At 73.0% G+C, this 56,800-nt stretch carries 50 protein-coding genes and 1 pseudogene (2 of these 51 only partly in view); 17 read left to right on the top strand and 34 right to left on the bottom strand.

Annotated features, from left to right (window positions below):
• Positions 1–7,116: the 5' portion of a type I polyketide synthase gene (locus C6376_RS24250; protein WP_159083238.1), read on the bottom strand. It extends 5,313 nt beyond the left edge of the window; the window shows 7,116 of its 12,429 coding nt (coding positions 1–7,116); it begins with the start codon at positions 7,114–7,116; its stop codon lies beyond the left edge, outside the window.
• 360 nt (positions 7,117–7,476) lie between these two features.
• Between C6376_RS24250 and C6376_RS24245 the strand changes: the two genes are divergently transcribed.
• The 4 genes from C6376_RS24245 to C6376_RS24230 all read left to right on the top strand — a co-directional run bounded on the left by C6376_RS24245 (position 7,477) and on the right by C6376_RS24230 (position 11,430).
• Positions 7,477–8,856: an NDP-hexose 2,3-dehydratase family protein gene (locus C6376_RS24245; protein ID WP_107445365.1), complete on the top strand. Its 1,380-nt coding sequence runs from the start codon at positions 7,477–7,479 to the stop codon at positions 8,854–8,856.
• Positions 8,853–9,851 carry a Gfo/Idh/MocA family protein gene (locus C6376_RS24240; RefSeq protein ID WP_254076025.1) on the top strand — a complete coding sequence of 333 codons (999 nt, stop codon included), beginning with the start codon at positions 8,853–8,855 and terminating at the stop codon, positions 9,849–9,851. Before C6376_RS24245 ends, C6376_RS24240 begins: the two co-directional genes overlap by 4 nt.
• Positions 9,852–10,007: 156 nt before the next feature.
• Positions 10,008–10,628 (top strand): TetR/AcrR family transcriptional regulator, encoded by a 621-nt coding sequence (locus C6376_RS24235; protein WP_107445364.1) that lies wholly within the window; start codon positions 10,008–10,010, stop codon positions 10,626–10,628.
• 154 nt (positions 10,629–10,782) lie between these two features.
• Complete coding sequence (locus tag C6376_RS24230) at positions 10,783–11,430, top strand: VC0807 family protein (protein ID WP_216825602.1); 648 nt, start codon at positions 10,783–10,785, stop codon at positions 11,428–11,430.
• A gap of 415 nt (positions 11,431–11,845) precedes the next feature.
• On the opposite strand, the gene C6376_RS24225 is transcribed toward C6376_RS24230, so the two are convergent.
• Complete coding sequence (locus tag C6376_RS24225) at positions 11,846–12,640, bottom strand: hemolysin III family protein (protein WP_173985718.1); 795 nt, start codon at positions 12,638–12,640, stop codon at positions 11,846–11,848.
• A 216-nt stretch (positions 12,641–12,856) separates the two neighbouring features.
• Here C6376_RS24225 and C6376_RS46180 point away from each other — a divergent pair, with 216 nt between their 5' ends.
• Positions 12,857–12,991, top strand: a complete 135-nt coding sequence (locus C6376_RS46180; RefSeq protein WP_301554703.1) for a hypothetical protein — start codon at positions 12,857–12,859, stop codon at positions 12,989–12,991.
• A gap of 81 nt (positions 12,992–13,072) precedes the next feature.
• Here the strand turns inward: C6376_RS46180 and C6376_RS24220 are convergent, their stop codons facing one another.
• From C6376_RS24220 to C6376_RS24210, 3 genes are read right to left on the bottom strand one after another with little or no spacing between them, the layout of a single operon-like run.
• Complete coding sequence (locus C6376_RS24220; RefSeq protein ID WP_107445363.1) at positions 13,073–13,738, bottom strand: 3-oxoacid CoA-transferase subunit B; 666 nt, start codon at positions 13,736–13,738, stop codon at positions 13,073–13,075.
• Complete coding sequence (locus C6376_RS24215) at positions 13,735–14,430, bottom strand: 3-oxoacid CoA-transferase subunit A (protein WP_107445362.1); 696 nt, start codon at positions 14,428–14,430, stop codon at positions 13,735–13,737. Before C6376_RS24215 ends, C6376_RS24220 begins: the two co-directional genes overlap by 4 nt.
• On the bottom strand, positions 14,427–15,632 hold the full coding sequence (locus C6376_RS24210; protein WP_107445361.1) for a thiolase family protein: 1,206 nt from the start codon (positions 15,630–15,632) through the stop codon (positions 14,427–14,429). The genes C6376_RS24215 and C6376_RS24210 overlap by 4 nt, the downstream gene beginning before the upstream one ends.
• Before the next feature lie 71 nt (positions 15,633–15,703).
• Between C6376_RS24210 and C6376_RS24205 the strand changes: the two genes are divergently transcribed.
• The 3 genes from C6376_RS24205 (at position 15,704) to C6376_RS24195 (ending at position 19,190) form a co-directional block, all read left to right on the top strand.
• Complete coding sequence (locus tag C6376_RS24205) at positions 15,704–16,588, top strand: LysR family transcriptional regulator (RefSeq protein ID WP_107445360.1); 885 nt, start codon at positions 15,704–15,706, stop codon at positions 16,586–16,588.
• A gap of 590 nt (positions 16,589–17,178) precedes the next feature.
• Positions 17,179–18,639, top strand: a complete 1,461-nt coding sequence (locus C6376_RS24200; RefSeq protein ID WP_173985717.1) for an arabinofuranosidase catalytic domain-containing protein — start codon at positions 17,179–17,181, stop codon at positions 18,637–18,639.
• A 164-nt stretch (positions 18,640–18,803) separates the two neighbouring features.
• Positions 18,804–19,190, top strand: coding sequence for a hypothetical protein (locus C6376_RS24195; protein ID WP_107445358.1), 387 nt, complete (start codon positions 18,804–18,806; stop codon positions 19,188–19,190).
• Between the two features lie 54 nt (positions 19,191–19,244).
• Here the strand turns inward: C6376_RS24195 and hypE are convergent, their stop codons facing one another.
• The 18 genes from hypE to C6376_RS24105 form a co-directional block, all read right to left on the bottom strand.
• Complete coding sequence (gene hypE, locus C6376_RS24190; protein WP_107445357.1) at positions 19,245–20,321, bottom strand: hydrogenase expression/formation protein HypE; 1,077 nt, start codon at positions 20,319–20,321, stop codon at positions 19,245–19,247.
• Entirely contained in the window at positions 20,314–21,441 is a 1,128-nt protein-coding gene (gene hypD, locus C6376_RS24185) for a hydrogenase formation protein HypD (protein WP_107445356.1), read from the bottom strand. The genes hypE and hypD overlap by 8 nt, the downstream gene beginning before the upstream one ends.
• The gene (locus C6376_RS24180) at positions 21,438–21,740 is read right to left on the bottom strand and encodes a HypC/HybG/HupF family hydrogenase formation chaperone (RefSeq protein ID WP_079041406.1); all 303 of its coding nucleotides are present in this window, start codon (positions 21,738–21,740) and stop codon (positions 21,438–21,440) included. Before C6376_RS24180 ends, hypD begins: the two co-directional genes overlap by 4 nt.
• The gene (gene hypF, locus C6376_RS24175) at positions 21,694–24,165 is read right to left on the bottom strand and encodes a carbamoyltransferase HypF (protein ID WP_107445355.1); all 2,472 of its coding nucleotides are present in this window, start codon (positions 24,163–24,165) and stop codon (positions 21,694–21,696) included. The genes C6376_RS24180 and hypF overlap by 47 nt, the downstream gene beginning before the upstream one ends.
• A complete protein-coding gene (hypB, locus tag C6376_RS24170; RefSeq protein ID WP_107445354.1) occupies positions 24,162–24,959 on the bottom strand; it encodes a hydrogenase nickel incorporation protein HypB in 798 nt (265 codons plus the stop codon). The genes hypF and hypB overlap by 4 nt, the downstream gene beginning before the upstream one ends.
• A 3-nt stretch (positions 24,960–24,962) precedes the next feature.
• The gene (locus tag C6376_RS24165) at positions 24,963–25,358 is read right to left on the bottom strand and encodes a hydrogenase maturation nickel metallochaperone HypA (protein ID WP_107445353.1); all 396 of its coding nucleotides are present in this window, start codon (positions 25,356–25,358) and stop codon (positions 24,963–24,965) included.
• Positions 25,359–25,616: 258 nt separating this feature from the next.
• On the bottom strand, positions 25,617–26,159 hold the full coding sequence (locus C6376_RS24160; RefSeq protein WP_107445352.1) for a hydrogenase maturation protease: 543 nt from the start codon (positions 26,157–26,159) through the stop codon (positions 25,617–25,619).
• Positions 26,156–27,616: a hypothetical protein gene (locus C6376_RS24155; RefSeq protein WP_107445351.1), complete on the bottom strand. Its 1,461-nt coding sequence runs from the start codon at positions 27,614–27,616 to the stop codon at positions 26,156–26,158. Before C6376_RS24155 ends, C6376_RS24160 begins: the two co-directional genes overlap by 4 nt.
• On the bottom strand, positions 27,613–28,308 hold the full coding sequence (locus C6376_RS24150) for a DUF6084 family protein (RefSeq protein ID WP_107445350.1): 696 nt from the start codon (positions 28,306–28,308) through the stop codon (positions 27,613–27,615). The genes C6376_RS24155 and C6376_RS24150 overlap by 4 nt, the downstream gene beginning before the upstream one ends.
• A complete protein-coding gene (locus tag C6376_RS24145) occupies positions 28,305–28,967 on the bottom strand; it encodes a DUF5947 family protein (protein WP_107445349.1) in 663 nt (220 codons plus the stop codon). Before C6376_RS24145 ends, C6376_RS24150 begins: the two co-directional genes overlap by 4 nt.
• Positions 28,964–29,497 (bottom strand): hypothetical protein, encoded by a 534-nt coding sequence (locus C6376_RS24140; protein WP_107445348.1) that lies wholly within the window; start codon positions 29,495–29,497, stop codon positions 28,964–28,966. The genes C6376_RS24145 and C6376_RS24140 overlap by 4 nt, the downstream gene beginning before the upstream one ends.
• Positions 29,494–31,278 (bottom strand): nickel-dependent hydrogenase large subunit, encoded by a 1,785-nt coding sequence (locus C6376_RS24135; protein ID WP_107445347.1) that lies wholly within the window; start codon positions 31,276–31,278, stop codon positions 29,494–29,496. Before C6376_RS24135 ends, C6376_RS24140 begins: the two co-directional genes overlap by 4 nt.
• Before the next feature lie 85 nt (positions 31,279–31,363).
• On the bottom strand, positions 31,364–32,452 hold the full coding sequence (locus tag C6376_RS24130) for a hydrogenase expression protein HypE (RefSeq protein WP_107445346.1): 1,089 nt from the start codon (positions 32,450–32,452) through the stop codon (positions 31,364–31,366).
• Between the two features lie 63 nt (positions 32,453–32,515).
• Positions 32,516–34,297, bottom strand: coding sequence for an enoyl-CoA hydratase-related protein (locus C6376_RS24125; protein WP_107445345.1), 1,782 nt, complete (start codon positions 34,295–34,297; stop codon positions 32,516–32,518).
• A gap of 183 nt (positions 34,298–34,480) precedes the next feature.
• Complete coding sequence (locus C6376_RS24120) at positions 34,481–34,738, bottom strand: hypothetical protein (RefSeq protein WP_107445344.1); 258 nt, start codon at positions 34,736–34,738, stop codon at positions 34,481–34,483.
• Positions 34,725–35,039 carry a DUF6400 family protein gene (locus C6376_RS24115; protein WP_107445343.1) on the bottom strand — a complete coding sequence of 105 codons (315 nt, stop codon included), beginning with the start codon at positions 35,037–35,039 and terminating at the stop codon, positions 34,725–34,727. The genes C6376_RS24120 and C6376_RS24115 overlap by 14 nt, the downstream gene beginning before the upstream one ends.
• Before the next feature lie 131 nt (positions 35,040–35,170).
• Positions 35,171–36,640 (bottom strand): cell wall metabolism sensor histidine kinase WalK, encoded by a 1,470-nt coding sequence (locus C6376_RS24110; protein ID WP_254076400.1) that lies wholly within the window; start codon positions 36,638–36,640, stop codon positions 35,171–35,173.
• Between the two features lie 68 nt (positions 36,641–36,708).
• On the bottom strand, positions 36,709–37,458 hold the full coding sequence (locus C6376_RS24105) for a response regulator transcription factor (RefSeq protein WP_107445341.1): 750 nt from the start codon (positions 37,456–37,458) through the stop codon (positions 36,709–36,711).
• Positions 37,459–37,714: 256 nt separating this feature from the next.
• Between C6376_RS24105 and C6376_RS24100 the strand changes: the two genes are divergently transcribed.
• Together C6376_RS24100 and C6376_RS24095 are read left to right on the top strand one after the other, a co-directional pair.
• Entirely contained in the window at positions 37,715–39,067 is a 1,353-nt protein-coding gene (locus tag C6376_RS24100) for a ferric reductase-like transmembrane domain-containing protein (RefSeq protein ID WP_107449148.1), read from the top strand.
• A gap of 7 nt (positions 39,068–39,074) precedes the next feature.
• Positions 39,075–39,551 (top strand): FMN-binding protein, encoded by a 477-nt coding sequence (locus C6376_RS24095; protein WP_107445340.1) that lies wholly within the window; start codon positions 39,075–39,077, stop codon positions 39,549–39,551.
• A gap of 67 nt (positions 39,552–39,618) precedes the next feature.
• Here the strand turns inward: C6376_RS24095 and C6376_RS24090 are convergent, their stop codons facing one another.
• From C6376_RS24090 to C6376_RS24070, 5 genes are all read right to left on the bottom strand, one after another.
• Complete coding sequence (locus C6376_RS24090; RefSeq protein WP_254076399.1) at positions 39,619–40,758, bottom strand: aromatic ring-hydroxylating dioxygenase subunit alpha; 1,140 nt, start codon at positions 40,756–40,758, stop codon at positions 39,619–39,621.
• A gap of 108 nt (positions 40,759–40,866) precedes the next feature.
• Positions 40,867–43,158 (bottom strand): protein translocase subunit SecD, encoded by a 2,292-nt coding sequence (secD, locus tag C6376_RS24085; RefSeq protein WP_107445338.1) that lies wholly within the window; start codon positions 43,156–43,158, stop codon positions 40,867–40,869.
• A 75-nt stretch (positions 43,159–43,233) separates the two neighbouring features.
• Positions 43,234–43,665, bottom strand: coding sequence for a hypothetical protein (locus tag C6376_RS24080; RefSeq protein ID WP_107445337.1), 432 nt, complete (start codon positions 43,663–43,665; stop codon positions 43,234–43,236).
• Positions 43,666–43,802: 137 nt separating this feature from the next.
• Positions 43,803–44,468 carry a response regulator transcription factor gene (locus C6376_RS24075; RefSeq protein ID WP_107445336.1) on the bottom strand — a complete coding sequence of 222 codons (666 nt, stop codon included), beginning with the start codon at positions 44,466–44,468 and terminating at the stop codon, positions 43,803–43,805.
• Positions 44,465–45,418 (bottom strand): sensor histidine kinase, encoded by a 954-nt coding sequence (locus C6376_RS24070; protein WP_107445335.1) that lies wholly within the window; start codon positions 45,416–45,418, stop codon positions 44,465–44,467. The genes C6376_RS24075 and C6376_RS24070 overlap by 4 nt, the downstream gene beginning before the upstream one ends.
• Positions 45,419–45,708: 290 nt before the next feature.
• On the opposite strand from C6376_RS24070, the gene C6376_RS24065 reads away from it, so the two are divergent.
• The 5 genes and pseudogenes from C6376_RS24065 (at position 45,709) to C6376_RS24045 (ending at position 48,004) form a co-directional block, all read left to right on the top strand.
• Positions 45,709–46,035, top strand: coding sequence for a TraR/DksA C4-type zinc finger protein (locus C6376_RS24065; RefSeq protein WP_107445334.1), 327 nt, complete (start codon positions 45,709–45,711; stop codon positions 46,033–46,035).
• 54 nt (positions 46,036–46,089) lie between these two features.
• Entirely contained in the window at positions 46,090–46,464 is a 375-nt protein-coding gene (locus C6376_RS24060; protein ID WP_107445333.1) for a TraR/DksA C4-type zinc finger protein, read from the top strand.
• Positions 46,465–46,469: 5 nt separating this feature from the next.
• Positions 46,470–46,895: pseudogene (locus C6376_RS24055) on the top strand (hypothetical protein); the annotation flags it as partial.
• Between the two features lie 161 nt (positions 46,896–47,056).
• A complete protein-coding gene (locus tag C6376_RS24050) occupies positions 47,057–47,536 on the top strand; it encodes a MarR family winged helix-turn-helix transcriptional regulator (protein WP_107445332.1) in 480 nt (159 codons plus the stop codon).
• A 96-nt stretch (positions 47,537–47,632) separates the two neighbouring features.
• A complete protein-coding gene (locus C6376_RS24045) occupies positions 47,633–48,004 on the top strand; it encodes a tetratricopeptide repeat protein (protein ID WP_107449147.1) in 372 nt (123 codons plus the stop codon).
• 122 nt (positions 48,005–48,126) lie between these two features.
• On the opposite strand, the gene C6376_RS24040 is transcribed toward C6376_RS24045, so the two are convergent.
• Positions 48,127–49,527 (bottom strand): PepSY domain-containing protein, encoded by a 1,401-nt coding sequence (locus tag C6376_RS24040; RefSeq protein WP_107449146.1) that lies wholly within the window; start codon positions 49,525–49,527, stop codon positions 48,127–48,129.
• Between the two features lie 185 nt (positions 49,528–49,712).
• On the opposite strand from C6376_RS24040, the gene C6376_RS24035 reads away from it, so the two are divergent.
• Positions 49,713–50,357: a peptide deformylase gene (locus tag C6376_RS24035; RefSeq protein ID WP_107445331.1), complete on the top strand. Its 645-nt coding sequence runs from the start codon at positions 49,713–49,715 to the stop codon at positions 50,355–50,357.
• A 1-nt stretch (position 50,358) separates the two neighbouring features.
• On the opposite strand, the gene C6376_RS24030 is transcribed toward C6376_RS24035, so the two are convergent.
• Positions 50,359–51,777, bottom strand: coding sequence for an NAD(P)/FAD-dependent oxidoreductase (locus C6376_RS24030; RefSeq protein WP_107445330.1), 1,419 nt, complete (start codon positions 51,775–51,777; stop codon positions 50,359–50,361).
• A 143-nt stretch (positions 51,778–51,920) separates the two neighbouring features.
• Here C6376_RS24030 and trxA point away from each other — a divergent pair, with 143 nt between their 5' ends.
• A complete protein-coding gene (gene trxA, locus C6376_RS24025) occupies positions 51,921–52,325 on the top strand; it encodes a thioredoxin (protein WP_107445329.1) in 405 nt (134 codons plus the stop codon).
• 24 nt (positions 52,326–52,349) lie between these two features.
• Here trxA and C6376_RS24020 read toward each other — a convergent pair whose 3' ends face one another.
• The 4 genes from C6376_RS24020 to C6376_RS24005 form a co-directional block, all read right to left on the bottom strand.
• The gene (locus tag C6376_RS24020) at positions 52,350–53,786 is read right to left on the bottom strand and encodes an aldehyde dehydrogenase family protein (RefSeq protein ID WP_107445328.1); all 1,437 of its coding nucleotides are present in this window, start codon (positions 53,784–53,786) and stop codon (positions 52,350–52,352) included.
• A gap of 39 nt (positions 53,787–53,825) precedes the next feature.
• A complete protein-coding gene (locus C6376_RS24015) occupies positions 53,826–55,004 on the bottom strand; it encodes a 4-hydroxybenzoate 3-monooxygenase (protein ID WP_107445327.1) in 1,179 nt (392 codons plus the stop codon).
• Positions 55,005–55,029: 25 nt separating this feature from the next.
• Positions 55,030–56,079, bottom strand: coding sequence for a LacI family DNA-binding transcriptional regulator (locus C6376_RS24010; protein WP_107445326.1), 1,050 nt, complete (start codon positions 56,077–56,079; stop codon positions 55,030–55,032).
• Positions 56,080–56,284: 205 nt separating this feature from the next.
• Positions 56,285–56,800: the 3' portion of a TetR/AcrR family transcriptional regulator gene (locus C6376_RS24005; RefSeq protein ID WP_107445325.1), read on the bottom strand. It continues 174 nt past the right edge of the window; the window shows 516 of its 690 coding nt (coding positions 175–690); the start codon falls outside the window, past its right edge — the gene reads right to left on this strand; it ends in the stop codon at positions 56,285–56,287.

Raw genomic sequence — 56,800 nt, 5'->3', positions numbered from 1 at the left:
GGTGATCGCGGCGCCCGGCTCGATGACGGGGACGCCGCGACGGCGCAGGTCGTGCTGGACGGACTCGGCGATCATGCCGCCGCCGGCCCAGGGCCCCCAGGCCACGCTGAGCACGGGCGCGCCGTCGGCACGCCGCCGTTCGGCGCGGGCGTCGAGGATGGCGTTCGCGGCACCGTAGGCGGCGTGGTCGGCGACCCCCCAGGTGCCGGAGATGGAGGAGAAGTAGACGACGGCGTCGAGTTCGGTCGTGTCCAGCACCTCGTCGAGGTGGGCGGCGCCGAGAACCTTGCCGGACAGCGTCGCGGCGAGGTCGTCGACGTCGGTCTCCGTGATCGGGCCGAGGACGCTGACGCCGGCCGCGTGGACGACCGAGCGCACCGGACTGCCGCTCGCGGCAAGTCCGTCGACCAGGTCGGCGAGCGCTTGGCGGTCCGCGGTGTCACAGGCGGCGACGGTGATCCGGGCGCCCCGGTCCGCGCATTCGTCCCGCAGGTCGGCGATGAGCGTGTCGTCGCCACGGCGGCCGGTGAGGACGAGGTGTTCGGCCCCGCGGGCGGCCAGCCAGCGGGCGACATGGGCGCCGAGCGCGCCGGTTCCCCCGGTGACGAGGACGGTGCCGCGCGGGCGCCAGTCACGCGGCGCCGGCTTGCCGCGGGTGGCGGCGTGGACGAGCCGACGGCCGTACGTCCTGCCGTCGCGGACGGCCACCTGGTCCTCCGCGAGGCCTGCGGTGACGGCGTCCAGCAGCAGCCCCGCGAGGCCGTTCGCCCCGGCCTGCGGCAGGTCGACGAGTCCGCCCCAGCGCTTGGGGTGTTCCAGGGCGGCGGTCCGGCCCAGGCCCCAGACGCCGGCCTGTTCGGGCGCCGCCGGCCCGTCGTCGTCGCCGACGCCCACGGCGCCCCGGGTCACACACCACAGCGGTGCGTCGATGTCCACGTCGCCGAGGGCCTGCAGAAGGGTGAGGGTGCCGGACAGCCCGAGCGGTACCGTCGGCTGCAGGGGGTGCGGCCGCTCGTCGAGCGCCAGCAGCGACAGCACTCCGGCGAACACGTCGGCGGTGTTCAGCAGTTCCCCGAGCGCCGCACGGTCCAGCCGGGCGGCGTCGACAGCGGCGACGACAGCGCGAGCTCCGCGCGCTTCCAGTTCCGCTCGCACGTCGGTGATCAGGTCGTCGTCTTCCACAGACTCGGGGGCGACGATCAGCCAGGTCCCTCCGGTGGCGGCGGGGGCGGTCGCGGTCAGCGGCCTCCACTCCACGCGGTGCCGCCATCCGTCGACCACTCCCCGCTCACGGTGTGCGGTGCGCCAGGCGGCGAGAGCCGGCACGACACTCTCCAACCCCTCCTGCACACCGAGCGTGCCCGCGAGTCCTTCGAGGTCGCCCTCCTCGACGGTCCGCCAGAACTCCTCCTGCGCCGGATCCGCAGCCACCACCGGCTTCGGCGCCTCCAGCCAGTAGCGGTCGCGCTGGAAGGCATACGTCGGCAACTCCACCCGACACGGCGACAACCCCTCGAACACCGGCCCCCAATCCACCCCCACACCCCCCGCCCACGCCTCACCCAACGACAGATAGAACCGCTCCAGACCACCCTCACCCCGACGCAACGACCCCACCACCACCGCATCCGAACCGGCAGCCTCGACCGTCTCACCGATCGGCACCGTCAACACCGGATGCGGACTCATCTCCACAAACGCACCGAACCCCTCCCCCACCAAACGACGCACCACCGGCTCCAACAACACCGACTGCCGCAGATTCCGGAACCAATACCCCCCGTCCGTCTCCGCACCCTCCACCCACTCACCCGTCACCGTCGACAAGAACGGCACCGACGGAACCAACGCCGACACCGAACCCAACACCCCCGCCAACTCCTCCTCCAACACCTCCACATGAGCCGAATGCGACGCATAATCCACATCAATACGACGCACCCTCACCCCCGCCCCCTCCGCAAACCCCACCAACTCCTCCAACGCACCCACATCACCCGACACCACCGTCGACGACGGACCATTCACCGCAGCCACCGACACCCGACCACCGAAACGACCCACCAACTCCCGCACACCCTCGGCGGGCAGAGCCACCGACACCATCCCCCCACCACCCGCCAACGCCACAATCGCCCGCGACCGCAACACCACCACCCGCGCACCATCCACCACACTCAACGCACCCGCCACCACCGCAGCAGCAATCTCCCCCTGCGAATGACCCACCACCGCAGCAGGACGCACACCGAACGACTCCCACAACGCAGCCAACGACACCATCACCGCCCACAACACCGGCTGCACCACATCCACCCGATCCAACCCAGGCACACCCCCCACCCCCCGCACCACATCCACCAACGACCACTCCACCAACCCCTCCAACGCCACCCCACACTCCACAAACCGCGCAGCGAACACCGGCGAAGAATCCAACAACTCCACCGCCATCCCCACCCACTGCCCACCCTGACCCGGAAACACGAACACCGCAGACCCCGCACCACCCACCACAGAACCCGACACCACCCACTCACCCGCAACACCCACCGACCGGCACTCGAACACCGACCGCGACCGCCACAACGACCACGCCACATCCACCGCGTCGAGCGAGCCGGCCTCGGCGGTGAACTTCTCGAGCCGGGACTCCTGCTCCGCGAGCGCGGCCGGAGTGCGGGCCGAGACGAGCCAGGGCAGTGCGACCTCACGGGCGGGCGCGCCCGCGGCCGGGTGAGCGGGCTCGGTCACTGCCGGTTGCGTCACGCCTTCGAGGACGACGTGGGCGTTGGTGCCGCTGATGCCGAACGACGACACCGCCGCACGTCGCGGCCGGCCGTCGGTCTCCTCCCACACCCGGGCCTGTCCCAGCAACTCCACCGCACCCGACGACCAGTCGACCAGCGGCGAGGGGGTCTCGGCGTGCAGGGACTTCGGGAGCGTCGCCGCCCTCATGGCCTGCACCATCTTGATCACACCGCCGACGCCGGCCGCCGCCTGTGCGTGGCCGATGTTCGACTTGAGGGACCCGAGCCACAGCGGGCGGTCGCCGTCGCGCTCCTGACCGTAGGTGGCCAGCAGCGCCTGCGCCTCGATCGGATCGCCCAGCCTCGTCCCCGTGCCGTGCGCCTCCACCACGTCCACATCCGCCGCCGACAGACCCGCGTCCGCCAGCGCCGCACGAATCACCCGCTGCTGCGCAAGACCGCTCGGCGCCGTCAACCCGTTCGACGCACCGTCCTGGTTGATCGCCGAACCCCGCACCACCGCCAGCACCTCATGACCCAGCCGACGCGCGTCCGACAACCGCTCCAGCAGCAGCACACCCACACCCTCGGCCCAGTTGGTGCCGTCGGCACCGGCCGCGAAGGGCTTGCAGCGGCCGTCGGGGGCCAGGCCACGCTGACGGCTGAACTCGACGAACATGCCGGGGCCGGACATCACTGTGGCGCCAGCGGCGAGGGCCAGTGAGCACTCGCCGGAGCGCAGCGCGCGCACCGCCAGGTGCAGGGCGACCAGGGAGGAGGAACAGGCCGTGTCGACGGTGACCGCCGGGCCCTCCAGTCCCAGCGCGTAGGCGATGCGCCCGGACGCCACACTGGCCGTCGTGCCCGTGAGGAGGTGGCCTTCGACGGCCTCGTCCGCCTCGTGGAGGCGGGGACCGTATTCGGGCGCGGTGACTCCGACGAAGACGCCGGTGGAGGTGGCGTGCAGGGCACGGGGGTCGAGTCCCGCCCGCTCGATCGTCTCCCAGGACGTTTCCAGGAGAAGCCGCTGCTGCGGGTCCATCGCCGTCGCCTCACGCGGCGAGATCCCGAAGAAGGCCGCGTCGAAGTCGGCCGCGCCCGACAGGAATCCGCCCTCGCGGACATAGGTGGTGCCGCTGCGGTCGGGGTCGGGGTCGTAGAGGGTCTCGACGTCCCAGCCACGATCGGTGGGGAACGCCGTGACGGCGTCCATCTCGTCGTGGACCAGTCGCCACAGGTCCTCGGGGGCGCGGACGCCGCCCGGGAAGCGGCACCCCATCGACACGATCGCGATCGGATCGTCGGCGGCCGCGTGGCGATCGCGTGCGGCGTCCGCGGTGGCGGCGGGGGCGGCGGGGGCGGAGACGCTCAGGCTCTCGGCGAGCCGGGCGGGCGTGGGGTGCTCGTAGACGGCGGTCGTCACCAGGGCGAGGCCGCCGACGGAGTTGATCCGGTCGCGCAGCTCGACGGCGGTGACGGAGTCGATGCCGAGGTCTTTGAAGGTCCGTTGCGGATCGACCTGGGCCTGGTCCGGGTAGCCGAGGACGACCGCGGTGCACTCGCGGACGAGGCGCAGCGCGTCTGCGCCGCCGAGTCCGGAGCCCGCCTCGTCGCCGGAGACGGTCGCCGTGGCGGTCGCGGGGGCGTCTGCGTCGAGTCTCGTCGCGGTGGCCGTCGGCGCGTTCGCGGCGTCGTCCGAGGCGCCGGTGACCCAGTGCCGTCGGCGCTGGAAGGCGTAGGTGGGCAGCTCACAGCGCCGGGGAGCCAGACCGGTGAAGACGGGCGTCCAGTCGACGTCGGCGCCGTGGCTCCACAGGGCGCCGAGGGAGGTCTGGAACCGGGTGGCTCCGCCCTGGCCCCGGCGCAGCGTTCCGGTGACCACCGCCTGCCGGGGGCCGGTCGCGGCCTCGATGGTCTCCTTGACCGGGGCGATCAGCACGGGGTGCGGGCTGACCTCGACGAAGGCGCCGTGACCCGCGAGCGCCAGCGCACGCACGGCCGGTTCCAGGAGGACGGGGTTGCGGAGGTTGTCGTACCAGTACCGGGCGTCGGTGACCGGGCCTTCGAGCCGGTCACCGGTGACGGTGGACAGGAAGGGCACCTCCGGCCGGCGCGGGGTGATCCCCGCGAGGAGGTCGAGCATCTGTTCGCGCACCGGGTCGACGTGCGGAGAATGGGAGGCGTAGTCGATGCCGACGCGGCGGGCACGGATGTTCTCGCGCTCCGCGGTGGCGAGGATGTCGTCGAGGGTCTCGATGTCGGCGGAGACGACCGTGGAGGCAGGGCCGTTGAGGGCGGCGACGGTGACGCGACCGTCCCATTGCCCGGTGAATCGGCGGGCGGCCTCCTCGGAGAGGGCGAGCGCGACCATTCCGCTGCGGCCCTCCAGCGGTACGAGGATCCTGCTGCGCAGAGCGACGACCAGGGCGGCGTCCTCCAGGCTGAGGGCACCGGCCACGCAGGCGGCGGCGATCTCGCCCTGCGAGTGTCCGACGACGGCGGCGGGCCGGACGCCGTACGACTGCCACAGGGCGGCCAGGGACACCATGACGGCCCAGAGCACGGGCTGCACGACGTCGGACCGGTCCAGGGGCGGAGCGTCGGCGTCACCGCGCAGCACCGCGGTGAGATCCCATGCGACGTGCGGAGCCAGCGCCTGGCCGCACTCGGTGAGGCGTGCCGCGAAGACGGGTGAGGACGCGAGGAGTTCGGCGGCCATGCCGGCCCACTGGCTGCCCTGGCCCGGGAAGACGAACACGGGCCGGTTCACGTCGCCGTCGAGGGGGTGGGACGGGGCCGCTGCGGTGATGCCGCCGAGCAGACCGGCGGTGTCCGAGCCCACGGCGAGGGCCCGGTGCGCGAGTGGGGTGCGGGTGGTCAGCAGGGACCACGCGGTGTCGGCGGGGTCGGCGTCGGTGTCGCGGACGTGTGCGGTGAGGCGTTCGATCTGGGCGCGGAGTGCGCCAGGGGTGGCGGCGGACACCAGCCATGGCACGGTTGCAGGAGTGGAGCGCGGCTGCGTCGGGGCCTCTTCGGCGGCGGGGGCTTCTTCGAGGACGAGGTGGACGTTGGTGCCGCCCATGCCGAAGGAGGAGACTCCGGCGATCAGTGGTTCGCCGGGGACGGCCGGGGCCCAGACGGTGGTGTCGCGTTGGACGCGCAGGCCGAGGCCGTCGAGGTCGATGGCGGGGTTCGGCTCGTCGTGGTTCAGGCTGGGCACGAGTCGGCGGTGGGACAGGCAGAGCACCGTCTTGAGCAGTCCTGCGATGCCGGCCGCGCCTTCCAGGTGGCCGATGTTGGTCTTCACGGAGCCGACGGCGAGCGGGGCGCGTCGCCCGTCGGCGGTGCCGAGCACCGCGCCGAGGGCGGCGGCCTCGACGGGGTCGCCGACGCGGGTTCCGGTGCCGTGGAGTTCGACGTAGCCGATGCCGGCGGGATCGACCCCGGCGCGCAGGCACGCGGTGCGCAGGACGGCCGCTTGAGCGTCGGCGTCCGGAGTGGTGATGCTGGTTCCGGTGCCGTCGTTGTTGAGGGCGCCGCCGCGGATGACGGCGTGGATGTGGTCGCCGTCGGCGACGGCGCGTGCGAGCAGCTTCAGCACGACGATGCCGCCGCCTTCGCCGCGTACGTAGCCGTTGGCGCGGGCGTCGAAGGTGTGGCAGGCGCCGTCCGGGGAGAGTGCCCCGAACTGGGCCGCGGCCAGGGAGCTCTGCGCACTGAGGTTGAGGTGCACGCCGCCGGCGAGGGCGAGGCCGCAGTCACCGAGCCGGAGGCTGTCGCAGGCGAGTTGGACCGCGGCCAGGGAGGACGACTGGGCGCTGTCGACGGTCACGCTGGGGCCGCTGACGCCGAGCGCGTAGGACAGCCGGTTGGCGATGAGGGAGCGGTTGAGGCCGGTGAGCGTGTGGTGTCCGGTTCCCTGTCCCGCGTCGCGGACGACGTCGGCGTAGTCGCACCCGTCGACGCCCAGGTAGACCGCCACGGCGCGCAGGGCGGCGGTGACCGGGACACCGGCGTGCTCCAGGGCCTCCCAACCCAGTTCGAGAGCGAGGCGGGCCTGCGGGTCCATGGCGTCGGCCTCGCGGGGCGAGATACCGAAGAACGCGGCGTCGAAGTCGGCGGGTGCGCCGACGTAGCCGCCGCGCAGGGGTGCGGTGCCACCGTGCGGGGTGGGCCAGCCCTGGGCGGGTGCGCCCGTGCGCCGGTCCCGCGGAGTGTCGGTGACGGCGCTGCGGCCCGCGGCCAGCAGCTCCCAGTAGGCGGCCCGATCGTCGGCGCCCGGGAGCCGGCACGCGAGGCCGACCACGGCCACGGGCTCGTGGCCCGGAGCGGTGTTTCGGACGGCGGTGGGCACCGGCTGGTTCATCGATGGCACTCCAAAACCGGGGGCGGGAGGCTGGGGGTGGCTCACACATTCGCACGCGGACAGGGGCCGTCCGGTGATCCGGGGAAACGCTCTAGGGGAATCTCTAGGCACGTCGTGGGCCTCGCCCGGTCGGTCGCGCCGGCCGGCCTCGGCCATTGCCGCCGGACGCGGTGGCGGGCCATAGCCAGTGGCGGGGCCTGCCGCAAGGGGCGGCGGTCTAGGCGAATGCTCGAATACGAACGGGCACTCTGTGGGGGCGGATTCGGCCGCGCGTCCTTCGGCGCGGGTGCGCGCGACGGCGCCCGCCCTGGTTGATCACGCGAACGGTCGCGCTCCCCGGTCGAGAGAAGGGCTGGATCGATGACTCCGACAATCGCGCCTGCGGTGTCGCACGGCGAGGAGGCCCACACGCTGGCGGCTCTGGCGGTCTCCGCGACGACCGTCGACGGTGGTGTGCTCAGCGACGTGGAACTCGCGGCGTGGCTGGAGGACAGGCGTCGCGCTCAGCCGCAGCGGGTGGAGCGGGTGCCGTTCGCGGGGCTGGCCGGCTGGCGGTTCGAGGAGGGGACCGGCGATCTGCGGCACGCGAGCGGTGGCTTCTTCTCGGTGCACGGGCTGCGGGTCCATTCGGACTTCGGTCCGGTGTCCGTGTGGGAGCAGCCGATCGTCGATCAGCCCGAGATCGGGATCCTGGGGATCGCCCTGCGGGACTTCGGGGGAATACCCCACCTGCTGATGCAGGCGAAGTCGGAGCCGGGCAACGTGAACGGCATGCAGTTGTCGCCGACCGTCCAGGCGACGAAGAGCAACTACAGGCGGGTGCACGGTGGTTCGGCCGTCCGGTACCTGGACTGTTTCCGCAGTCCCGAGCCGGGGGCGGTGGTGGCCGACGTCCTCCAGTCGGAGCAGGGTTCGTGGTTCCTCCGCAAGAGGAACCGCAACATGATCGTGCGGGTCGGTCCGGAGGTGGAGGCGGGCGAGGACTTCGCCTGGCTGACCCTGCGACAGGTGAACATGCTGCTCAAGCAGGACAACGTCGTGAACATGGACGCCCGGACGGTCCTGTCGTGCCTGCCCGACTGGCGGACGGACGCCTCCGCGCTGGCCGCATCGCTGCACCCGGACGCCGAGATACGCAGTTGGATCACTCGGCGACGGGCGGAGCACGACGTGAGCGTGGCTCCGATCGGACTCGCGGACACACAGGGCTGGCGGCACGATCCGCACGCGGTGTCCCACGTGCGTGGACACCACTTCAGCGTGGTGGCCGTGGACGTCGTCTCGGGCCGCCGTGAAGTGGCGGCGTGGTCGCAGCCGCTCATCGAACCGCACGGGACGGGCATCGCGGCCCTGTTCGTACGCCGGATCGACGGCGTACGCCACGTGTTGCTGCGGGCGCGCGCCGAGGCCGGTTTCCTGACGGTGGTCGAGCTGGGGCCGACGGTGCAGTGCACGGTCCAGAACTACTCGCACCTTCCGCGCGCATCGTGGCCGCCCTACCTGGACGAGGTACAGAACCGGCGCGGCAGCGCCGTGTACGACGTGCTGCTGTCGGAGGAGGGCGGGCGATTCCTCAACGCCCAGAGCCACTACGTGATCATCGAGATCGAGGACGAGACGCCTCTGGAATCGGAGGAGTTCCGCTGGGTGTCGCTGCGCCAGGTCGACGAACTGCTGCGCTACAGCCACAACCTGAGTGTTCAGGCACGTACGCTGGTCACCGCGCTGAGGTCGCTGTGACGGCCCCGGCGGCGCCGCCGCTGCGCCTGGGGGTGATCGGTACCTCGTCGATGGCCGAGCGGCGGGTCCTGCCGACGGTGACCCGCATGCCGGAGTGGGAGCTGGTGGCCGTCGCGGGCCGCACGGCGAAGAAGGCGGCCCGCTTCGCGCGACAGTTCGACTGCGCGGCCGAGGAGGACGCCGAGGCGCTGCTGGGGCGAACGGACGTGGACGCGGTGTACGTGTCGACCCCGACGGCCCTGCACCGCCACTGGGCGGAGCGGGCACTGCAAGCGGGCAAGCACGTGCTGGTGGAGAAGCCGATCGGGGTCGACGCCGCCGAAGCGCGTTCCCAGTGCGCGCTGGCAGCGGAACGCGGACTGGCGCTGCGGGAGAACTTCATGTTCCTGCACCATCCGCAACACGCCAGGGTGCGGGAACTGATGGCCGACGGCCGTGTGGGCAGACCGGCCGCCTTCCGTGCCGCGTTCTGCATTCCGCCGCTGCCGCAGGACGACATCCGCTACGACGCCCGGCTGGGCGGCGGCGCGCTGCTCGACGTCGGCGTGTACCCGCTGCGGGCCGCCGTGCACCTGCTCGGGCCCGGACTGGAGGTGGCCGGGGCGACGTTGCGCACCCGCGCCTCGGACGGCCTCGACCTGTCGGGGCAGGTCCTGCTCACCTCACCGTCGGGGGTCCTGGCCGAGCTGGCGTTCGGCTTCGAGCACGCCTACGCGTCGACGTACACGGTGTGGGGCGACAGGGCCCGGCTGACGGTGACCCGGGCGTTCACTCCGCCGGCCACCCACCAGCCGCTGCTCGTCATCGAGGAACAGGACCGTGAGGAGCGGCTGGTTCTGCCCGCCGCCGACCAGCTGGCGCTCCTGCTCGCGGAGTTCGCGCGCGCGGGCCGCTCGGGCGGCGGCGGCGACACCCGGCAGCTCGTGGACTCGATCGCCACGATGGATCTCGTCGACGCCGTCCGCAGGACGGCTCGACGGACGCCGGTGTGCTGACCGCCGACCGCCCGAGGCTGCCGGACCGACGGAGCCCGAGGCTGCCGGACCGACGGAGCCCGAGAGCGGGCCGCAGGGGGCGGGAGAGAGATCTCGGCGAGGCAACAACTGCCAACTCTAGGAAAATCACGATCACGACCCGGTTAATCTGAGGCCATGACGGCCAGAACAACCAAGGCGCACACCAGAACTTTCACACAGAATGCGCGGAGGGCGCAGATAATACAGGCGGCTATCGAAACGCTCGCCGAATCCGGCTACACAAAGGCGTCGTTCAGCAGAATCTCGCAGCAGGCCGAACTGTGCAGTACGGGAATGATCTCGTACCACTTCTCGGGCAAGCCCGAGCTTTTCGCGGAAGCCGCCCGCGTCATCCTCGAAATGGCCGAAAAGGTGGCCGGTATACGCATGGGCGACGAGCGGACGTACCGCGGCAAGCTGAGCGCGTACATCACCTCGAACTTCGACTTCATCACGCGCTATCCGATGCACACCCAGGCGCTCACCGAGATCGTCAAAATGATCCGGGACCGGCAGATCACCGGTCTGGAGGACGTCGAACGCAGCATCATGTCCGTGGACCGGCTTGCCGACCTGCTCGAACAGGGATGTGACGCAGGGGAGTTCGGCGACTTCGACTGCCTCACCATGGCCCTGGCCATCCGTGGCGCCATCGATGCCGTCCTGCGCCGCCATCTTTCCCAGGCGGCGATGGACCTGGATCGGTGCGCCCGCGAACTGACGGTCGCGTTCGACCGCTGCACGACGCCCGTGTGAGACCACGTTCGGCCGGCATGCCCGAGGCCACGACTCCGGAGCACATCTCATGACCTCCCCCACACCCCGCCCTGAGTCCTCGACGCCCACGTCCGCACATTCCGCGACGGCAGCCACCACCACGTCCGAGAGCCCCTCTTCACCCTGGGCCTTCGTGATCACCGTCGTCTGCGACATCGTGCTTCCCGTGGGGCTCTATTACCTGTTACGTGCGTGCGGAGCGGGTGAGATCACGGCCCTGCTGCTCAGCGGTTCAGCGCCCGCTCTGCACACGCTCCACTCCGCGATACGCCATCGAAGGCTGGACGCGGTCGGGGTCTTCACCCTCGCGCTGCTCGTGGTGAGCGCGGTGGCTTCGCTGCTGACCTCGGACCCGCGCATCGCTCTCGCCCGCAACGGCCTGTTCACCGCGCTGGCCGGGATCTGGCTGCTGGTCACCCTGTTCACCGGGCGTCCGTTCACCTACCAGGCGCTGCGCACTCTGCTGCCCGGGAAGACCACGACACTGGAGCGATTGTGGGCGTCCGACGCGTCGTTCCGGCGTGTGTGGCGCGGCCTGACGGTGCTGTGGGGCGTCGGCCTGCTGTGCGACGCCCTGCTTCGGCTCCTCATGGCCTACACCCTGCCCGTCGACAGCGTTCCCGCACTGGACGGCGTCCTGTACGCGATCTCGTGGATCCTCCTCCAGGTGATCACTCAGGTCGTGCTGGTCCGCACCCGCACGCTCGTCAAGATCTTCGGCAACCTCGGACCCCGCCGCGCCTTCGCGGCGACGACTCGGCAGGACGAGGCGAGCGACTGAGCGGACACGGAACGCGATCACGCGGGTGACGGCGCTGTGGTGCGCGGACCCCCTGGGACCGGCCCGGTACCGGCTGTCCGCCGGTGATGGCGTCCCTCGATCTCCGTCGCCGGCGACTGCCGGGCGGCGCATCCGGACGTTCCGCCATGCCGGCCCGGCACCGCGCGCCCGATCGAACGGATACCTCGTCGAGGACGCCCGCGCCGAGGAGATCCCGGTCACCGTCCACGCGGTGCTGCGGGGCGCGATCACGGTGACGCCCCCACTCACCCGGCGCCTGGCCGAACCCTCCGTCCGGCAGGCCCCCGCGTCCGCGGCCGCCCGGCGCGGCCGCCCCGCCGCGCTCACCGGCCGGGACCGAGAAGTCCTCGTCCTGGTCACCCGCGGGGTGACCGACGGCAGGTCGTCGATGCGACTACACGGCCGCGAGGAGGATGGCCGTGTAGTGCGCGGCGAAGGCGGCGATCGTCAGGGCGTGGAAGACCTCGTGGAAGCCGAACCACGAGGGTGACGGGTCCGGGCGCTTGAGCCCGTAGACGACGGCTCCCGCGGTGTAGAGCAGGCCGCCGACGATGACGAGGACGACGACGGCGGCGCCGCCGGTGCGCGCGAAGTCGGGGAGATTGAAGACGGCCACCCACCCCAGCGCGATGTAGCACGGGGTGTACAGCCACCGGGGAGCCCCTATCCACAGGACGCGGAAGGCGATCCCGGCGAGCGCGCCCGCCCACACCACGGCCAGCAGCAGCCGCTGCCGGTCCGCGGGCAGCAGCATCACCGCCAGCGGGGTGTAGGTGCCGGCGATGATGAGGAAGATGTTGGCGTGGTCCAGCCGCCGCAGCACCGCCTCGCCGCGTGGGCCCCACGTACCGCGGTGGTAGACCGCGCTGGTGCCGAACAGCAGGCAGGCCGACACCGCGTACACCGCGCAGGCCGCCACCGCCGCACCCGAGCGCGACACGGCGATCAGGACGATTCCGCCGGCCAGCGCGAGGGGGAACACGCCGGCGTGCAGCCAGCCGCGCATCCGCGGCTTCAGCGCGGCCACCGCCCGTTCCATGCCGCCTTCGAGTGCGGTGGCGGCTGTGGGCCGACGGGTCGCGGCGGGTGACTCCCCCTCGGCCGCGACCCGCACGGTGTCGAAGGCGTGGCCGGGTTCGCGCTGCGGCTCTCGGCCCGGGGACGGCGGCTCAGTTTCGTCGGCGATCATGCGCTCATCTTCTCGAAGTGGTCCGAGCAAGCCGTCCGGCGGGGTGGCGCGCAGCGTCTGCCGGTCACCGGCGGCCGCCGGGCCCGTGGCGCGGGCGGGGTGGTGGTCGTCGTCCGGAGGGGGCGGCCACCGTCGTGTCGGCCCCGCGCGGTCGGCCCGGCGGGTCAGGCCCGGAGGTGGGCGAGGACGGCCAGGACCGTGCGATGGGTGGTGTCCGTGGGAGGACTGAGTACCAGGACGCTCACGGCGATCCTGGGCGCGTGCACGGTGCTCGCCGTGATCTCGGCGGTCGTTCCGGCCGGTCTCCTGCTGCACCGCGGGGCGGTGGCCGGTGGAGCGGGAAGGCGATGACCTTCCCGCCCCGCGGGGGCCCGCTCGAACCGGTCCGCGGCCTCCCGGTCTTCGCCGCCCGCGCGCTTCGTCGCGAAGGGCTCAGTGCGTCGGCGTGATGCCGAGCCGCTCCGCGAGTTCGTCGGCGGCGACGCCGTACGTCTCCCGGATCCGCACGCCGTCGGGGCCGACGTCGAAGACGCCGTGGTCGGTGTAGACACGGCTGACACAGCCGACGCCGGTGAGGGGATACGTGCAGTGCGGCACGAGCTTGGGCTCGCCGGAGCGGGTGAAGAGCGTCATCATCACGTAGACGTCCTTGGCGCCGATGGCGAGGTCCATGGCGCCGCCGACGGCGGGGATGTCGTCGGGCCTGCCGGTGTGCCAGTTGGCGAGGTCCCCGTCGAAGGCGACCTGGTAGGCGCCGAGGACGCAGACGTCGAGGTGCCCGCCGCGCATCATGGCGAAGGAGTCGGCGTGATGGAAGTACGCCGCTCCCGGCAGTTCGGTCACCGGGACCTTGCCGGCGTTGGTCAGGTCGGGGTCGACCGCGTCGCCCTCGGCCTTCGGGCCCATGTTGAGCATGCCGTTCTCGGTGTGCAGCACCACCCCGGACCCGGCCGGCAGGTGGTCGGCGATCTTGGTGGGCTGACCGATGCCGAGGTTGACGAACGCGCCGGCCGGGATGTCCCGGGCGATGACGGCCGCCAGTTCGTCCATCGAGAGCCGGTGGCCGGCGCCGGCCCGGTCGCTTGACGAGGTGGTCATCGTGCCCCCTGCACGGTGTAGCGACGGGCCGCCACCTGGACGACCCGGTCGACGTAGACGGACGGCGTGACGACGGCCTCGGGGTCGAGCGCCCCGGGCTCGACGATCTCGTCGACCTGGACGACGGTCGTCGTCGCGGCCGTGGCCATGACCGGCCCGAAGTTGCGGGCGGTCTTGCGGTAGACGAGGTTGCCCAGCGTGTCCGCGAGGTGCGCGCCGATCAGCGCGTAGTCGCCCTTGATGGGGTACTCCAGCAGGTACGTGCGGCCGTCGATCTCCCGGAGCTCCTTGCCCTCGGCGAGCGGTGTACCGACCGCGGTCGGGCAGTAGAACGCGCCGATGCCGGCCCCGGCCGCACGCATCCGCTCGGCGAGATTGCCCTGCGGGACGACCTCCAGCTCGACCTTTCCCGCGCGATAGAGGCCGTCGAAGACCCAGGAGTCGGCCTGGCGCGGAAAGGAGCAGAGCACCTTGCGCACCCGGCCGGCGGCCAGCAACGCGGCCAGCCCGACGTCGCCGTTGCCGGCGTTGTTGGACACGATGGTGAGGTCCTTCGCCCCTTGCCGGATGAGTGCGTCGATCAGGTCGAACGGCATCCCGGCCAGGCCGAAGCCACCGACGAGGACCGTTGATCCGTCCTCGATCCCGGCGACCGCGGCGTCGGTGCTGTCGACGATGTCCGCCCGGCTCACCGGGTCGCCTCCGTGACGCCGCAGTTCTCGAGCACGACGGCCAGCCCCTGGCCCACCCCGATGCAGATGGCCGCGACGCCGTAGCGCTGCCGGGTCTCCCGCAGCACCTTGGCCAGGGTGGCGAGGACACGGCCGCCCGACGCGCCCAGCGGGTGCCCGATCGCGATGGCGCCGCCCTTCTGGTTGACGAGGGCGGGGTCGACCTTCCATGCGTCGAGGCAGGCGAGCGACTGCACCGCGAAGGCTTCGTTGAGCTCGACCGCGCCCACCCGGTCCCAGCCGATCCCGGCCCGGGCCAGCGCACGGTTCGCGGCTTCGACCGGGGCGTAGCCGAAGGCCTGCGGCTCCAGGGCGCTCACGCCGCGGCCGGCGATGCGGGCGATCGGGTCGGCCCCGATCACGGCCGCGGCCTTCTCGCTGCCCAGCAGCACGGCGGAGGCGCCGTCGTTGAGGGGGCTGGCGTTGCCCGCCGTGATGGTGCCGCCCTGCTCCGGTGTCCGGAAGACCGGCTTGAGCCCGGCCAGCACCTCCGGCGTGGATCCGGCCCTGATGCTCTCGTCGCGGGTCAGGCCGACGCCCTCGACCGGCGCCACGAGGTCGTCGTAGAAGCCCGACTCCCATGCCTGGTGGGCGAGTCGGTGGGAACGGGCGGCGAACTCGTCCTGCCGTTCGCGGGAGATGCCGAAGCGCTCCCTGAGTTGCTCGTTGGCCTCGCCGAGACTGACCGTCCACTCCTTGGGCATCAGCGGGTTGACGAGCCGCCAGCCGAGCGTGGTCGAGACCGCGGTGACGTCGCCGGCCGGGAAGGGCTTCGCCGACTTGGGCAGCACCCACGGCGCCCGGGTCATCGACTCGACGCCGCCGGTCAGCACCACCTCGGCGTCGCCGGTCTCGATCATCCGGCCGGCCGTCATCGCCGCGTCGAGGCTCGAACCGCACAGCCGGTTGACCGTGGTGCCGGGCACGCTCACCGGGAGCCCGGCGAGCAGCGCCGCCATACGGCCGACGTTGCGGTTCTCCTCCCCGGCGCCGTTGGCGTTGCCCCACACCACGTCGTCGATCGCGGCGCGGTCGAGACCGGGCACCCGGGCGAGCGTCGAGGTGATCGCGGCGGCGGCGAGGTCGTCGGGGCGGACCCCGGCCAGCGCGCCGTTGAAGCGGCCGAACGGCGTCCGGGTCGCGGCGTACAGGAATGCACTCATGGCAGTGACGCTAATCCCGGCCCGCGATATTCTGAAGTACGCACATCCGAGCCGATTGATACGGATGACCTATGGATCTGCGTCACCTGCGGTACTTCGTGGCCGTGGCCGAGGAGCGCCACTTCGGTCGCGCCGCCGAGCGGCTGCACATGGCCCAGCCGCCGCTGTCCACGCAGATCCGGCAGCTCGAGGCCGAGCTCGGCGTCGAGCTGTTCCACCGCACGACCCGCCGCGTCGACCTCACCGAGGCCGGCCGGGCCTATCTCGGGCGGGCGCGCGCGATCCTCGCCGACGTCGACGAGGCCGCCCGGCACGCCCGGCTCGTCGCCGCCGGCTCGGTGGGCCACCTCGCGATCGGCTGTGTGGGCTCGGCGACCTACAGCCTGCTGCCCGCCCTCTCACGGCGGCTCACGGAAGAGCTTCCCGGCGTCGACTTCTCCTTCCGCGGCGAGATGCTCGCGCCCGACCAGGTCGAGGCGCTGCGCACCGGCGCGATCGACGTGGCGCTGCTGCGCCCCGTGGCGGCCGGTCCCTCCCTCACCGTGCACCCCCTGCGCCGGGACCGGCTCGTCGTCGCGGTGCCGGCCGGCCACCCCCTCGCCCGCCGGAAGCGGCTGCGCGCCGCCGACCTGGCCGGCGCGGACCTGATCGTGCACTCCGCCGGCCGCCGGTCCGTGATGTACGACGTCGTCCTCGGTCTCCTGCGCGACGCCGGCGTCGAGCCGCACATCCGCCACGAGGTCGGTGAGACCTCGACCCTCGTCACGCTGGTGGCCGGCGGGCTCGGTGTCGCTGTCGTGCCCGGACCCGTGACCGCGTTGGCGCTCGACGGCGTCGTCTATCTGCCGCTGGCCGGACCGGACGCACGGGTGGAACTGGCCGTCGCCCACCGAGCGGACCGCTCCGAGCCGCATCTGGCGCGCACCGTGGGAATCATCCGGGCGATGTTGCGGTAACTCCGTTTCCCGTCGGGCGCGTTCGGCCGGGTGCCCGCTCCGAAGCGGCTCAGGCGAACGGCCGGAACGGCCGTGACATCTTGTTAGCGCACACATTGCGCGAGGCCGGGACCGGTCGACCGCTCGATCCGGAGCACCCAGGAGCGTGCCGGATCACCGGCTCCCCGACCCGACGGCTCCGCGGTCGAGAGACACCGTTCCGGCATAACGGAAATCAAGGTCAAGGAATGGCATGGCCTTTGTTTCCATACTCTTGACTGTTCAACAGTGTTGACCCGATGTTCACACCGGCGTAAAAAGGCGGAGTCACGGGACCGGTCGATCACCGCCAATCGTATGAGAACCGTCCAGGCACACCCCTGGACCAGCTCCGACACAGAGCCACCGACGAACCGTTCACACCCCCGCCCCCCAGGGCTCGGATGAGTGGTGACCTCCGGGCTTCTCGAATGTTAGCGCTCACAATTCCCGGTTCGCCGACCGGACGTCCCCCTGCCGCCCGCGCCTTCGGCGCCGGGCCGGTGAAGAACGCACGACGGAAGAGGTTCACAGTGATAGCCAGACACCTGAAAGGGCTTCGCCTGAGGGTGGTGGGAGCGGTCCTCGCACTGCTCGCCGGCCTCCTGGCCGGGGTCATCAGCACCGCGGGCACGGCCGAGGCCGCCTCGTCCCTGCCGTGCGACATCTACGCGTCCGCGGGCACCCCCTGCGCCGCCGCCCACAGCACCACACGGGCGCTCTACGCCGCCTACAACGGCCCGCTCTACCAGGTCAAGCGCGCCTCGGACTCCACGACCGCCAACATCGGCGTGCTCAGCGCCGGCGGCTACGCCAACGCGGCGGCGCAGGACTCCTTCTGCTCGGGCACGACCTGCATCATCACCAAGATCTACGACCAGAGCGCGAACCACAACGACCTGACCGTCGAGGGGCCGGGCGGCAACGGCGGGCAGGACGTCGGCGCGATCGCCAACGCGCTGCCGGTCACCGTCGGCGGTCACGCGGCGTACGGCGTCTTCGTGTCCGCCGGCGTCGGCTACCGCGACAACAGCACCACGGGCATCGCCACCGGCAGCTCCCCCGAGGGCGCCTACATGGTGACCAGCGGCCACCACGTGAACAACCGCTGCTGCTTCGACTACGGCAACGCCGAGACGTCCGGCAACGACACCGGCAACGGCCACATGGACGCGATCAACTTCGGTACGGAGTGCTGGTTCTCCTGCGCCGGCGCCGGAGCGGGCCCCTGGGTCGAGGCCGACCTGGAGAACGGGCTGTTCTTCGGAGGGAACGGCGCCAACCCGGCCAACACCGGGAACTCCAGCGAATACGTCACCGCCATGGAGAAGAACAACGGCACGACGACCTACGCCATCAAGGGCGGCAACGCGCAATCGGGATCACTGACGACCTGGTACGACGGGGCGCTGCCCAACCTCGGCGGATACACCCCCATGCACCTGGAGGGCGCCATCGTCCTCGGCACCGGCGGTGACAACAGCAACGGGTCCGACGGCTCCTTCTTCGAAGGCGTCATGACCGCCGGCTACCCGACCAACGCCGCCGACAACGCGGTGCAGGCCAACATCACCTCCGTCGGCTACACCACCCCGGCCGTCACCTTCCCCGTCGCAGGCACCGCCTACCGGCTGACCAACCCCAACTCCGGCAAGGTCCTGGACGCGGTCAACTGCGGTACCGCCAACGGGACCTCGGTCGACCTGTGGTCCTCGCTCGGCAACGCCTGCCAGAAGTGGAAGTTCGCTGGCGCGGGCAACGGCCACTACACCATCACCAACGTCAACAGCGGCACGGTCCTCGACGACAAGAACTGCGCGCAGTCCAACGGCACGGCCGTCCAGCTGTGGGCCTCGCTCGGCAACCGGTGCCAGCAGTGGGACGTCACGAGGGTCGGCACCCACTACACGATCTCCAACGTCAACACCGGCATGACGCTGGACGTCGCGAACTGCGCAACGACCAACGGCACCGCGGTGCGCCAGTGGCAGCAGCTCGACAACGTCTGCCAGCAGTGGGACATCGCCCCCTGACCCGGCTCCACGGTCACCGACGGCCCGCCGGACTCATCACCGGCGGGCCGTCTCGCTCCGATCACACCCGCGACATGCCCGCCCTTACGCAAGAGAGGATAATTTACCCATATCGGGTGCGCGTGAGCGGCGTCCCCGCTGACCGCGAAAGGACGGATCGGACCATGTCGAAGAAGCCACGTTCGTCCGAACCACCGCACGGAGAGGGTCCCAGCCGTCACCAGGGCGGCGAGCACCACGGCTGGTCACCCGACGTGGACGAGACGCGCCGGCAGGACAACCCGAGCGCCCGTCGCTCGTTCCACGCGGGTGAGCACGCCGGGGAGCGGGGCCGCGGCCGGACGAGATCCGCGGAGGAGACGAGGTCCGTGCCGGGTGACACCGCCGAGAGTCCCGGCGGGCGCGGTGAGGAGTACGGCGACGCACAGGAGAAGGGCAGGCGCGACACCGGACGCAGGGGCCGCTCCCAGCGACCCAGCGGCACGAAGGACGCCTCCTCGAAGAGCGGTGTGGATCCACAGGACCCGCCGTCCGGACCCCGGGCGGGTTGACCTTCCGATCGGGGTCCGAAGGAGTGCTCTGCCCCACGAGCGGAGCGCGCCCTGTCAGCAGATGCGCGGCAACTGCTCCCCGATCGGCAGATCGACGACGCGCGTCCCCCCGAGGCCGGTCCGGGTGACCACCATGCCGGGATGCTCCTCGACGGCCTCACCGATGATCACGGAATCCGTGCCCAGCGGATGGGCCCGCATCGCCTCGAGCACGGAGTCGGCGTGCTCGCGCGGCACGAAGGCCACCAGCTTGCCCTCGTTGGCGATGTACAGGGGATCCAGTCCGAGAACGGCGCAGGCGTTGGCCACCTCGGGCGGGACCGGGACGTCGCGTTCCCGGACGACCACCCCGGCGCCGGAGGCTCCCGCGATCTCGTTGAGCGTGGCCGCGAGGCCACCCCGGGTGGGATCGCGCAGGACGTGCAGATCCGGGGTGACGGCGAGCATGGCGTCGACCAGGCCGCCGAGTGCCGCGCAGTCGCTCTTGATCTCCACGCCGAACTCCAGGCCCTCGCGCACGCTCATGATCGCCACCCCGTGGAGACCGATGGCACCGCTGACGATCACGACATCGCCGGGGACGACCCGCTGCGGACGCAGGTCGACGCCCGCGGGGACCAGACCGACGCCCGCCGTGTTGATGAAGATCCCGTCGCCGTGGCCCGCCTCCACGACCTTGGTGTCCCCGGTGGCCACCTGCACACCGGCGGTGCGCGCGGCCGCGCCCAGCGCCTCGGACACCCGCGTGACCACGTCCAGCTCGACGCCCTCCTCCAGGATGAATCCGCAGGAGAGGTAGGCGGCGCGAGCGCCGCTCATGGCGAGGTCGTTGACGGTGCCGTTGACGGCCAGGTCGCCGATGCTGCCGCCGGGGAAGAACAACGGCCGCACCACGTAGGAGTCGGTGGAGAACGCCAGCCGGACGCCGCCCAGGGAGAGGACCGCGGCATCCCCCATCTGGGCGAGCACCTCGCCTCCGTAGGCGGGCGCGAAGATCTGCTGGACCAGTTCGGCGGAAAGGGCTCCGCCGCCGCCGTGGCCCATCACGACACGCGGCCGGTCCCGCACGGGCGCCGGACAGGTCCACGCCTCGATGTCCAGGGCGGCGGGGGCAGCGGTGGTGTCAGACAACGGGGGTCGCCTCCCTGGTCTTGCCGGCGGGCATGTCGAGCCGCCGGTAGAGGTAGTACGCGGCGCAGGCGCCCTCGCTGGAGACCATCGTGGCCCCCAGGGGGGTGCGCGGGGTGCACACGGTGCCGAAGGCCTCGCACTCGTGCGGCTTGAGCAGTCCCTGCAGGACCTCCCCGCTGCGGCACGCGGCGGGTTCCTCGGTCCGGATGCCGTCGACCGGGAAGCGGTACTCGGCGTCGTGGTCGCGGTACTTCGACGACAGCCGCCAGCCACTGCCGGGGATCACCCCGATGCCGCGCCAGGCACGGTCGGTGACCTCGAAGACGTCCTCGAGCATGGCGCGGGCGGCCGGGTTGCCTTCCGGGCGCACGGCCCGCGCGTAGGCGTTGTCGACGGTGTGCTCACCGCGTTCCAGCTGGCGGACGGCGCGGCGCACGCCTTCGAGGATGTCCAGCGGCTCGAAGCCGGTCACGACGATCGGCACCCGGAAGCGCTCCGCCAGTCCCGAGTACTCCCCCATCCCCATCACGCTGCAGACGTGCCCCGCCGCGAGGAAGCCCTGCACCCGGCAGCTCGGCGACGACATGATCGCCTCGATGGCCGGTGGCACGCGGACATGGGACACCAGCATGCTGAAGTTGGCGATGCCCAGCTTCCGCGCCTGATGGACCGTCATGGCGTTGGGGGGCGCCGTCGTCTCGAAGCCGATGCCGAAGAACACGACCTGGCGGTCGGGGTTCTGCCGGGCGACGCGCAGCGCGTCGAGCGGCGAGTAGACGACGCGTACGTCACCGCCCTCGCCCCGGACCTGGAACAGGTCCCGTCCCGTGCCGGGCACCCGCAGCATGTCGCCGAAGGAGCAGAAGATCACCTCCGGCCGGGAGGCGATCTCCAGGGCCTTGTCGATGACCTCCAGCGGGGTCACGCACACCGGGCACCCCGGCCCGTGGATCAACTCGAGCTCCTTCGGCAGGAGTTGGTCGATCCCGTGCCGGATGATGCTGTGCGTCTGTCCCCCGCACACCTCCATCAGGGCCCACGGCCCGGTCACCGTGGCGTGGATGTCGTCGAGGAGCCGGCGCGCCAGCTCGGGGTCCTGGAACTCGTCGATGTACTTCACTTCCGCACCTCTTCCACGGCGTCCTCGCCCGCCTCCATCGCCGCCGACTCCCAGGGATCGCCGAACTCCTCCTGCAGCAGGCCCAGTTCGGCGAAGAGTTCGAGCGTCTGGCGCGCCGACTCCTCGTCCAGGCGTTGCAGGGCGAACCCGACGTGGACGATGGCGTACTCGCCGACGCGCAGGTCGGGCAGGTACTCCAGGCACACCTCCTTGACCACGCCGCCGAAGTCGACGGTGGCCATCCGGGTGCCGTCACGTTCCTCGATGTCCAGCACTTTGCCGGGTACCGCCAAACACATGGGCCTCTCCTCGCTGTGGGTCGCGCGTCGGTCGGTCGGTGGGACGGGAAGCGGCCCGGGCGGCCACCATCAGCTGGCCCAGCGCCAGGCCGCCGTCGCCCGGCGGTACCAGGCGGTGCCGCAGGACGGTGAAGCCGTCCTCGCGCAGGACGGCGGCACAGGCCGAGGAGAGCAGCGTGTTGGCGAACACGCCGCCCGTCAGGGCCACCGTGTCCAGCCCCTGCCGCTCCCTCGCCCGCACGCAGACCCGGTGCACCAGGGCGGTCACCGCCCGGTGGAAACGGGCCGCGACGGCGCCCGGCGTGACGCCCGCGCGCAGGTCGTCGACGATCGCCGCCAGCACGGGGGCCGGGTCGGCCCGCAGGGCGCCGCCGTGGTCGTCCTCCGGCTCGTGCAGGGCGAAGGCGTACGCGGTGGTGTCCTCGACGGGGGCGTGCACAGCCGCCCCCTCCAGCTCGACGGCGGCCTGCGCCTCGTACCCGGCCCGGTGGCACACCCCGGCGAGTGAGGACACCGCATCGAAGAGCCGGCCCATGCTGGACGTGGGGACGCAGTTCAGTCCGCGCTCCAACTGCCTTCGGAGAAGCGGGAGTTCGTCGGGCGGGCAGGCCGCCGTGCAGGCGAGATCCGCGGACCAGCCGATACCGGCCGCCCGCAGATGCGCCAGCGCCATGCGGTACGGGCGACGCACCGCGGCGTCGCCGCCGGGCAGCGGGACGTACGCGAGGTGCGCGAACCGGCTGAAGCCGTCGTAGTCGGCGAGCAGGAACTCCCCGCCCCACACGGCGCCGTCGTCACCGTGGCCCGTGCCGTCGAAGGCGACGCCGATCACCTCCCGGGCGCCGTCCAGCCCGTGCTCGGCCATGGCGGCGGCGATGTGCGCGTGATGGTGCTGGACGCGTACGACCGGCCGGTGCGCCGCGTTCCGCTCGGCCCACCGGGCGGACCGGTAGCCCGGATGCCGGTCGGACGCCAGGGTCTCGGGCCGCACGCCCGTGATGCCCTGCAACTGCGCCACCGCGCGGCCGAAGGCCCGTTGGGTGGCGAGGTCGTCCATGTCGCCGACGTGGGCCGACAGCCAGGCCCGACGGCCCGCGCCCAGGCAGAACGCGTTCTTCAGGTCTCCGCCGACGGCGAGGGCCGGCGGCACGGCCAGCGGGAGGGGCACCGGCAGCGGCGCGTACCCCCGGGAGCGGCGGATCACCAGCGGCTCCCCGTCGCAGACGCGGACCACGGAGTCGTCGCACGGGACGTGGATCGGCCGGTCGTGCGTGAGCCAGCCGTCGGCCAGGTGCGCGAGCCGTTCCAGCGCCTCGGCGTCGTCGGTGACGATCGGCTCACCGGACACGTTGCCGCTGGTCATGACGAGCAGCCGGGGGCCGTCCGGATCTCCGGGGAGGCCGAGCAGCAGATGGTGCAGGGGTGTGTACGGCAGCATCACGCCCAGGTCGGGGCTGCCGGGCGCGACGGCCTCGGCGGGACGCGGAGCCGCGTCGGCGGACGACGGCCGCGGGAGCCGCCTCATCAGGACGACCGGCCTGGCCGGGCCTTCGAGAAGGCCGCGCTCCTCGGGGCCGATCCGGACGAGGTGACGGACGTCGTCCGCCGCCCTGGCCATGACGGCGAACGGCTTGTCGCCGCGCGCCTTCCGGCGTCGCAGGAGGTCCACCGCCGTCCGGTTCGTGGCGTCGCAGGCCAGGTGGTATCCGCCCAGGCCCTTCACGGCGAGGATCGCGCCCCCCGCCAGCAGGGTGCGCGCCGCGGTGACCGGGTCCGCGCCCTCCTCGCTCCCGGGCTCCGGCTGCCCGCCGAGAACCAGCCGCAGACGCGGCCCGCACGCCGGACAGGCGACCGGCTGCGCGTGGAAACGGCGGTCGGCGGGGTCCGCGTACTCCCGGGCGCAGTCGGCGCACATCGCGAAGCCGGCCATGGTGGTGTGGGAGCGGTCGTAGGGCACGCCGGTGACGATCGTGAAGCGCGGGCCGCAGTGGGTGCAGTTGACGAAGGGGTGGCGGTACCGCCGGTCCGCCGGGTCGGCCAACTCGGCGAGGCAGTCGGCGCAGGTGGCGGAGTCCGGGGAGACCAGCGTGCGGGCCGGCCCGTCGGTGCGGGAGGCGAGGATGGTGAAGGCGGTGTCGCCGGCGGGGGGCACGTCCCGGTGGCGCACGGACTCGACGCGGGCCAGCGGGGGCGCCTGGGCGGCGATCCGGTCGCAGAACCGGGCCACGGCCGAGGCGGCGCCCTCGACCTCCACGACGACGCCCTCCGGGGTGTTGGTCACGTGTCCGGCCAGGGCGAGTCCGGTGGCGAGGCCGTACACGTAGGGCCGGAAACCCACGCCCTGCACCACTCCCCGTACGGTGACCCTGCGTCGTAGCAACGTGTCCTCGACGACGACGGCGGCCCGGGCCTGCGGACCGCTCACGGGTGGGAGTGGGCCATGGTGCCGCCGGCATCCGGGGCCGCGTGGGAGTGGCCGTCGTGCGGGTGGGTGTGGCCGTGGTCGGCATGAGTGTGGCCGTCGTGCTGCGGCGGCCGGGCCATCACGGGCGTGTGCACCGGTTCCCCGTCCGCGGCCGCCGTCGCACGGTCGAGCAGCGCGCCGATCCCCTGCCCCCGCCGTGCCGAGGTCAGGATCACCTCTACTCCCGGGTTGACCCGTTCCACGTTCGCGCGGAAGGCGATCTCGTCGAACTCGACGGCCTGCGCGATGTCGGTCTTGGTGAGCACGACCAGGTGGGCGAGGCCGAAGGCGGTGGGGTACTTGAGGGGCTTGTCCTCGCCCTCCGTCACGCTGGCGAGCGTGACCCTCAGGGTCTCCCCCAGGTCGTAGGAGGCCGGGCAGACCAGGTTGCCGACGTTCTCCACGAACAGCAGCCGGGTGTCGTCGGGCAGCCATCCGTCCAGGTGAGCGGCGAGCATCCCCGCCTCCAGATGGCACAGTCCGTCGGTGAGCACCTGCTTCACGGGGACGCCCGAACGCGCGAGGCGGACCGCGTCGTTCTCGGTGGCGAGATCGGCGCTCAGCGCCGCGACGGGAACGGACCGCTCCCGTGCCCGCAGCAGCTCCTGCTCCAGCAGCGCGGTCTTGCCGCTGCCCGGACTGGACAGCAGGTTGACGACGGCCGTGCCGCGGGCGGCGAGGCGGGCGCGCAGTGCGTCGGCGCTCGCGTCGTTCTTCGCGAGTACGGCCTGCCGCAGGTCGACGACACGGCACATGGTTCAGCGCTCCTCGGAGATCGGTTCGCGGGGGGACGCGTGCGGCGGGCCGTCCTCCCAGCGCACGTCGACGATCTGCAGCTCCCGGCCGGCGAGCAGCTCGGTGTGCGTCGCGCCGCACGCGGGGCAGGTCAGCCGGGGTGGCATGCCGACGGCCCATTCGTGCGCGCAGGGCGTGCAGCGGGCCCGCCCGGGCACCGCTTCGGTGATCAGTTCGGCGCCTTCCAGCAGCGTTCCGGCGCAGGCCAGCTCGAAGGAGAAGGCGAGGGCGTCCGGTACGACGCCGGCCAGTTCACCCACCCGGAGCCGTACGGACCGCACCGCCGTGACGCCTGCGGACCGGCCGGCGGCCTCGGCCACCTGGTCGACGACGGCCAGCGCGACGGACATCTCGTGCATGGGGTTCCGTCCTTCCGCAGGCTGCCTCCGCCGGGCTTCATTAGAGGCGCGCCCGGCCGGGTCGCACGGCCCGGCACGCCGTCACGGCCGCGCGGGTACGCCGTTCGACGCAACCGCGCGGCGCACCCGGGGGCGCCTACGGTCACATCCGTCGGATCCGCAGGTAGCGCCTGATGTCGGGGAACACCTCGGCGAATACGGCGACCGCGGCGGCCAGGGCCGCTCCGCCGATGACGATCTTCTTCATCCCGTCTCTCCTCATGTCGATGCCTGCGCGGTAGGGGTCTGCGCCGCGGACGGCTCGCTGTTCCGCAGCAGTTCCTCGATCAGCCCGACGGCCCGCGGCACGGCGTCGGACACCGATGTGCTCAGGCCGATGCCCTCTTCCAGCGAGGCCGGTTCGCAGCCGACGACCAGGACGCGGCGCGGCGGCTGTGTGCCGGTCGCGGCGCAGAGGGTGGCCAGCAGCGCCAGGACGGTGTCGGGGGTCATCCGGTGGCCGTCCATCGCGGCGGCGGGCGGCGAAGGGGGCCCGTCGACCTCGTGCTCGATGACGTACAGGGTGCCCGGGGCGCCGCCGCGGGACGTGGCGTCCAGGAGGACGAGGGTGTCGTAGCCGTCCAGCAGCCGGTAGGCGAGGTGCACCCCCCGTACGCCGATGTCCACGACCTCGGTGGGGCCGGGCAGGCCGCGTTCGGCGAGCCGGCGGGCGGTCTCGACGCCGAAGCCGTCGTCGCCGAGGAAGACGTTGCCGATGCCGGCGACGAGGGTCCTCGGTTCCGGCGGTGCGGAGGGCTTCATCCGTCCTCCTGCAGCGGGGTGACCTCGTCGGGCTGGAAGTACAGGAACCGTCCCTGCTCGCGCCGGATGTCGGCGCCCGGGTCGCCCTCCACCGTGACCGCCAGGTGCACCCCGCCGTCGACGTCGTGCAGGACCGCCTCGACGGTCGCGGTGCGGCCCTGGAGGAAGATGTCCTGCGCGTCGGTGCGCCGCAGGCCCGGTCGCAGCGCGACGCGGCAGCCCTTGCCCACCGGCCGGCCGTCGACGAGCACCTGGTCCCTCGCGGGGTCGAAGCCGGCCTCGCTCGCGGGGTCCCACCAGGGGGTGTCGGGGCGCTCCACCCCGTACTCGTCGGGGAAGCCCGCGTGCGGGACGGCGGAGTCCGCGGTGGCTGGATCCGGCGCGGCGGCGCCCGGGCCGGTCACCTCGCGCAGACTGCGTACCGCGCCGTGCAGCCGCTCCAGGACCTCGGCAGGCATCGAGTCCGCCAGCTCGATCACCGCGGCCGCCCGCTCGTCGGTTCCCCGGGCCTCGCGTTTCTCCTCGTCGGTGAGGGCCGCGGTGCGCAGCGCGAGGATCTCGTCGATCTCGGTGGCGTCGTAGAGCGCGCCGGGGCTCTCCGGGGCGATGGCCGGATGGTCCTCCAGGATGATCGGCGAGGACAGCACGAGGTCGGTGCGGCCGGGTTCGCCGGCGAGCACGGGCCAGGTGTGCAGGTTGCGGCAGGCGGCGACCGCGCTCTTGGCCCACTCGGGGGGATCGGTCATCGACAGGAACGATCCGGCGCTGAGCGCCATGAGGAGGTGGGTGGCCACCAGGGAGTGCGGCAGCGCCGCGTCCCGGCCGGCGCCGCGGCTCCCGGAGGGCGTCCAGTCGCTGGTGTTCTCGACGACGGCGGTCAGCCGCAGCGTGCGGTAGGGGCCGTCGAGTTCGCGGGCGGACAGCCGGACCGTCCCGCTGATCTCCTCGCACCGCCGGACCAGCCGGCCCACGGTGCGGCCGGCCGGGTCCAGGACCGGTTCGGCGTCCTCGCGGGCGGGGCGGCGGAAGCGGTGCGTGACGCCGTCCCCGAGGAGTTCGTCCACCGACGCGACCACCTCGACCCGCTCCTCGCTCCCCTCGTCCCAGGGCACCAGCACCCGGTCCTCGAGGCGGAGTTCGGGCACCGTGTCGAAGCCGCCGTCCGGGCGGGTCCGCTGCACCGTGCGCCGTCGGGCGTGCAGGAAGCGCACCTCGACCGAGAGGGTCGCGCCCGCCTTCGGCTCCATCAGGCATTCGGTGTGCTGGAAGTCGTGCTCCTCGCACTCCGCACCCCAGCCGGGCGGCACCAGCACCCCGAACTGCCAGCGCAGCCGGTTCTTGGCGGCGGAGGCCCGGTACGGGTAGAGCACATAGCCCTCGAAGAGGACGGCGTCGGCCACCTGCCGGGCGAGGGCGAACCGTTCCTCGGTCTCGGGCGCGAAGGCGGTCACGGTCACGGATCCGTCCTTCCGGTGCTGCCGGTGAGCGCGTGGAACGGGTGGGCGGCGGGCGGGGCGAGGGCGCCGCCGGCGTCGTCGAGCAGGGCCTCGAGGGTCGCCTCCCAGGACGTCAGGGCGCGCCGGGAGCGGTAGGCGAGCAGGGCGTCCATGGTGTCGCGGGGCAGCCGGATCCAGCCGCAGCCGGGGAAGTGCTGCTCGACCATCTCCCGCCAGGTGGCGACCGGCATCCGGAAGGCCGCTTCCCGGTCCCATGGCACCGGCTCGACCTGGAATCCGCCGTCCCCGGTGAAGGCCGTGCCGGAGAACAGCATCAGCAGCGGGACCTCGCCGTCGGTGAGGGCGGTGAGGTAGCGGGTCGCGGCGACGTCCATGTCGTACGTGCAGGGCACCACGAGGTCGGTCTCGATCTCTCCGGTGAAACTCGGGACCATGAGGGCGACCTGGGCGAACTGCACCGGCTGGAGCGTGCTGCCCCAGCGGGAGCGCTCGCCGAAGAGGTCGGACAGTCCGTCCGCCTCGGCCGCCCCGTAGGCCCGGCGGGCGGGTTCGATGCGGAGCTGGCAGCGCAGCGCGAGGGCGTGCACGCGTGCGCCGGCCGCGGCGGTGACCCGCAGCCGGAAGACCAGGGTCGGTCCCGCGGCGTAACGGTCGGCGCGCACTCCTGTGCAGGCGAAGGAGAACTCCGTCACGGCCGCACCGCCTTGCGCGGCGGGCGCTCCGCCTCGTCCACGGGCCGGGCGCGGCGCGCGACGTCCGCGAAGAACGCGTCCAGAGCGGCGCGGGCCTCGGCACCGCCGTCGAAGCCCTGCCACAACAGGCGCATGCGGCCGACGAGTTCGTAGCAGACGTCGATGGGGACGAGGTGGCACGCGCAGCCGCCGTCGGTGCGGCGCAGCAGCAGCGCCTCCACATCGGGTTCGAGCAGTGCGGCGAGGCGGCTGCCGCCGAGGACGTCCGTCCAGGTGGCGGGGTCGAGTTCGCTCTCGGTGGCGCCGGCCGGGCTCGGGTAGAGGGCGACCAGCCGGTCGAGTGCCGCGTTGCGGAAGAGGAAGGCGACGCCGACCGGGATCTGCAGGGCGTCCCACGCACTGTCGTCGAGGTGGTGCGCGGGGTCGGCGAGGTAGCGGTCCGGGACCGTGCGGAAGCGGCCCGCGGCGGCCCCCGGCTGCTCCATCAGCAGCCCGCAGGGGGCGCAGGCGCAGACGAGGGCGCGCTTCTCGGTGTCGACCAGGTGGCGGTGGTCCGCCGGGACCGTCACGGCGCACAGCTCGCAGCGTTCGGGCCGCGGAGCACGTTCGGTGACGAACCTCCGCAGGCCGGGCGTGCGCGTCGCCGGGGACGCCGTCATCGGGCGCCCGTCGGGGCGGTGCCGATCTGCAGGAGCGTGGGCCCCGCGGGCGCGGTCGTCACGTCGACGGCCCTGACCTCCGGCGCGAAGCAGGCGAGGGCGGCCTCCGCGGCCTGCCGGGCGTCTGCTCCGGAGTCGCATCCGCAGCCGCCGGGCTCCCGGGCCCGCAGCGACAGGGTGCCGCTGCCCTCGTCGAAGTCCACGACCTCCAGGGCGTGTTCGCGGACGCTGTCGAGAGCCCGGGCGATGCGGGCGTCGCGGTCCTCGGGGTGCAGGTCGTGCAGGACGAGCAGGCTCGCGACCAGCTCGTCGCCGAGCAGCCGCGCCGCCGGGCCGTCCGGGGCGGCGGACAGCAGATGGAGAATGCGGGCGAGTCCGGCGCCGTAGAAGTCCATGAGGGACCGCACGAGTTCCTCCGCGGCCGCGGCGGCGGCCGGGTCGCCGCTCGCGGTCAGCCGCTCCAGCACCTCCTCGACCCGGCGTCCGGTCCGCTCCGCGTTCACCGGCGCCGTCGCCGTCGCCGCGCTCATCCGCCCAGTCCGCTCAGGCCGGTGGGAACGTGCATCGACTTCACCGTCTTGCCGCCGCCCACGTACATGTGGACGCCGCAGGGCAGGCAGGGGTCGAAGCTGCGGACGGCGCGCATGATGTCGATGCCCTTGAAGTTCTCCGGGGAGTTCTCCTCGAAGATGGGCGTGTTCTGCACGGCGTCCTCGTACGGGCCCGGGGTGCCGAAGGAGTCCCTGGTGCTGGCGTTCCAGGGGGTGGGCGGGTACGGGTGGTAGTTGGCGATCTTGCCGTCGCGGATCACCATGTGGTGGGACAGGACGCCCCGGACGGCCTCGGTGAAGCCGACGCCGATGCCCTCGTCGGGGACCTCGAACTTCTCCCAGGTCTGGGTGCGTCCGGCGCGGACCTCCTCGAGGCCCTTCTCCGCGAAGTGCAGGGCGACGGCGGCCGCGTAGGCCTGGAAGTAGGTGCGCGCGCGGTTGCGCTCCAGCGCGTTGGACCACTGCGGGATCTTCCACTCGAAGGTGGTCTCCGGCTTGGTCATGGTGCGGGGCAGGTTGATGACCACGCTGTGGCCGGTGGCCTTGACGTACCCGATGTCGACGAGTCCGGACAGCGCGGTCGACCACAGGCGGGCGATGGGGCCGCCGCCGGTGTCCAGCGCGAGGTGGTCCTTGCCGTCGAACCAGCGCGGCGACATGACCCAGCTGTACTTGTCGTCGAAGTCGCGCTTCTGCGGGGCGGGGATGGTGTGCTGGTTCCACGGGTGGCGCGGGTCCACCGGGTTGCCGAGCGGGTCACGGGTGACGAACTGCTCCTGGCCCTGCCAGTCCTCGTAGTAGGAGCTGCCCAGCAGGATGCGGATGCCGAGGTTGATCTCGGTGAGGTCGTTGGTGACGAGTTTGCCGTCGACGACGACGCCCGGGGTGACGAACATCTTCCGTCCCCAGTCCGTCATGTTGGCGTAGGTGAAGTCGCAGTGCTCGGGGTCGTTGAGCGCGCCCCAGCAGCCGAGCAGGACGCGCCGGCGGCCGACTTCCTCGTAACCGGGCAGCGCCTCGTAGAAGAAGTCGAACAGGTCGTCGTGCAGGGGCACGACGCGCTTCATGAACTCCACGTAGCGCATCAGACGGCTGAGGTAGTCCGTGAAGAGCTGCACGGAGGCGATGGTGCCGACGCCGCCCGGGTAGAGCGTGGAGGGGTGCACATGGCGGCCCTCCATCAGGCAGAACATCTCGCGCGTGTAGCGGCTGACCTGGAGGGCCTCGCGGTAGAACTCGCCCTCCAGGGGGTTGAGCGAGCGCATGATGTCGGCGATCGTGCGGTAGCCGTGCTCGGCCGCGTGCGGGGCCTCGGTGCGCTCGGCGAGTTCGAGGACGCCGGGGTTGGTCTCCTTGACCATCTTCTCGCAGTAGTCGACCCCGACCAGGTTCTCCTGGAAGATGTTGTGGTCGAACATGTACTCCGCGGACTCGCCGAGGTTGATGATCCACTCGGCGAGGTGCGGGGGCTTCACGCCGTACGCCATGTTCTGCGCGTACACCGAGCAGGTGGCGTGGTTGTCCCCGCAGATCCCGCAGATGCGGCTGGTGATGAAGTGGGCGTCGCGGGGGTCCTTGCCGCGCATGAAGACGCTGTAGCCACGGAAGACCGACGAGGTGCTGTAGCACTCCGCGACCCGTTTCTGCTTGAAGTCGATCTTCGTGTGGATGCCCAGGCTGCCCACGATCCGGGTGATCGGGTCCCAGGCCATCTCCACCAGGCCGGTGCCGTCGCCGGCCGCCTTCGTCTTCGGTGCCATCTGTGTGCCGTGCCCTTCGTTGCGCGGGAGGTACGGGATGTGTGGGGGTGCACGAAGCGGGGAGCGGACTACCTGCGGCCGCCGCTCACCACGGGGGTCGGTATCCGGTGGTGATCCGGTCGCCGGTGCGGCGCCACTTGGGCTCCTTGTCCACGGTCCGGGCGGTGATCGACCGCAGTGTGCGGACGACGGCGCCGTACGCGCCGCTGGCGCCGCTCGACACCTTGGCGCCGGGCGGCTCGTCCATGAACGGCATGAACTTGTCGGGGAATCCCGGCATCGTGCAGGCGATACAGATGCCGCCCACGTTGGGGCAGCCGCCGATCCCGTTCATCCAGCCCCGCTTGGGCACGTTGCACTTGACGACCGGACCCCAGCAGCCGAGCTTGACCAGGCACGTCGGGGAGTCGTACGACAGCGCGAACTGGCCCTGCTCGTAGTAGCCCGCGCGGTCGCAGCCCTCGTGCACGGTGGCCCCGAACAGCCAGGTGGGACGCAGCTTGACGTCCAGCGGGATCATCGGGGCGGAGCCGGCCGCCTGGTAGAGCAGGTAGGTGAGCGTCTCGGAGAAGTTGTCGGGCTGGACCGGACAGCCCGGGACGCACACGATGGGGATGCCCGCGTGGGACTTCCAGTCCCAGCCGAGGTAGTCCGGCACGCCCATGGCGCCGGTCGGGTTGCCCGCCATGGCGTGGATGCCGCCGTAGGTGGCGCAGGTGCCGATGGCCACGACCGCCAGGGCCTTCGGGGCGAGCCGGTCGATCCACTCGCTGGTGGTGATCGGCTGGCCGGTCTCCGGGTTGTCGCCGAAGCCGCACCAGTAGCCCTCGGGCTTGATCGCCTCGTTGGGGATGGAGCCCTCGACGACCAGGACGAACGGGTCGATCTCGCCCCGCTCCCCCTTGAAGAACCATTCGATGAACGTGTCCGAGCCGCCGATCGGGCCGCACTCGAAGTCGATGAGCGGCCAGTGGACGGCGATCTTCGGGAGACCCGGCAGCACACCGAGCACGATCTCCTCGATGCTGGGCTGCATGGCGGCCGTCAGCGCGACCGAGTCACCGTCGCAGCTCAGCCCCGCGTTGATCCAGAGAATGTGGATCGTGGGTGTCTCGTCGGCGGGCGCGCCGTCCGCGTCCGCAGCGCCGACCGTGCCCGGCGTCGCCTCAGTCATGGGATCGCCTCCTGGGGAGGTAAGGGATGAAGGCCCGCATTTCGGCCGTCGTCTTTCTTCGTATCAGCCGTTCGGCCGTGACGTGACGCCGGCGTGGGCCGTTCCGGTGACAGCGGCGGCAGTGGGGACGGGAGCGGGCCGCGCAACCGCGGCGGAAGCCAGATGCGCCGGGGTGCGGTCCGGCCGCTGCTTGTGGACGAAGGAGCGGCGCAGGGCGTGGTAGGAGGCGTCCGGGTCGTCGAAGGTGCGGCGCATCCGGGCCAGCTCCCGTTCACGGAAGCCGGCCAGCGGGGTGGCGGCCTCCAGCCGGTCCAGCGCGGCCTTCTTCGCGGTGATCCGTGCCGCCGTCGCCGGGAGCGCCGCCAGGCGTGCCGCAAGGATGCCGGCCTCCCGCGCGAACGCGTCCGGGGCGCAGTCGACCACGCGGTCGGCCAGCCCGAGGCGCAGTGCGCTCGCCGAGCTCACCGGCAGGGCCTCCTCCATGAGCCGGTCGGCCGACGCGGGACCCACCCGGCGCGGAAGCGTGTACGTCCAGTACTCCGACCCGTACAGGCCCATCAGACGGTAGTGGGGGTTCAGCACGGCGCCCGAGCGGCACCACAGCTCGTCGGCGGCGAGCGCCAGCATCACCCCGCCGGCGGCGGCGTTGCCCGCGACCGCCGCGACCACCAGCCGGTCCGTCGTCGTCAGGACCGCCTCTACCAGGTCGTCGATGGCGTTGATGTTCGACCAGGACTCGGCCGCGGGGTCGGTCGCCGCCTCGATGACGTTGAGGTGGATCCCGTTGGAGAAGAAGTCCCGTTCGCCGCCCAGCACCAGCACGGACGTGGGCCGCGCGCACGCTTCCCGGTAGGCGTCCAGCAGACGCCTGCACTGCTCGGTGCTCATGGCTCCGCCGGGGAACGAGAACGACAGGAAGCCGACGTTCCCCTCCTCCCGGTAGCGGATGTCGGCCCAGGTGCCGGGGTCCGCGTCGGGCAGCCGGGGCAAGGGGCGCTCGGGCAGCGGCGGCAGCCGGTCGCCCAGGGCCTGTACGGCCGGCAGTCTGAACGTGGGGGGCTGCCCGGGCCCGCGCCGGGGCCGCAGTTCGGGGATCCACACGGCGCCGTCCACGGTGGCCCGGCAGACCGCTCCGGCCCGGGTGGCCAGCAGTTCGCCCGGGCGGCCGCGCAGTACGTTCTCGGGGTGGCCGCCGTGCAGGTACCACTCGCCGCCGAGCAGCGTGTCCAGCACGCCGGGCTGGGAGTCCGCCGCTCTGAGCCTGCGCAGGACGTCCCCGGTGGAGTCGGCGGCCCAGTCGATCCGCCGGACGCCCTGGTCGAGGTACGGACGCGTGCCCGGGCCGGCGTTCGCCGTGCCGGACGCGGGTTGCCTCAGGGGTGTGTACGTTCCGTCGGCGAAGCGCTCCACCGCGATCATGAGGGCCTTCAGCGCGGCGTCGGCGATCTCGCCCCGGTACAGCTCGCTCTTGGGCACCGGCGGGACCTTGCACGGCACGCAGGCCCACACGTCACCGGCGTCCATCTCCCGGTCGGCCTGAAGGACGGTGACACCCCACCGGTCGACGCCCGCGTGGATCGCCCAGTCCAGGGAGGAGGGTCCGCGGTCGCCCACGGGCCCCGGATGGACGACGAGGCAGGTGTACGCCGTCCAGACCTCCTGCGGAATCGCCGTCCTCAGCATCGGCGCGACGACGAGCTCGGGTGCGTGCCGCCGCACGGCTTCCGGCAACGGGCTCCCGGGCAGCGCCAGTTCCACCGCCACGCTGTGGCCACGGTCGCGCAGTTCGGCGTGGGCGCGCTGGGTGAGGCTGTTGAACGCGCTGGCAAGGAGCAGGATGTGCACAGCTGCCTCCGGGCGGGAGAACGGCAGGCAGGATGTCCGCCGACCGCGATCCTCGGCCAGGGCGGGGCCCCGTCCCCGGCGACAGACGGTGAGGTCACCCGAAAGTCGGCAGCGATCCGCCGTCCGGCCTCGCCGTCCCCGGCCGGTGGGCGCACCGCCGGTCAGGGCGGCCGCCGTGCGCGGTCACCGTCGTCGCAGACCGCTGGTGATGCGCTCCCACGGGGAGCGGGTGGCGCCGAAGTGGGTCTCGTGCGTCCAGATGTGGGTGCAGGACCTGCACTGCAGGTGGAGCAGGCTGCCGACGTGGGAGAGCAGGTAGCGCCAGTGCTCGGAGCAGGTGCGCCCCTGCTCGCAGCTGGCGCAGCCACGACGGTCGTCGCAGTTCGGGCAGGGCACCCAGGCGCGACGGCCGATGTCGGCCTGCGGGTCAAGCGGCAGCATGGCCGCCCCCTCTGCGCGGGAGGACGCCGGCCGAGACCAGCTCGTCGTACACCCGCTGCTGTTCCGCGCTGAGGCCCGAGTAGAGCAGGTCGTACGCCGCTTCCTCGCCGCGCAGTGCGGCGAGCGGGTCCCAGGCGGGGCCGAGGGCGTCCATGACGTGAGCGCGGCGGAGCATTTCGTGGGAGCTCAGGTCGATGTCCAGGGCGACCGGGGCGGACGCGCCGGGCCGGTCCGCGGCAGGCCCGCGCGTCTCGGCGGGTTCGTCGGGTTCGGCGGGGAGGGCGACGCCATCGGAGGACATGCGACCGAACGTAGGTAAGCGGTCCGCGCCCCGGCAAGAGCAGGTGGGAGAAGTCACAGCAGACCGGCCCGGCCGGACTCGCGGCCGCCACCGGGGCCGCGAGGGTCGTCGGCGGGGGCGCCGGGGTCCGGTCACCCGTGGCCGGCGGGGAGGCGGACGGTGAAGGTGGTCGAGCCGGGGACGCTCTCGAGCGCGACGCCGCCTCCGTGGGCCTCGGCCACCGCCGCGACGATCGACAGGCCGAGGCCGGTGCCCGTGCCGCCGTCCACGCCCCCGGCGCGGCGGCGCTCCCCGTGGGTGAAGCGCTCGAAAACCCCTGGCCGGACGTCCGCGGGTACGCCCGGGCCGTCGTCGTGCACCCTGAGCACCGCCGTGTCGTCCTCGGTCTCCAGCGACACGGTGATCGTGGTGCCGTCGGGGGTGTGCAGGCGAGCGTTGGCCAGCAGGTTGCCCAGCATCTGATGGAGCCGGTGGGCGTCGCCCGGCACCGTCACCGGCTCCTCGGACAGCTCGAGCGTCCAGCGATGTCCGGGGCCCGCGGCCTGCGCGTCCGTCACCGCGTCCAGGACCAGGCGGGTCAGGTCGACGGGCAGCCGTTCCAGGGGCCGGCCGGCGTCCAGGCGGGCCAGCAGCAACAGGTCGTCGACCATCTCGCCCATGCGGGCGGATTCGGCCTCGATGCGTTCCAGGGCCCGCACCACCTTGTAGGGCACCGGGCCGGGGTGCAGCAGCGCCAGCTCCGCATGCCCGCGGATCGACGCCACGGGCGTGCGCAGCTCGTGGCTGGCGTCCGCGGCGAAACGGCGCAGCCGCTCCTCGCTCGCGTGCCGCTTGGTCAGCGCGTCCTCGACATGGCCGAGCATCGTGTTGAAGGCCTCGGCGACCCGCCCGACCTCGCCGCGCGGATCGGCCTCGGGCGCACGCGGCCAGAGCTCCACCTCGCCGCTGGACAGCGGCAGCCTGCTGACCTTCGTGGCGGTGGCGGCCACCCTGCTGAGGGGCCGGAGCGACCAGCGCACCCACAGCGCTCCCGCGAGGCCCGCCACGGCGAGCGCGGCGCCGAAGACGATCGCGGCGACCAGTTCCAGCCGGTGGACGGCGGCCTCGACGGGCTCCGTCGGCAGCCCGGTGACCAGGACGTCCCCGTCCCTGCCCCGGACCGCTGCAACGCGGTAGTCGTCCAGGGCCGTCAGGTCGACGGTGTGGCCCCGGCCGTCGGCCGGCACCGCGGCGAGCGTTCGCCGGTCCGCCGCCGAGAGCGGAACGGTGCGGGCGCCCGCGCCCGTGGAGCCCACCACCGCGGCGTTCGTGACCGTGTCGCCGACCAGCCGGGCTCCGAAGGTCCCGACGGTCTGCCGGCGGGTGTCGCCGTCGCCCTCCTCGTCGCCGTCGTGGTCCGAGGGCCGGGTCCCGCCGTGCTCCAGGCTCGCCGGGAACCGTGCGCCCGTCTCGCGCAGCTGCTGGTCCAGGCGGCCGGTGAGGAAGCCGTTCAGCTCCACCACCGCCGCCAGCCCGACCGCCGCGCAGCTGACCGCGAGCAGCACGACGAGGCCGACGGTGAGCCGTGCCCGCAGCGTGTGCGGCCTGGGCAGACGGGACAGCGACCGCCTCGCCCCGCTCCGGAGCGGACGCCCCGCGAGCCGTCCTTCGCGCCACCGGCCGGGCGTCGTCACCGGACGACCGGCTTGAGGACGTATCCGGCGCCACGCACCGTGTGGATCATGGGTGCGCGGCCGGCGTCCACCTTCTTGCGCAGGTAGGAGATGTAGAGCTCGACGACATGGGCCTGCCCGCCGAAGTCGTAGGACCACACGCGGTCGAGGATCTGTGTCTTGCTCAGGACGCGTCGCGGGTTGCGCATGAGGAAGCGCAGCAGTTCGAACTCGGTCGGGGACAGTTCGACGCGCTCGCCGCCGCGGCTCACCTCCCGGGCGTCCTCGTCCATCTCCAGGTCGCCGACGGTCAGCCGCGGGCCCTCCGCCGACTGCCGGGCCATGCCGGCCCGCCGCAGCAGTCCGCGCAGACGGGCGACCACCTCCTCCAGGCTGAACGGTTTCGTCACGTAGTCGTCGCCGCCCGCCGTGATGCCCGCGATGCGGTCCTCCACCGCGTCCCGCGCGGTCAGGAAGAGCACGCACACGTCGGGGCGTACGGCCCGCAGCGAGCGCAGCACGGCGAAGCCGTCGGTGTCCGGGAGCATGACGTCGAGGACGATGGCGTCGGGCAGCAGCTCGCGCGCGCGGGCGACGGCCGAAGCGCCGTCGCCCGCCGTGCGTACCTCCCAGCCGTCGTAGCGCAGGGCGCCGGAGAGCACCTCGGCGAGGTCGGGGTCGTCGTCGACGACGAGGACCCGGAGCGGCGCGCCGTCGGCCCGGGTCAGCGCGGGGCGGCCGGAGCCACGGGGGCGGGAAGTGTTCATCTCACGTACCAGGATGCGGTCTCGCGGTGTCGTGAGCCGCTCTCCCGACCTCTGAGTTTCCTCTGAGTTCGCTCTGGTCCCGCTCTGAGTCCGCCGCGCTTCCCGTCGGCGCCGATCGCCCGTGCAGCCCCTCCCACCTGCGGTGGAGACCTTCCCGTGGCCGCGGCGCTGAGAGCGGGCTCAGAGGTTGGGTCGGCACAGTGTCGTCCCGGACGGCCGAGGAGACGGGTCGCAGGGCCGGCGAAGGGACATGCGGATGACGACGGCGTACGCGCGACGAAGGGTGGCCCCCGCGCCGCCGGCTCCACGGCGTTCCGCCGCCGGCCCGGTGCTCGCCGTCCTGTGGGCCGGGGCCGCCGCCGTGGTCGCCCTGTGGTGGCACGACACGGGGGCGGTCGTCGGCGCGGCGGGCTGGTTGACGGGGGCCGGGCGGATCGCGGGCCTGCTGTGCGGATACGCCTGCGCCGTGCTGGTCGCTCTGATGGCCCGTGTGCCGCTGCTGGAACAGCGGATCGGGACGGACCGGGTGACCCGCTGGCACGCGATGGCGGGCCGCTACACGATCTGTCTGCTGGCGGCGCACGTCGTGCTGGTCCTTCTCGGGTACTCGGTCCAGGACGGTTCCTCGCTCGTGCACGAGACGCTCACGGTGGTCCTGGACTACCCGGAGATGCTCAAGGCCACCGCAGGGACGCTCGTGCTGTTCGCGGTCGGGATCGTCTCGGCCCGCGCGGTGCGCCACCGGGTCGGCCACGAGTTCTGGTACTACGTACACCTGCTGACGTACGCGGCGGTCTTCCTCGCCTTCGGTCACCAGCTCGCCCTGGGGTCCGACCTGGTCGGCAGCCGTCCCGCGCAGGCCGCCTGGTACGCGCTGTACCTGGGCGCCGCCGCCCTGGTGGTGTGGTTCCGCGTCCTGGCCCCGGTGCGGCTGAACCTGCGGCACCGGCTGCGGGTCGACTCGGTGCACAGGGAGGCGCCGGGCGTGTACTCCGTCGTCGTACGCGGCCGACGGCTGGACGAGATGGGCGCGCGGCCGGGGCAGTTCCTGCGCTGGCGGTTCCTGACCGAGGGCATGCGCTGGACGTCCACGCCGTACTCCCTGTCGGCGCCGCCACGCCCGGACCTGCTGCGCATCACCATCAAGGCGCTCGGCGACCACAGCGCCGCCGTGCCGCTGCTGCGGCCGGGCACCCGGGTGTGGGCGGAGGGGCCGTACGGGGCGCTGACCGCGGACCGGCGGCGCGCGCACAAGTCCCTGCTGATCGCGGGCGGCGTCGGCGTCACCCCGCTGCGGGCCCTGTTCGAGACGCTGCCCGCAGACGTCACCCTCCTCTACCGCGCGCGCTCGGCCGAGGATCTCGCCCTGGCCGGCGAACTGGAGACGGTCGCCCGCCGGCGCGGTGCGACCGTGCTCTACGCGCTCAACGGCCCGGACGGCGGGCGCCCCGACCTCACCACCCGCTCGCTGTGCGCGGCCGTGCCCGACCTGGCCGCCCACGATGTGTACCTGTGCGGCCCGCACGGCTTCGCGCAGGACCTGTACGGGGCCCTGCGCGCCGCCGGGGTCCCGGACAACCGTATCCACCACGAGTCCTTCGAGCTGTGAGGCCGTCTTGCACACGTTGAGGAAGAACCGTCCGCTGCGCCGCATCGTGCTGGCGGGCGCCGCGACCGTCTCCGGGATGGTGCTGCTGCTGTCGCTCAAGCCGCACACGGCACCGGGCGTCGCCGCGCTGGCGTCGCCCGCACCGGCCGCCGGTTCCGGCGCGCCGAGCGGGACGGCCGGGTCGGGCGGATCCGCCGCCGCGGGGACCCGGACCCTCACCGGTGACTCCGTCCAGACCCGCTGGGGGCCCGTGCAGGTGCGCATCACGCTGACGGACGGCAGGCTCACCGACGTCACGGCGGTCGCCTGGCCGCAGGACAACCCCCGGGACCAGCAGATCAACAGCTATGCCGTGCCCCAGCTGACCAGAGAGGCGCTCGCCGCCCAGAGCGCCGACATCGACACCGTCTCCGGAGCCACCTACACCAGTGACGGCTACCGCCGGTCCCTCCAGTCGGCCCTGGACTCGGCGAGCCGGTCCTGATCCGTGTGCCGCCGGGGGCCGAGCCGCGCCCGTCCCTCCGGCGGACCGCCCCTGTCCCGCTCCGGCGTCAGGACGTGCACACGGCGCTGCCTCCGCAAGGGCCCGAACCGGCGCGCGCCGTGGTGGGGCGCAGCGGGACCCCGTTGTTCCGCAGCACGTCGCGGACGTGCAGGATCAGCGGGAACACCTCCTGGTTGCGGTCCTCGCCCTGCTCGTCCCAGGCCCGCTGCTCGGCCTCGACGGCCATCCGGTCCTCGGCGAAGACCCGTTCGGTGAACCTCCTGATGAACGGCCGGGCGATGTGCAGGGCTCCCGGGATCGGCGGCTTCGCGATCATGAGGAGTCCGAAGGTGTGGTTGACGCGCTGCTCGGCGTCCTGCGGCACATAGGCGGCCCACAGGGAGAACGCCGGGAGCTCGGCCTTCTCCGGGACCGCCCGCAGCGTCTGGTACGGGTACTGGGTGCGGACGGTGATCACGTCGGGCGAGGAACCGCCGCTCAGTCCCTCCGCGGACAGCAGCGCCGCGCCCCGGTCCTTCCTCCCGCCCGCGGGAACGAACAGGTAGCGCGCCTCCACGAAGTCCGGACCCGTGTCGAATCCCAGCAGTTCGGGCCGGATCCTGCCGAGGACGCCTCGGTGCAGGAACTGGTGGTTCATGTCGAGCAGGTTCTCGTGCATGAACGAGTAGTGGCATCGCACGGTGCGCGAGAACGTCATGGTGACGTGCCGGGCCGAACCGAACTCGGGCAGGTCGGGCAGCGGCGTCGCGGCGGCCTTCTCGGGATCGCCGGGAAAGACGAAGACGAGGCCGTAGGCCTCCCGGACCGGATAGGCGCGCACCCCTCGCGGCGGCCGGCCCACTCCCTTGGGCAGATACGGGATCTGCGAGATGCGGCCGTTGCCCCGGTAGGCCCAGGCGTGGTAGCAGCAGCGCAGCACCTCGCCCTCCACCACGCCCATGCTCAGGGGCACCTGACGGTGGGCGCAGCGGTCCTCCAGGGCGAAGACCGTGCCGGCCTCGCCGCGGTACAGGGCGATCCGCTCCCCCGCGAACCGGGCGGCGAACGTCTTCTTCCTCGCCACGCTCCGGGACACCGCGACCGGATACCAGAAGTCCGGGTCGATCCCGCGGCGCCGGAGGTCGGGGACCGCTCCGTTCCTGTGCTCGGGCGACGGGTACGGACCGCTCGCGGATTCAGTCTCGATTGCCTTGTCCCTTTCTTGTTCGCGTTCTGTTCGCGCCCGCCCCGGCACCCGGGGCGGGCGCTTCCACCGGCGCTCAGAGGCCATACGTCCCACTCGGGCACCGGGCCTTCACGGCCCCCGCAGGCCTCCACCCGGACGGCCGAGCGCGCCGCGCCCCCGCGAGGAGCCCGCCCGTGTGCGCCGGTGCAGTTCGACGGCCAGCGGCGTGGCGGTGAACATCGATGACCAGGTGCCCACCACCAGGCCGATGAGCAGGGCGAGGGCGAAGTCGGTGAGGGTGTCGCCGCCGAGGACGGCCAGTGCGGTGAGGATGAACGCGGCACCCATGCCGGTGCTGACGGTCCGTGGCAGGGTCTGCAGAATCGCCTGGTCGGCGATGCGGGCGAAGGGCAGCCCCGTGCGGTCGCGGCCGAGTTCCCTGATCCGGTCGAAGACCACTACGGAGTCGTTGACGGAGTAGCCGACGACGGTCAGCAGCGCCGCCAGGAAGACACCGTCGACGGGCTTGCCGAGCCAGGCGAAGACGCCGACGAGGATCACGACGTCATGGGCGAGCGCGGCGACCGCGGAGGTTCCGAGCAGCCAGCGGAAGCGTGCCGCCAGGTACAGCAACTGCGCGCCGAGGGCGACGGCGAGGGCGATCAGGGCGCCGCGCCGCAGCTCCTCGCCGAGGCTGGGCCCGATGGCTTCGTCTCGGACCTTGTCGGCACGGCCTGCCAGGTCGGTGACGGCGTCGGTGAGTGAGTCCGCCCGGGCTTCGCCGAGGTGGTGCGTGCGGACGGTGAGCCGGTTCTCGCCGGAGGTCTGGACGACGGCGCGGGGGAACCCGGCGTCGGCGAGCGCGGCGCGGGCCCGGTCGGCGTCCACGGGCGTCGCCGTGGTGTATTCGACGAGGCGGCCGCCGGTGAACTCGACGCCGAGGTCGAGGCCGCGCACGGCGATCCCGGAGGCCGCCAGGACCAGGGCCGCGGCCGAGGCGGCGAGCCATCGGCGGGGGTGGCGCAGCAGGCGCGGGTTCGTGCGGGCGAGCCGGGCGCGGACGGCGCCGGTGTGGGCGATGCCGGTGAGGTGGGGACGGCGACGCAGGCGGGGCCGGTCGACCGCGAGGTCGGCGAGGACGCGGGTGACGACGAGGGCGCTGAGCATGGAGGCCAGGACGCCGATGCCCAGCGTGACCCCGAAGCCGCGCACGGGTCCGGAGGCGAAGAAGAACAGCAGGCCGGCGGCGATGAGGGTGGTGATGTTGGAGTCGGCGATCGCGCCGAAGGCCTTGCGGAACCCGACGGTCAGCGACGACCGGGGGGTGGGCCGGCTGCGGGCGGCGTACTCCTCGCGGGCGCGTTCGAAGACGAGCACGTTGGCGTCCACCGCCATGCCGACGGCCAGGACGAAACCGGCGAGTCCGGGCAGCGTGAGGGTGGCTCCAAGGGCGGCGAGGGCGGCGTAGGACATGAGGCCGTAGCAGGCGAGGGCCACCGTGGCGAGAAGGCCCATGATCCGGTAGACGGCGATGATGAACAGCGAGGTCGCGGCGGTGCCGACGACGGCCGCCCAGGCGCTGGCCTCGATGGCCCGCGCGCCGAGCGTGGGGCCGACGGTGCGCTGCTCGACGGTCTCGACCGGCACCGGCAGGGCGCCGCCGTTGACGAGCAGGGCCAGCTCCTTGGCCTCGGCGTCGTCGAAGGATCCGGTGATCTGGGTGGAGCCGCCGCTGATGCCGGACCGGCACGCCACCGAGGGGTCGACCTGCGGCGAGGAGATGATCTTGCCGTCCAGGACGATGGCGACCCGGCGACCCGGATCACCGGGCGGACGGCAGGCGGCCTCGCCGGTCAGCCGGGCCCAGCCCGGTCCGCCCGACCCCTTGAAGTCCACCGTGACGTGCCATCCGGCGCCGGTCTGCTGGTCGAAGCGGGCGGCTGCCTTCTTGACGTCCTTGCCGGTGAGTACGGCGGCCCGCAGACGCAGCGGCCTGCCCGACTCGTCGGCCGTCACCTGCTCGTGGGGCCGTTCCGGCAGCGGGTCGGACGTGCCGTCGGCGTCTGCCGCCGTGCCGAGCACCTGGTGGAAGGTGAGCTGCGCGGTCCGGCCGAGCACGTCGGCCGCCCTGCGGGGGTCCTGCACCCCCGGCAGTTCGACGACGATCCGGTCGCTGCCGGAGCGGGCGATGGTGGGCTCGGCGACACCGAGCGCGTCGATCCGGCCGCGCAGCACCTCCACGGTGCGGTCCGTGGCCTCGCCGCCGGCGTCGGCCGGGTCGGCGGGGCGGGTCTCGAGCACGATCTGGGTGCCGCCCCGCAGATCGAGTCCCAGGTTGACGGGCACGGTGAGCGCGACGTACAGCGACAGGGCGACGGCGGCGAGGGCGAGCAGCCCTCTGATGAGCGGGGAGCGTTGCACAGCGGGCCTCCGGCAGGCACACCGCGGCCGCGACGGTGGCCGCGGCCGGGAAGGGAGAGGAAGGAAGGGGAGGGGTCAGGTGCCGGAGAACGAAGGGGGCGCCCGCACCCCGTGGCCGTGTGCGGGTAGCGCCGAGGCCGGTGGGTCCGGCGGCGGACCCACCGGGGTCCGCCCGGCCCGGAGTGGGCCGCCCGTCGCGCCGCGCGGCGGGTGGGAGGCGGGAAGCGGCGGCGTATGACGCTCACCGGTGACGTCCCTGCCGCTCCGGACGGTGGCGGAGGGGACGGCGGGGTCCGCGTCCTGTGCGTGCGGCGTGCCGTGCGCAGACGGGACTCCGGCGGCGTGCGTCAGCCCGCCGGGCGCGGGGAGGTCGGCGCCGCCGGGGGCCGGCGGACCGGACGGACCGAGCAGGACGAGCAGCACGAGCAGCACGGCGTGCGCCGCCGCGGGCACGGCCGCCGGGATCCGGCCGCCCGCAAGCGGCACGGTCGGCGTGCGGCGTGCCATGCCCCGCCCGCCCCCTTCCGTGTCGATGTCGGTGTGCGTGCGGCGGCGCGGAGCCCGCGGGCCGCGGCGGGAGAGCGCCGGCCGGGACCTCGCGGTGAGCGAAGCAGCCGGAAGTGACGGGCCGTGATCGGAAGCGGTCAGGCCTCGATGAGGCCCGCGCGGATCGCGTACCGGGTGAGTTCCAGCCGGTCGCGCAGCCCGAGCTTGTGCAGCAGGTTCGCCCGGTGCCGGTGGACGGTCTTGATGCTGATGAAGAGCATCTCGGCGATCTCCTTGGAGGAGTGGCCCTCGGCGACGAGTTTGAGGACCTCCTCCTCGCGCGCGGTCAGCACCTGCTCGGGCGGCTCCTCGCCGTTGCGGACCCGGTCGAGGTAGTTGCGGATGAGCGCGGTGACCGCGCCCGGGTACAGGAAGGGCTCGTCGCGCATGGCGGCCCGGCACGCCGCCACCAGGTCGCGGTCGGCCACCGACTTCAGCACGTATCCGCTGGCGCCCGCCTTCAGCGCCTGGAAGAAGTACTGCTCGTTGTCGTGCATCGTCAGCATCAGGACCCGCACTTCCGGCTTCAGTGCGACGAGTTCCCGGGCGGCCTGCAGGCCGGTCATCCGGGGCATGGCGATGTCCAGGACCGCGAGGTCGACCTCCTGGGCGCGGGCCAGCTCGATGGCCTGCGCGCCGTCCCCGGCCTCGGCGACGACCTCGAGGTCGGGCTCCCGGTCGAGGATGAGTCGCACGCCGCGACGGACCAGCGCGTGGTCGTCGGCGAGGAGGATGCGGATCACGGAGGTGTCGGGCGCGCTCATGTCTGCTTCCTGAGGAGGGGCACGGTCAGTCGGACCTGGGTGCCGGCCTGCGGCCGGGAAGTGATGTCCAGCGTGGCCCCGATCAGCAGGGCCCGCTCGCGCATTCCGCGGATTCCCGCCCCTTCGGGGGCCGCCCCGGTTCCCCGGCCGTCGTCGGCGACGGCCAGGACCACCGCCTCGCCCGTGTGGTGCAGGCCGACCTCGACCTGTCCGGCCTCGGCATGGCGGGCCGCGTTGGTCAGGGCTTCCTGGGCGACGCGGTACAGCACCAGTTCCGTCTGCCGGTCCAGCACCGGCAGACCGGTGTCGAAGCGGCGCACCACGCGCAGTCCGACATGGGTGGCGAACTCCGTGGTGAGCGAGGTCAGCGCGCTGATCAGGCCGAGGTCCTCCAGGACGCCCGGCCGCAGCCGGCGCACGAGACGCCGTACCTCGTCCAGGCTCCCCCGGGTGATCTCCTGCATCTGCCGCAGTTCCCCGCGCAGGGGCTCGTCGGCGTCGTCGGCGGTCCGCTCCAGCGCCAGCAGGATCGCGGTCATGCTCTGGCCCACCTCGTCGTGCAGTTCCTGGGCGATGCGGCGTCGTTCCGCCTCCTGCGCGAGCAGGACGCGGGCGCTGCTGGACGCCCTTTCGTGCTCGAGTCGCTCGAGCATCGCGTTGAAGGTACGGATCAGGTCGGCGGTCTCCCCGCGGCCGCGTTCGGGCAGCCGCTGCCCGGGGCGCAGCAGGTCCACGGTGGCCATCAGCCGGGTGAGCCGGTCCAGCGGGGCCAGGCCGATCCGCAGCAGGGCGGCGTTGGCGACCAGCATGACGACCAGGCCGGCCACGAGGATGACCGCCTCGGTCAGGACCACCGGCACGGAGACGGTCACCGGGGCCCACAGCAGCAGCGCGGTGGCGCTGCCCAGCACCACCGCGTTGAGCGCGAAGATCCGCCAGAACAGGGACACCGGGACGACGCCTTCCTCTGCTGTGTCGGTGGGAGACGGCCGTGTCTCCACCGCCGGTCCTGCCAAGCTTCCCCCCTGCCCGCTCCGTCGTCGATGGGCTCCGATGCCCATTTCCGTCCCCAGGCCGACCCACCGCTGATGGGTCGGGGGACCCCTCCGGAGATGGGTATCGCGCCCGATGGGATTTCGGCGGCGGCGCGGTCACGGTGGAGGCAGGGACCGCCACCCGCGGCTCCGGCCCTACCGGCCCCGCCCCGAACCGGACCGATCCGCCGAAAGAAGGAACCGTCATGTCGCTCGACACGCCCCGGACCGACGCCCGCACCGAACGGCTGACGGCCCACGAGGCCCGCCAGCGCCTCGAACACGAACGCGCCTCCCGCCTCGCCCAGCTGAAGGCCATCGACGAGGCCGGACCCGACACGGCGGAGCAGGTGATGTCCGCGCAGAAGGACACGGTCCGGCGGGTGCTCGTCGAGGTCGAGGCCGCGTTCGTCCGCGTCCGGGACGGCAGCTACGGCGTCTGCCGGGGCTGCTCCGGACCCATCCCCGTCGAGCGCCTCGAGATCCTGCCGTACACCCGTTTCTGCGTCCCCTGCCAACGCGACGCCGTCTGACGAGGCGCCGTGCGCCCTCCCTCTCCCGCCCTGTCCTGCCCAAGGGGTGATTCGGTGAACCACCAGATCATCGACGACCGCGACCCGGCCACGCTGTCCGCCGAGGACCTCGCCGCGCTGCGCGAGAACCTGCACGAGCAGCGTCTGTTCCGCCGGGAGCAGCTGCAACAGCTCTCCTCGCCCGCCACCACCCGCACGGACGCGGTCCTCGACCGGCGGGCCGTGTCCCAGATCGAGGTCCGCGTGAAGCTCGCCGCCTCCGCCCGTATGGTCCTCACCGACGTGGAGGCCGCCCTCGAACGGATGGACCGGGGCCGTTACGGCTCCTGCCACCGGTGTCAGGAGCCGATCGACCGGGAACACCTGATGATCGTGCCGCAGGCCCGCTACTGCACCCGCTGCCGGCACGTCGGGGAGGCCGGACGGTGAACACCGTGCCCGTTCCCGGCCCCGTGACCGCCCGGCACCGCTCGTGGCCCCGGCGCCCGCGGTGCTGGGGCATCGCCCTCGACCTGGGCAGCGCCCGCACGCGTGCCTGGTCCTTCGGCGGGCGGATGATCGTCGACGTGCCCACGGTCGGTTTCCTCGCCGCGGGCGCCACGTACCCCGTCCGGCGCGGCGCCATCGTCGACACCCCCGGGGCCGCCCGGATGCTCGACCGGCTGCTCGGCCACCGCCTGCCCCGCTACGGCCGCCCTCTGGTCGTCGTCGCCACGCCCGTGCTGGGCGGCATGGCCTATCGGACCGAGGCCCGCACCGCGGCCGAGGTCCTGCGGCCCCGTGCGTTCCTGACCGTCCCCGCCGCGCGGGCCATCGCCGTGGCCGCGGACGCCGACCTGACCCGCCCGTCGCTCGTCGTGTCCGGCGCCATGACACCACCCCACCCTGCGTCGTCCGTTCTCGCGGGCCCCGTGCGCATGCCACGTCTCCCCCGGTGCGTCGCAGGCCGTGCGCAGGGACGCGGGAGGGACACGGGGACGATCACGGAGACCCTCGTATAGTAGCCATGTAAACTAACGGCATGAGCAAGGGTTCCGAAGGGGCCACGCCCGGATACCTGGTGTGGCGTCTGTCGACGAAGTGGCGCGTGGCGGTCGACCGGGCACTGGCCCCGCTCGAACTCACCCACGCGCAGTACTCGTTGGTCGCGTCGCTGTACGGGATGCAGCGCGACGGCGAACGCCCCAGCCAGCGCAGGCTCGCCGACCACACCGGCCTGGAGCCTCTCTACGTCTCCAAGCTCGCCCGCGCCCTGGAGTCGGCCGGGCTGATCGAGCGCGCCCGGGATCCTCGCGACCCGCGCGCCGTGCAGCTCTCCCTCACCGCGCGGGGGCAGGACGTCACCCTGCGGGCGATCACCGTCGTCCAGGGGCTGCTGGAGCGACTGCTGGAGCCGCTCGGCGGCCTGGACGGCGCCCGGACGCGGGCGTTCACGGCGGAGCTGACGACCCTCCTCGACGTCCCGCTCGGACCCGACGTGGGCCCACCGGAGCCGTCCTGACGCGGGGCGAGCCCCGGCACCGGCACTGTCGGCCCCATAGTGGAATATTCAACTATGCAGTCCGGTTGACGGCCTCGAAGGAGGTCGGCAGTGGACATGAGGTACGAGAGGGCACACGGCGGGACCGAGGAGTACTACTCCCACGGGACGCCGGCCGAACGCTGGGAGCGGGCGCAACTGTTCTTCGGGGCGCGGGAGTACACCGCCGCGGCCCGGGTGCTGGCCGGCCTGGTCGAGGAGACGCCGGAGCAGACCGGCCCGCGCCTGCTGCTGGCCCGCGCCTACTACCACTCGGCCCAACTGCGGCGCGCCGAGGCAGAGTTGCGGATCATCGTCGAGCGCGATCCGGTCGAGCACTACGCCCGGCTGATGCTGGGCCGCACCCTGGAGCGGCAGGGCCGGCACACGGAGGCGGGGCCGCACCTGCGGATCGCCTCGGCGCTGACGGGCGACTTCCCGCAGGACTGACGGCCCGCCCCTCCACCGCCTCGGACGGCCACCGCCCCGGGGGCGGCCGGGCGGCCCCGGCGGTGAGCGGCCCGGCGGTGACGACTGCTCACCGCCGGGCCGTGCAAGCCGTCCGCGACGGCTCAGGCGGCGGCCGTCCGCCGCTTGCGCCGATGCGTGATCTCGCCGAGGACGACGTCCACCACGAGGAACCCGGCGAGCGGGATGCCGAGCAGCGGGACGAAGTAGCCGACCACCGCGACCAGCGCCATCAGCGGGACCAGGACGTACGGCGGAACCTGCGCCCAGGCGCCGCGCGGGATCGGCCGGCCGAAGGCGCCGCCCCGTCCGCGCTGCCACCACATCCGGTAGCCCCACACGATCAGCAGGATCAGCGCGAGCGCGAGGAGCATCAGCGCGATCTGGTTGACCGGGCCGAACAGGACGCCGGTGTGCAGGTCGATGCCGTACCGCGTCAGCTTCGCCAGCAGCGGGTGGTCGGCGAACCGCACGGTGTCGGTGACCTCCCCGGAGGCCGGGTCCACCGCGACCGCGTCCTGCTTCTCCGGCCAACTGCGCTGCACCTGCCTGACGACGTAGGCGGACGTGGCGTCGGCGGGCGGGACGATCTCGACCGGGTCCCCGAGGCCCTCGGCGCGCGCGGCGGCCAGGATCTTGTCCAGCCCCACGCCGTGCTCGCCGTTCCCGCCCGCTCCGGAGGCCGCCTCGTGGCCGGCGTGGTCGCCGCCGCTCGCGGCCGCCGACACCGACGGGGTGGCCTGACCGAGCGAGGTGCGCAGCTCGTCGATGTGGGCGCCCGCGTACGCCGACCAGGTCAGGCCGGTCGCGGACAGGAAGAAGAAGCCGGCCGCCGCCCAGACGCCGACCGTTGCGTGCAGCCCGAGAGTGCGTCGGCGTCCGGTGACCCCGCGGACCTTGCGCTGCGCGCGCCGTCGGGAGAACCACAGCGCGACCCCACCGCCCGCGATCACCCACAGCCAGCTCGCGGCGAGTTCGCTGTAGAGGCGGCCGGTCTCACCGAGGTGCAGGTCGCGGTGGAACTCGTCGATCCAGGTGCGCAGCGGCAGCGCGCCCGTCGAGCCGTACTGCTCCAGCGCGCCGCGCACCTCGCCGGTGTACGGGTCGACGAACACCGCGAGGGTGTGGGTTGCGGCGATCCCCTCGACGCCGGACAGCATCACGCGGGTGGAGGCGTCGTCCTCGGGCGAGGGACGCACCGCCGAGACGGTTCCCTCCGGGTGGGCCTTGCGGGCGGCGTCGACCTGCTCGGACATCGGCAGCTTCGCGTCGCCCACGGGGACGGTCGTCTCGTGCGCGTACAGAAGCTTCTCGGCCTGGAACGAGGCGGCGTACAGCAGACCGGTGACGGCGGCGACCAGCAGGAGGGGCGCCACGAACACGCCGGCGTAGAAGTGCAGCCGCAGGACCAGGGGGCGCAGTGCGGCCCACGGGCCGCGGGGCTTCGGCTCGGGGGCCGCCGGCTGCGGGGCCTCTTCCGCGGTGAAGGAGGGAGCGGTGGACATCGACGGCTTCTCCGGGGGCAGGGGAGCGAACGGGGCGTGGGACATGGGACGTCGGGGCGGGAAGCAGACCGGGAGGAAGGCTGTGCTCGGCCGTGCGCTCCGGTAGTCGTGGGGCGGCGCCTGCGAGTTCCCGCCACTTCGAGTGACCTGCGTCACGCCGGGGGCGGTCGTGGCATGCTGGCGCGATGGCATCTCCCCGTCCCCTCGCCCCCCTTGCCGAACGGATCGAGGAACTCCTCGCGCCCGGCGGCCCGTTGCCCCTCGTCCTGGCCGGAGATCCCGTTCTGCGGGCGGGCACGTCGCGTTACGAGGGTCAGCTCGACCCGGCGCTGCTGGCCCGCTTCGTCGAGGCGCTGCGCCGCACGATGCACGCGGCGCCCGGCGTGGGTCTCGCCGCGCCGCAGGTCGGCGTGGAGCTGCGGATCGCGGTCGTCGAGGATCCGGCGACGGTGCCGGAGGAGGTGCGGCAGGCCCGCGGCAGGGCGCCCCAGCCGTTCCGGGTGCTGGTCAACCCGTCCTACGAACCGGTGGGTTCGGCCCGGGCCGCGTTCTTCGAGGGCTGTCTGAGCGTGCCGGGCTACCAGGCGGTGGTGGCCCGGCACGCCGAGGTCCGGCTGACCGGTGAGGACGAGCACGGCAGGCCGCTGGACGAGGTGTTCGGCGGCTGGCCGGCCCGGATCGTCCAGCACGAGACGGACCACCTCGACGGCATGCTCTACCTCGACCGGGCCGAACCGCGCTCGCTGGCCGCGGACCGCAACGTCCTTCAGCGGTGGGCGCAGCCGACCCCGGCCGAGGCGGCGCGGGCGCTGGACTTCGAACTGCCGTAGGTCAGTTGTCCCGGAACGCCTCCAGCAGGCGCAGCCACACCTCGCTGATCGTCGGGTAGGACGGGACGGCGTGCCACAGGCGGGCGATCGGCACCTGTCCGACGACGGCGACGGTCGCGGAGTGGATCAGCTCGCCGACGCCGGGGCCGACGAAGGTGACCCCGCGCAGGATCTCCCGCTCGAGGTCGACGACCATCCGGGCGCGGCCCTTGTAGCCCTCGGCGTACAGGCCGGCTCCCGCCACCGACGACATGTCGACGTCGACGGCCCGCACCCGGTGTCCGGCCCGTTCGGCCTCCGCGAGCGAGAGGCCGACGGAGGCCGCCTCGGGGTCGGTGAACACGACCTGCGGGACGCACTCGTGGTCGGCGGTGGCGCTGTGGGCGCCCCACGGTTCGTTCTGCGGCAGGGGCGTTCCGGCGGCGCGGGCGGCGATGGCCGCGCCCGCGATACGGGCCTGGTACTTGCCCTGGTGGGTGAGGAGGGCACGGTGGTTGACGTCGCCCACGCCGTAGAGCCAGTCGGTGCCGGTGACCCGCAGGCTGTCGTCGACGCCGAGCCAGGAGCCAGGTTCCAGGCCGACCGTCTCGAGACCGATGTCCTCGGTGCGCGGGGCGCGGCCGACGGCGAAGAGGATCTCGTCGGCCTCGATGCGCTCCCCCGTGTCGGTGACGACCACGACCACGCCCTCCGTGCGGGTCACCGAAGCCACCGAGGTGCCGGTGCGCACGTCCGCGCCGGCCGCGGTCAGCGCCTCGGCGACGAGTTCGCCGGCGAACGGCTCCATGCGGTCGAGCAGGCCCCTGCCCCGCACCAGGAGGGTGACCTGCGAGCCGAGGGCCTGCCAGGCGGTGGCCATCTCGGTGGCGACGACTCCCCCGCCGACCACGACGAGCCGGCCGGGCGCGGCCTGGGCGCTGGTGGCCTCCCGGCTCGTCCAGGGCCGGATCTCGGCGAGACCGGGCAGGGCCGGCAGGGCGGCGCGGGTGCCGGTGGCGACGACGACCGCGTGGCGGGCCGTGAGCACGGTGTCCCCCACCGTCACCGTGCGCGGGCCGGTCAGTCTGCCGTGGCCGCGGTGCAGGTCCGCGCCGATGCTCTTGAGCCAGTCGGCCTGACCGTCGTCCGTCCAGTCGCCGGTGTACCAGTTGCGGCGGGCGAGGACCGCTTCGGCGTCCAGGGGGCCCTGCACGGCCTGGCGCAGGCCGGGCAGCCTGCGGGCGTCGGCGCGGGCGATGACCGGGCGCAGCAGGGCCTTGCTGGGCATGCAGGCCCAGTACGAGCACTCGCCGCCGACGAGTTCGCTCTCCACGACCGCGGTGGTGAGGCCGGCCGCGCGGGTGCGGTCGGCGACGTTCTCCCCCACGGGCCCGGCCCCGAGCACCACGACGTCGTACGTGTTGGTTTCCGTTTCCGTCATGGGGTCAGTCTGGTGGGTGGTGTGCGGGGTGGCCACAGGGGTAGGGGCGCGGAATACGCGTCCGGCCGCCCGCGTTGTGACGGGCGGCTTCACCTCGTGTCGGGAGGCACCCGACGGGAACTCCGGGAAGAAGGAATCAGGTCATGAGCAGCACCGTGGAGCTCACCAAGGAGAACTTCGACCAGACGGTCACCGACAACGACTTCGTCCTGATCGACTTCTGGGCGTCCTGGTGCGGGCCGTGCCGTCAGTTCGCCCCGGTCTACGACAAGGCGGCCGAGGAGAACCCCGACCTGGTGTTCGGCAAGGTGGACACCGAGGCCCAGCCCGAACTGGCCCAGGCCTTCGGCATCCAGTCGATCCCGACGCTGATGATCGTGCGCGACCGGGTCGCCGTGTTCGCCCAGCCCGGCGCGCTGCCCGAGGCCGCCCTGACGGACGTCATCGGACAGGCGCGCGGGCTGGACATGGACGAGGTGCGCAGGTCCATCGAGGAGGAGCAGGCCAAGAGCGGGGCCGGCGACTCCCCGGCGGCCCGGGGCGAGTAGCCCCGGGGAGACCCTGCGGCTGCCCTAGAACGGGTACGGCGCCACGTCGGCCCGCACCGTCGTCCACCGCACGTCGATGAAGGCCTCCAGGTTGGCCTCGCCGCCGAACCGGGCGCCGGTGCCCGAGGCGGCCACGCCGCCGAAGGGCGCCACGGCCTCGTCGTTCACGGTCTGGTCGTTGATGTGCACGATGCCGGTCGGGACGCGCTCGGCCAGGTCGAGGCCGCGGGCGGCGTCGCGGGTGACGATGCCGAGCGAGAGCCCGTAGGAGCTGCGCGCGGCCAGCGCCGCCGCCTCGTCGGGCGTGCTGAAGGGGCGCACCGGGGCCACCGGGCCGAAGACCTCCTCGGCGTAGGCCGGGGTGTCGTCGTCGACGCCCGCGAGGACCGTCGGACGGTAGAAGCGGTCCTGGTGCGTGCCGCCCGCGGCGAGCTTCGCCCCGGCCGCCGTGCTGGCCTCCACCAGGCCGTGCACCTTGGCGAGCTGGCCGTCGTCGATGAGCGGGCCGAGGTGCACCTGCGCGCGGTGCGGGTCGCCGACGGCGAGCGCGTCGGCCTTCGCCGCGAGCCGTTCCACGTACTCCTCGTAGAGGGAGGCGTGCACCAGGTGGCGGCCGGTGGTCATGCAGATCTGGCCCTGGTGGAAGAACGAGCCCCAGGCGGCCGTGGAGATCACCGCGTCGAGGTCGGCGTCCTCCAGCACGATCAGGGCGGAGTTGCCGCCGAGTTCGAGGTGCGCGCGCTTGAGGTGGCGTCCGGCCGCCTCGCCGACGGACCGGCCGGCCGCGGTGGAGCCGGTGAACGAGATGACCGGCACGCGCGGGTCGGCGACCAGGGCCTCGCCGGTCTCGGCGCCGCCGGGCAGGACGTGCAGCAGGTCCTCGGGCAGTCCCGCCTGCGCGAACACCGCGGCCAGCGACAGTCCGCCGCAGACGGCGGTGCGCGGGTCCGGCTTGAGGACGACGGCGTTGCCGAGCGCGAGGGCGGGTGCGACGGAGCGGATCGACAGGATGAGCGGGGCGTTGAAGGGGGAGATCACCCCCACGACGCCGACCGGGACCCGCCGGGTGTACGAGAGCCGGGGCGCCTCGCTGGGCAGAACCTGGCCGGCCGGGCGGGAGGCGAGGGCGGCGGCCTCGTAGCACTCCTGGGCCGCGACGTGCAGCTCGAAGTCGGCCTTGCCCGCGATGGAGCCCGACTCGCGGACGATCCACTCGCGCAGCTCCGCGGCGTGCGCGGCGAACAGGTCGCCGGCCCGGCGCAGCACTCCGGCGCGGACGAAGTGCGGGACGCGGGCCCATTCGGTCTGCGCGGCACGGGCCGCCTCGGCGGCCGGCGCGACGTCCGCGCCGGCCGCCAGGACGACCGTGCCCAGCTGCTCGCCGGTGGCGGGCTCGGTGACGGTGTACCGCGGTCCCGACAGGGTGCGGGGCTGCCAGTTGGTGGGGTCGAGCAACGGCATGGGGGCTCTCCGATCGGTGACCCGCGGGCTTCGCCGCTCTCACGGGGAGAGGGGAAGTCCCGTGTAGTTCGCCGCCAGTTCGGCGGCCGCGTGGCGGGATGCGGTGATCCGGCGCAGCCGGGCGAGCTGCATCCGGTGGTCGAACGCATCCCCATCTGGTTGAGCGTGCAACATCCTAGTCATGTCGTAGGAGAATCGGGTGGCCTGCCACACACGTCGCAGGCACTGCTCCGAGTACCCGTCCAGGAGTCGCGTCGACCCGTGGGCGTGCAGTTCGGTGAAGGCCCTGGCCAGAAGCCGGACGTCGGAGACCGCGAGGTTGAGTCCCTTGGCGCCGGTCGGCGGGACGATGTGGGCGGCGTCCCCCGCCAGCACCAGCCGGCCGTGCCGCATGGGTTCGTGGACGAGACTGCGCATCTCGGTCACGGACCGGGCGGTGACCGGGCCGCGGCGCAGGGTCCAGTCGGCGTCGACGGCGAAGCGCGCGGTGAGTTCGTCCCAGATCCGTGCGTCGGGCCAGTCCCGCAGGTTCGTGCCGCGGGGGACCTGGAGGTAGAGCCGGGAGACGTGCGGTGAGCGCATGCTGTGCAGGGCGAAGCCGCGTGCGTGGCGTGCGTAGATCAACTCGTCGCAGGAGGGCGGCACTTCGGCGGTGACGCCGAGCCAGGAGTAGGGGTAGTCGTGGGCGTAGGTGCGGCCGGCGGCCGCCGGGAAGGCGCTCCGGGCGACGCCGTGCGAGCCGTCGCAGCCCGCCACCCACGCGCAGCGCAGGGCCCGTTCCCGGCCCTCGTGCCGGAACCGCACGACGGGCGTCGCGCTCTGCGGCTGCTCCACGGCGAGCGCCTCCGCCTCGAACAACAGGGGCGGCCCGTCGGCCAGTTGGAGGGCGATGAGATCCTTCACGATCTCCGTCTGGGCGTAGATCGTGACCGTGCGGCCGCCGGTGAGGGCGGGGAAGTCGACGTGATGTCGTTCGCGGTCGAAGCGCAGCTCGATGCCGTGGTGCACCAGGCCCTCGACGTCGAGCCGGTCGGCGGCGCCGGCCGCGCGCAGCGCGTCGACCGTGCCCTGCTCCAGCATCCCGGCGCGCTGGCGCCCCTCCGCGTAGGCGCGCGTCCTGCTCTCCAGCACGACACAGGCGATTCCCGCGCGGTGCAGCAGGCGGGCGAGCAGCAGTCCCGCCGGGCCGCCGCCGATGATGCCGACCGTGGTACGCATGGCATGCCTCCCCCTGGACGGTAGTTCAGCTGGAGTCGCGGTGCACCACGGCGACCGAGAACAGCTCGTGCGACTCGGGAGCGGCCGCGGGGTTGCGGACCGCCCGGTCCACCAGGGAGGCGAGGTCGCGGCCGGAGGGCAGCGTGATCCGCACGGTGCTGAGCCGCGGCCGCAGCAGCCGGCCGAGCAGCAGGTCGTCGGCTCCGATGACGGCCACGTCCTCGGGAACGCGCAGGCCCGCGTCCCGCAGGGCGCGCGACAGCAGCATGGCGTACTCGTCGTTGTAGCCGAACACGGCGTCCAGGCCGAGGTCCCGCCAGCGCGCGGCGAGGGCGCCCGCGGCCTCCTCCGTGTAGGCGAGCGGCAGCTCGGTGACGGTCGCGCCGGTGCCCCGCAGGGCCTCACGGGCGCCGGCGAGTCGGGGCGCGGAGAACAGCTCCATGCCGGGCTCCTCGGGGACCACCACCCCGATGGCGCGGCGCCCCCGGGCGTGGAGGTGCCCGGCGGCGCCCCGGCCGACGTCGGCCTGGTCCAGGAGCATCACGTGGGCGCCCTCGACGGCCTCGGGACCGACGGTCACCACGGCCCGGGCGCCGGACCGCTTGAGGATCGCCACCCCCTCGGGCCCGATGCCGGTGCCGGGCACCAGCACGGCGACGGGCCGCAGCTCGGCCCACGCGCGGGCGTCCTCGTCACCGCTCACCCCGCTCGCGCCGTACTGGACGACCGTGTAGTCGAGGCGGCTCATGGCGCCCTGGAAGTCGTGCACGAAACGGCTGTAGAGCGGCCCCGCCGGCACCGGCAGGGTGGGCATCAGGACCATCCTGCTGTGTCCGGCGCGCAGGGTGCGGGCGGCCGCGTGCGGCACGTACCCGAGCTCCTTCGCGGCCTCGCGGACCCGGCGGCGGGTGGGCTCGCTGATGCGTACGGCGCTGGTGTTGTTCAGGACGTAGGAGACGGTGGCGCGCGAGACTCCGGCCAGACGGGCCACGTCGGCGCTGGTGGGCACGGGGCGCGGCGCCGGCGGCATCGTCGGCGCGGGCGTGTTCGGTATCTGCACCATGACGTACCGCATCTTGGCAGAAGCCGTGAGCCGGGTCCCGGGCGGGGGAGGCCGAGTCCGACGGTCCGTCGGAGAGCACGTTCCGGGCGGGTCCCCCGCGGCTACGAGGTACGGGGGTTCCCGCGCGGCCGGTCGGCCGGGGCGCAGTCCGCCGACATGCCGCAGCCCTGGGTCGGCCCCTGCCCCAGCCGGACCTGAGCGGGCGCGTCGCAGCGCGTCACCCGGCGCCCGTTCGGCGCTGCTCGCCCGTGACCCGGTCGACCAGGTCGCTCCAGCCCGCCTCCAGACGCTCCGGCGGCAGGCCGCACTGCCGGGTGAGGTGGTGCACGAGGACGGGGTTGAGATACCCCATCAGCGTGTGCGCGAGGAGTTCGCCGTCCGCGTCGGGCAGTGCCTGCTTCAGCAGCATCGCCAGGTGGCGGTGATGAACCCGGCGCACCGGGACCGAGTGGCGGCGGTCCGGCCCCGGCTCGGCCGCGAGCTGCAGATCCAGCTGGTCGACGGAGCGTGCGAGGGACGCGAGGCCGAACGCCCGCAGCCGCTCCACCGGCGGCGCACCCGGTCCCAACGGCGCGGGGCCGCTCAGGAAGGCCGCCTGGAACTGCCTCTCCGAGTGGTCCAGCAGGGCGTTCAGCAGGCCCGTGCGGTCACCGAAGCGACGGAAGACGGTCCCCTTGCCGACGTTCGCCGCGCTCGCCACCGCCTCCATCGTGACCCCGGCCGCGCCGTGCTC

The sequence above is a fragment of the Streptomyces sp. P3 genome (genome assembly GCF_003032475.1).
Lineage (GTDB): Bacteria > Actinomycetota > Actinomycetes > Streptomycetales > Streptomycetaceae > Streptomyces.
This window is presented reverse-complemented; position numbering and strand designations above follow the sequence as displayed.

Bases quoted from the DNA above. Each gene is read 5' to 3' on its own strand.
- C6376_RS24035 (WP_107445331.1), top strand. From the start codon at position 49,713: ATGGCATCTCCCCGTCCCCTCGCCCCCCTTGCCGAACGGATCGAGGAA.
- C6376_RS24040 (WP_107449146.1), bottom strand. From the start codon at position 49,527: ATGTCCACCGCTCCCTCCTTCACCGCGGAAGAGGCCCCGCAGCCGGCG.
- C6376_RS24115 (WP_107445343.1), bottom strand. From the start codon at position 35,039: ATGTCCTCCGATGGCGTCGCCCTCCCCGCCGAACCCGACGAACCCGCC.
- hypB (WP_107445354.1), bottom strand. From the start codon at position 24,959: ATGTGCCGTGTCGTCGACCTGCGGCAGGCCGTACTCGCGAAGAACGAC.
- C6376_RS24225 (WP_173985718.1), bottom strand. From the start codon at position 12,640: ATGATCGCCGACGAAACTGAGCCGCCGTCCCCGGGCCGAGAGCCGCAG.
- C6376_RS24135 (WP_107445347.1), bottom strand. From the start codon at position 31,278: ATGGCACCGAAGACGAAGGCGGCCGGCGACGGCACCGGCCTGGTGGAG.
- C6376_RS24100 (WP_107449148.1), top strand. From the start codon at position 37,715: ATGACGACGGCGTACGCGCGACGAAGGGTGGCCCCCGCGCCGCCGGCT.
- C6376_RS24165 (WP_107445353.1), bottom strand. From the start codon at position 25,358: ATGCACGAGATGTCCGTCGCGCTGGCCGTCGTCGACCAGGTGGCCGAG.
- C6376_RS24010 (WP_107445326.1), bottom strand. From the start codon at position 56,079: ATGCGGTACGTCATGGTGCAGATACCGAACACGCCCGCGCCGACGATG.
- C6376_RS24180 (WP_079041406.1), bottom strand. From the start codon at position 21,740: ATGTGTTTGGCGGTACCCGGCAAAGTGCTGGACATCGAGGAACGTGAC.
- C6376_RS24065 (WP_107445334.1), top strand. From the start codon at position 45,709: ATGTCGCTCGACACGCCCCGGACCGACGCCCGCACCGAACGGCTGACG.
- C6376_RS24195 (WP_107445358.1), top strand. From the start codon at position 18,804: ATGTCGAAGAAGCCACGTTCGTCCGAACCACCGCACGGAGAGGGTCCC.
- C6376_RS24030 (WP_107445330.1), bottom strand. From the start codon at position 51,777: ATGACGGAAACGGAAACCAACACGTACGACGTCGTGGTGCTCGGGGCC.
- C6376_RS24045 (WP_107449147.1), top strand. From the start codon at position 47,633: ATGAGGTACGAGAGGGCACACGGCGGGACCGAGGAGTACTACTCCCAC.
- C6376_RS24020 (WP_107445328.1), bottom strand. From the start codon at position 53,786: ATGCCGTTGCTCGACCCCACCAACTGGCAGCCCCGCACCCTGTCGGGA.
- C6376_RS24205 (WP_107445360.1), top strand. From the start codon at position 15,704: ATGGATCTGCGTCACCTGCGGTACTTCGTGGCCGTGGCCGAGGAGCGC.
- C6376_RS24050 (WP_107445332.1), top strand. From the start codon at position 47,057: ATGAGCAAGGGTTCCGAAGGGGCCACGCCCGGATACCTGGTGTGGCGT.
- C6376_RS24160 (WP_107445352.1), bottom strand. From the start codon at position 26,159: ATGAAGCCCTCCGCACCGCCGGAACCGAGGACCCTCGTCGCCGGCATC.
- C6376_RS24015 (WP_107445327.1), bottom strand. From the start codon at position 55,004: ATGCGTACCACGGTCGGCATCATCGGCGGCGGCCCGGCGGGACTGCTG.
- C6376_RS24130 (WP_107445346.1), bottom strand. From the start codon at position 32,452: ATGACTGAGGCGACGCCGGGCACGGTCGGCGCTGCGGACGCGGACGGC.
- C6376_RS24145 (WP_107445349.1), bottom strand. From the start codon at position 28,967: ATGACGGCGTCCCCGGCGACGCGCACGCCCGGCCTGCGGAGGTTCGTC.
- C6376_RS24105 (WP_107445341.1), bottom strand. From the start codon at position 37,458: ATGAACACTTCCCGCCCCCGTGGCTCCGGCCGCCCCGCGCTGACCCGG.
- C6376_RS24235 (WP_107445364.1), top strand. From the start codon at position 10,008: ATGACGGCCAGAACAACCAAGGCGCACACCAGAACTTTCACACAGAAT.
- C6376_RS24120 (WP_107445344.1), bottom strand. From the start codon at position 34,738: ATGCTGCCGCTTGACCCGCAGGCCGACATCGGCCGTCGCGCCTGGGTG.
- trxA (WP_107445329.1), top strand. From the start codon at position 51,921: ATGAGCAGCACCGTGGAGCTCACCAAGGAGAACTTCGACCAGACGGTC.
- C6376_RS24140 (WP_107445348.1), bottom strand. From the start codon at position 29,497: ATGAGCGCGGCGACGGCGACGGCGCCGGTGAACGCGGAGCGGACCGGA.
- C6376_RS24220 (WP_107445363.1), bottom strand. From the start codon at position 13,738: ATGACCACCTCGTCAAGCGACCGGGCCGGCGCCGGCCACCGGCTCTCG.
- C6376_RS24080 (WP_107445337.1), bottom strand. From the start codon at position 43,665: ATGGCACGCCGCACGCCGACCGTGCCGCTTGCGGGCGGCCGGATCCCG.
- C6376_RS24075 (WP_107445336.1), bottom strand. From the start codon at position 44,468: ATGAGCGCGCCCGACACCTCCGTGATCCGCATCCTCCTCGCCGACGAC.
- C6376_RS24245 (WP_107445365.1), top strand. From the start codon at position 7,477: ATGACTCCGACAATCGCGCCTGCGGTGTCGCACGGCGAGGAGGCCCAC.
- C6376_RS24210 (WP_107445361.1), bottom strand. From the start codon at position 15,632: ATGAGTGCATTCCTGTACGCCGCGACCCGGACGCCGTTCGGCCGCTTC.